This window comes from Stenotrophomonas sp. FBCC-B152, assembly GCF_059134105.1.
Map to the genome: position 1 here is coordinate 1,749,451 of NZ_CP101442.1, position 55,848 is coordinate 1,805,298.

Consider the following 55,848-nt stretch of genomic DNA (forward strand, 5'->3'; position numbering starts at 1 on the left):
GTCACCCGACCAATCCGACCGGACAGGACCTGCTGCTGCAGCGCCGCCGTCTGGAAGAGGCCGGTCCGCGCGAGTTCTTCCAGGAGACCAATACCTTCCGCGTGGTCGCGGGCATCGAAGGCCAACTCGGCATGAACTGGGACTGGTCGGCCGCGCTGAACTGGGGCCGCAACACCGGTGTGGATGGCTCGACCAATGTGGCCAATCTGGACCGGGTGGATGACACGCTCAACACCGCGCTGTGCAGCAACACCCCCGGTGCCGCGATTCCGTGCGGTGACTACCTCGGCTACGGCGATCTGACCCCCGAGGTCCTCAACTACATCCTTTTCAGGACGCGCGACAACGGCGGCAACGACCAGAAGAGCTTCACGGCCAACATCAGCGGCCAGCTCTTCGAGATGCCGGCCGGCTGGGTGGGCTTTGCCTCGGGCATCGAGGTCCGCAAGGAGCGTGGTTGGCGTGATCCCGATCCGCTGACGGTGCTGGGCATTGCCAACACGAATCAACAGGATCCGATCGCCGGTGAGTACACGGCCAAGGAAGCCTTCGCCGAGTTTGCCGTGCCGCTGCTGCAGGACAGCGTGATCGCCGAGAGCCTGACGCTCAATGCCGCCGTGCGCTACTCCGACTACGACCTGTTCGGGGAAGACGTGAACTACAAGGTAGGCCTGGATTGGCAGATCGTGCCGTCCTTGAAAGTGCGCGCCAACTACGCCACGGCTTTCCGCATCCCCAACATCCCCGAGTTGTTTGGCGGCGTGGCCGAAGGCAACCTGACCACGACCGATCCCTGTAGCGGCTGGAGTAGCTTGCCGGCTGATTCGGTAGTGCGTCAAAACTGCCAGTCGTACGGTGTGCCGGCAGGTTACGTGCAGCCGGGCAACACGATCCTCACCACCTCTGGCGGCAATCCTAACCTGGAGCCGGAAGATGCCAAGTCCCTGACCGTGGGTGCGGTCTGGACCCCGAGCTTCCTGCCGGGACTGACGCTGACGGTGGACTACTTCAACATCAAGATCGACAACGCCATCCAGCGCATCGATGGCTCAACCAAGCTGTCGATCTGCTACAACACCCCGGGCTTGGCGCATCCGTTCTGCGGCAATGACAACTTCACCCGCAACCCGATCACCGGTGAAGTGGACTTCCTGTCGTCACAGCCGGTCAATGCCGCCAATGAGCGGGTACGGGGCATCGACCTGGGCGGTCTGTACGAGTTCGCGGTCGCTGGGTTCGATTCGACTCTGAGTGTGGATGTGTCCTACCTGGACCAGTACGACGTGCGGCCGTTCCCGGGCGCGGAGGTGATCGAGTACGCCGGCAAGATCACCGGTGGCCGTGGCAGCTTCACTCACTGGCGCGCCTTGACCTCGCTGACGATGGAGCGCGAAGCCTGGTCCGGCTCATACAGCTTGCAGTACATCGGCAAGGCGGATGACATCAACGCCAGCCCCGGCGACATTGGCGATCATGCCCCCAGCGTGACCTACCACAATGTCCAGCTCAAGTACGCACCGAACAAGACCTTCGATGTGTCCTTCGGCATCGACAACCTGTACGACAAGAAAGCCCCGTTCATCCAGAGCTACACCGACGCCAATACCGACACGATGACGTATGACCTGCTGGGTCGTCGTTGGTATGCACGCGTGGGTTACCACTGGTAAGGCCCGCTTCACCTGTCCCCGTCCGTGTGACGGGGGCAGGTGTCGTCTTCCTGTCGAACGAGATCACTATGAAATCGGCTTTCTGGGCGCGTAAGGCCCACAAATGGATTGGCCTGATCATCGGCGTGCAAGCGCTGCTGTGGATGATCAGCGGCGTTTACATGACGGTCATTTCCCTGGACATCATCCATGGCGATCACCTGGCCCATGCGCATCAGCAACCGCTGGTAGCACCCACACACTTGTCAGGTGAGGAACTGCAACGCCGCTACCCGGGCATGACCCAGGTCAAGCTCAAGCGCCTGCTAGAGCGGGATGTCTATGAGATCCATGCCCGCGATCAGGTGTACTTGCTGGACGCCACGACGGGGGAGGTGCTCTCCCCAGGTGATCAGCAGATGGCGATCGCCTTGGCAAAAGATGTCTATCAAGGCCAGGCACCCGTAGCTCGGGTCGAGTGGGTTACCCAGGCGCCGCAAGAAGTGGCCACCCGCCCGGTTCCCATGTGGGCGGTGCACTACGCCGATGCCGGTGAAACCACCCTGTATTTCTCGCCCTACAGCGGCGAGTTACTGGCGCGGCGGCACAGCCTGTGGCGCTGGTTCGATTTCCTGTGGATGTTCCACATCATGGACTACGAGGCCCGTTCGGACGTCAACAACACCTTGTTGCGCGTGGCCTCGGCGGTTGGCTTGGTGTTCGTGCTCAGTGGTGCTTGGTTGCTGTTCTACAGCTTTCGCAGGAGGGCCGCAGCATGACGCCCTGGATGAGAACGCTGCACAAATGGGTCGGCTTGATCATCGGCCTGCAGTTGCTGCTTTGGATGGCCAGTGGCGTGATGATGAGCTGGCTGGACCACGATCAGGTACAGGGCCATGAGTTCCAGGCCCACGAGCATGCGGCCCATGAGTGGCCTGCCAATGCCCGCTCGCCGGCCAGCTTTCTGGGTGGCAACAAGAAAATCAGCCGCGTGAGTTCGGGCTGGCTGTTGGACACGCCGGTGTACCAATTGGCCGATGCGCAAGGTATCACCTTGGCCAACGCCGTTACGGGCCAGCCGATCTCCTTGGATTCGGCCTGGGCCACGCGCCTGGCCCAAGCTTCCTACACCGGACCTGGGACCCTGAAAGCGCCGCGCCTGTTGGAGTGGAGTGGTGAGGTGCGCGATCACGAAGGGCGGCTGTGGCGCGTGGATACCGACGATGGTCAGGACACCACGGTGTACCTGTCTGCCCAGACGGGCGAAGTGCTCTACCACCGCAACAAGACCTGGCGTCTGTTCGATGTGTTCTGGATGTTGCACATCATGGACTACACCGGGCGCAAGAACTTCAACAACCCGCTGGTGGTCACGGCCGCAATCGGCGGTCTGTGGTTGGCCCTGACCGGCATCTGGCTGCTGTTTGCCAGCTTCCATTGGAGCGAGTTCGTGCCGCGCCGCTGGCGTCCGGCCCGCGAGTTGTCGGTATTCGGTCCGGATGGGACACGGCTGCGCACCGTACGAGCGTCGGCAGGCGACAACGTCTACGTCTCGCTGGCACGCGAGGGCGTGCAACTGCCTTCCAACTGTGGAGGAGGGCAGAGCTGTGGTCTGTGCGAGGTGCGCTTCCGCGGCGTGGCGCCCAAAGCTACCGCGGCCGATCGCGCCCACTTGGGTGCCAGCAAGGTCAAGATGGGCTATCGCCTGGCCTGCAACTTGGCCGTGACGGAAGATACCGATGTCGAGGTGGCTGGCGGGGCCAGCCTGTGGACCGAGTATGGCGCCACCGTGGAACAGGTCACGGCGGTGACGCCTTTCCTGCGCGAGATCGTGCTCAAGCCCGACGAGGCCCCCGGTCCTGAATATCAACTTGGCGCTTATTTGCAGGTGCATGTGCCCAACTACGAGGTACCGGTGAACAAGCTCGTGCGGCCCGAGCACCACCATCAGGAGTGGGCGGGCGTGGACCTGCCCGAGAAGTTGGTCAACCGCGAACCGGTCCGTCGGGCGTATTCGCTTGCTTTGCCTGTCGATCAGGCACAGGGGCGACTGACCTTGCTGGCCCGCTTCAGTCCTGGACGATCGGACAAGAAACGCCATCCTCCTGGCAGGGGCTCGACCTACCTGTATACGCTCTCGCCCGGGGATCGGGTCTGCTTCAGCGGCCCCTTCGGCGACTTTGCGCTCAAGCCTCACGGACGGGAGAAAGTGTTCATCGGCGGCGGCGCTGGCATGGCCCCGCTGCGCGCGATGATTCGGACGCTGTTGGCGGGGCAGGGCGTTGAGCGGATCCACTTCTGGTATGGGGCGCGCAGTCTCAAGGAAGCGCCCTACATCGAGGAGATGGAGCGCCTGGCCCAACAGCACGACAACTTCAGCTGGCACTTGGTGCTGTCGGATGAAGCGCAGAACGACGATGCGCTATTGCGGGGCCTGGTGCATGAGGTAGCGCATGACCGCCTGCTCAAGGCTCATCAGGCTTTGGCCGATTGCGAGTTCTACCTGTGCGGACCGCCAGCCATGCTTAAGGCCACACGCGAGCTGCTGACTCGGCTGGGTGTACCCGACAGCCAGGTGGCCTTCGACGACTTCAAGATCTGAGGCAGTCCCGCCGGCCGAACGTGCCGGCGGGGTGAGGCGTACCGGATTTTTCCCATGCACTCGTCCCAGTGATTGGACGTGCTTGAGCCTGCCTGATGAATCAGCGAGTACCCCGGTGACCACGGCGCTGGATGAGTGGTTCATATCCCATGTCCTGCCCCTGGAAGGCTTGATCCATGCCTTCCTGCGCCGGCATGGACATGAGGACAGCGAGATTCCTGATCTTAGGCAGGAGGCTTACGCACGCATCTATGAAGCCGCGCGACGGGGCTTGCCCGCGCAGACCAAGCCCTTTGTCATGACCACCGTACGTAACCTGCTCATCGATCGTATTCGCCGCTCTCGCATCGTATCCATTGAAGCGATGGCCGATGTGGAGCAGGCGGTCATGCAAAGCGATGAGGTCACGCCGGAGCGACACTTAGGCGCTCGTGATGAACTGCGCCGCTTGCAGCAAGGCTTGCAGAAACTGCCCCACAAATGTCGACAGATCGTGGAACTTCGCAAGATCTACGGCCTATCCCAGCGCGAAGTGGCCGGACGGTTAGGGATCGCCGAAGATACGGTGGAGCGTCAGACCCTGTTGGGCATGCGGGCCTTGGCCGACTTCATGCTCGGCGGTACCGGCAAGATCCAGCGTCCGTCACGGCGCTTCAACAAGGAACGTTCGCAGCCATGAGCCCACACAAGGACATCGAACAGGTCGCGGCGCAATGGATCAACCGTGCCGAGTCCCCGCAATGGACTGCACAGGACCAGATGCAGCTGCAAGCCTGGCTGGAACAGGACACCGCCCATCGTGTGGCCTGGCTTCGTTTGAAGTCGGTGTGGACGCGCGCAGACCGGTTGGCGGCGGTACGCGCCGTGCAGCCGCCACGCATACACCGTTGGCGAGAGCCGATGCGCTGGGCCATTGCCGCCAGTGTTGCCATGCTGGCGGTGCTGTTCACCCTCACGGGGTGGGGCCCTGGCACGCGCTACAGCACCGAGGTTGGCGGCCGGGAGGTGATCGCCCTGTCGGACGGTTCCCGCCTGGAGCTCAACACGCACACGCAGCTGCGCGCGCAGGTGGACCCCTCGCTGCGCCACGTGTGGCTGGACAAGGGCGAGGCATTTTTTGATGTGAAGCCCGATCCCGCGCACCCGTTCGTCATCCACGCCGGCGAGCATCGTGTCGTGGTACTGGGAACAAAGTTCTCGGTCAGGCAGGAACGCGAACGCCTGGAAGTGGCCGTGCTGGAAGGCAAGGTGCGCGTTGAGCCGCTGGTGGCCAAACCGGGACGGCCGCCGGTGATCGTGCAGGGCGGGGGGCTGCTGTATAGCAAGCCGGCGGGCACGCTGGTGGCGGTCAACGCCCAGGACAAGGTGCGCCGGTCCTTGAGCTGGCGCCATGGCACCCTGGAGTTCGATCAAACCACGTTGGCGGATGTGGCGGCCCAGTTCAATCGCTACAACGATAAGCAGTTGGTACTGATGGATCCGGAAACGGCCCACATGCGTGTGGGCGGCAGTTTCGATGCCACAGGTGTGGATGCCTTCGCACGTCTGCTGGCCACCGGCTTCAACCTGCGCGTGGAGACGCAGGGTGATCAGATTCGCGTGTCCCAACCGCACTGAGACGCCAGCAGACATCAATCTGAAATATTTCATACCGGAAGCGTGCCGTCCTCTCGTCACAGATATCAGGCCGATTCGCGCCGACCTGGGGAAAATGCATGGCACGTACGAAAGTGGCGAGGACAGCGTTGGCTGTCATGTGTGGTCTGGTCATCGCGGCCTCCGCCGCTGCACAAACGAGCAGTTTTGATATTCCAGAAGGGGATCTGAAAGTCGCGCTGGAAGCCTATGCCCGGCAATCGGGTGTTCGTCTGGTCTACTTGAGCGAAGATGTTCGTGATCGACGCACCGCAGGCGCGCGTGGGGACATGTCCCAGGATGCAGCGCTGAACCGCCTGCTCGCCGGAACCGGACTGACGGTCAAGCGCGATCAAAGCGGCGCGCTGGCGATCGTGCGAGAAGGTGCCAACACGCCGACGCCTACGCGCAACGCACCGACCTCCGGTGTAGGGCAAGCCGGTCCCGATGCCTCCTATAGCGCCTCCCTCTCCGGCGGCGCCGACGCCTCAACGCCGTCGGCCGCTTCACCCACCACCTTTGATGCGGTCCAGGTGACCGGCAGTCACATCAAACGCGCCCAGATGTCTGGAGTGGGCCCCACCACGGTCATTGATGCCGAGACCATCCAGAGCTCCGGTGCCGTCTCGGTCGAGACGCTGCTGCAGCGCTTGCCTGCATCGGCCGGTGCAGCCGGCTCGCAATCCAACAACTTCTGGACGGGTAACGGTAACGGCACCACCCAGATCAACCTGCGTGGCTTGGGCGTCAACCGCACCTTGGTACTGCTCAACGGCCGACGCGTGGTCAACGGTGGTACCGGCGCCAACAATTCGGTGGATCTGAACGTGGTGCCCTTGGCCCTGGTTGATCGCATCGAGATCCTGAAGGACGGCGCATCGGCGATCTACGGCGCCGATGCCGTGGCCGGTGTGGTGAACATCATCACGCGCAAGGAAATGGATGGCGTGGAGCTATCCACCCGCTATGGTCAGACTTTCCAGGGCGATGGCGAGATCGGCTCCTTCAACCTCGCCTTCGGTACCATCGGCGAGCGCAGCTCAATGTCGGGTGCCCTGACCTATGCCGAAAGCGGCACGATCACCATGGCTTCGCGGGCACCGTGTCCGTTGGGTGTGGTGGCCGGCACCCTGCAGTGCGTGGGCAACTCGTCCACCATCGGTGGGCGAGCCCGGCTGGCCGATGGTCGCGTGGTCAACTTCAACCAGGACCCCAACGGGGATCCACGCTCCTACGAGCTCTATGATCCGGCCAAGCACAATTACAACTACAACTTGTTGCTCAATGCGGTCAGCCCGATCAAGCGAGTGGGCTTGAGTGGCTTTGGTCAATTCGACCTGACCGAGAACACCCGTCTGTTCACGGAACTGATGGCGACCAATCGCCAGTCCAATCAGCGCGCTTCGCCCAACACCTTGGGGGTGTATCGCACCATCCGGATCGCCGCCACCAATCCCACCAATCCCACCGGCCAGAACCTGACCCTGGAACGTCGGCGTCTCGAAGAAGCCGGGGCGCGCATCACCGAGCAGGAGGTCGATACGTTCCGCACCGTGCTAGGGCTGGAAGGGCAGTGGGGCGATAACTGGGCATGGAATGTGGCGTTGAACTGGGGGCGCAATTCGGCCACCGACAGCTCGACCAACATTGCCAACCTGGACCGGGTGGAAAACACTCTCAATACCAGCCTGTGCAGCAACACCCCGGGCGCGGCCATTCCTTGCGGCAACTATCTGGGCTACGGCAATCTGACGCCTGAAGTGCTGGACTACATTCTGTTTACCCAGCGTGGCTCGGGTGGCAACAGCCAGCAGGGCTTTAGCGGCACCATTTCCGGCGCCCTGTTTGATCTGCCCGCCGGCAGCGTCGCCTTCGCCTCGGGCGTGGAGTTTCGCAAGGAACGCGGTTGGCTGTATCCGGACCCGCTGGTGGTCAACGGCAGCGCCAACATCGTGCGTCAAGATCCGATCGAAGGCGAGTACTCGGCCAAGGAAGCGTTTGTCGAGTTCGCCGTCCCGCTGTTGCAGGACATTCCGCTGGTGGACTACGCCACCTTGAACCTGGCCGGCCGCTATTCGGACTACGACCTGTTCGGCAGCGACACCAACTACAAGGTGGGGTTGGATTGGCAGGTGGCCGAACCTCTCAAGATCCGTCTCAACTACGCCACGGCTTTTCGCATCCCCAGCATTCCGGAGTTGTTCGGTGGCATCGGCCAAGGCAGCTTGACTACGCTGGATCCGTGCAGCAACTGGAGCACGTTACCGGCCGACTCGGTCATTCGGGCCAACTGCCAAGCCGCGGGCGTGCCGACCAACTTTCGTCAGTTGGGCAACACCATCCTCACCACGACCGGCGGCAATCCCGACCTCAAGCCTGAAGATGCGCGGACCTTCACGGCAGGCTTTGTGTGGACCCCAGGGTTTGCGCCGGGGCTGACGCTCACGGCCGATTACTACCGTATCCGCATCGAGAATGCGATCCGTAGCATTGAAGGCTCGGTCAAGCTGCGTGCGTGCTACACCACACCGAACTTGGCCCATCCGTTCTGCTCACCGGCCAACTTCACCCGTGATTCGGTCACCGGTGAGGTCAACTACCTCTCGTCCCAGCAGGTCAATGCGGCCAGCGAGGAATCCGAAGGTGTTGATATCGGCGTGCTGTATCAGTTCGATGTGGCCGGCTGGCAGGCCAGCGCGAGTCTGGACGCCTCGTATCTGGAGCGTTACGACGTCACTCCCTTCGCCGGTGCCACCACCATTGAGTACGCCGGCAAGATCACCAGCGGCTTGGGTAGCTACACCCAGTGGCGTGGCTTGGGCTCACTGCGCATGGGCAAGAACCGTTGGACTGGCGTCTATTCGGCGCAGTACATCGGCAGTGCGGACGACATCATCGCCGTGCCCGGAACGATCGGCTCGCATGTGTCCAGCGTGGTGTACCACAACCTGCAACTGAGCTACGGCATCAAGAAGAAATGGGACATCTCCGCCGGCGTTGAAAACGTGCTCGATAAGAAGGCGCCGTTCGTGCAGAACAACCCCAACGCCAACACCGACACCATGACGTACGACTTGCTGGGTCGTCGCTGGAATGTCCGCTTTGGTTACCACTGGTAAGCCACGATCCCAAGGAGCTACACATCATGAGAAACACGCAACTATCCGCCGCACTACTGCTGTTCGCGGTGGCCGGCAGCGCCGGCGCGCACGACCTGTTTGTCGCGTTTTCCAAGCCCGGCACCGCAGCGGGCGAGGCGAACACAGCGTTGGTGAACAATGGCACCTTCGATGAAAGTGCAGGTGCAGTCACCCGAGCGCGTCTACAGGACGTTTCGCTGAGTCAGGGCGGCGCTAAGGCTGCACCGGACTTGGCCAGTTGGAAAGAGGTCGGCAAGCAGAGCCAGCTCACCGTGCATCCGGCGGGCGAGGGCACCTATCTGCTGGGGGTCTCGACGATGGCCTCCACCAGCACGCGTACGGCCAGCGAGTTCGGCAAGTACCTGGAGTTGGAAGACTTGCCCGATACCCTGGCCACCTATGATGCGAGCAAGTTTCCCAAAGGGGTCACCTATAGCTATACCAAGCATGCTCGTGCCATTGGACAGGTGGGCACAAAACTGACCGACGATTTCGCTGCCTCGCTGGGCTATCCGCTGGAGATCCGCTTGGCCCGCAATCCTGGAAGCGTGAAGGTCGGCGAACAGCTGTCGTTCCAGGTGCTGCAGCAGGGCACGCCAGTGCCCAACCTACGCGTGTACGTCGGTCATCGTGCTGACGCACCGGTCAAGGGTGGGCACGGTAGCGCTACGCTCCTGCGCACCGATGCCCAAGGCCAAGCCAGTTTCCAGGTGACCACCGCCAAGACCTGGTACATCCACACCAATCACATGGTGCCCTCTACACAAAAGGGTTTGGATTTTGTGTCGGATCGGGCGTCGCTGAGCTTTGAGATTTCCCCGCACGCCGGGCACTGATAAGTAAGCATGTAGGCGGTACTCTCCCCTTTGACGCCAGTCATGACTTCTTCCATGACTGGCGTCTTTTTGTGGGGACTTACCTCAAGTGCTCAGTCTGTCTCTCATTGGTCGCCCCGCGCCGCGCGCAATCCACGTCGCCGCACTAGATAGAACGCTGCGGGAATCACCACCATAGAGAGCACCGGTGCGGTGAGCATGCCACCCAGCATCGGCGCGGCGATACGTTGCATGACCTCCGAGCCGGCACCGGCACCGACGAAAAGCGGAAACAACCCGGCCAGGATGACGGCTACCGTCATCGCCTTCGGGCGCACCCGTTGCACGGCGCCTTCGTAGATAGCCTCTTGCAGGGTAGACACATCTTCCGGCGCACCGCTGGCCAAGCGCTGCTCCCAGGCATGACGCAGGTACAGCAGCATGATGACGCCGAACTCAGCCGCAACGCCGCCCAGGGCGATGAATCCGATCATGCTGGCCACCGAAATCGCATGGCCCAGCCCCCAGATCAACCAGAAACCGCCCACCAACGCCAAGGGCAAGCTGAGCAGGATGATGGATACATCGCTAAGCCGGCGAAACACCATCCAGATGACCAGGAAGATGATCGCCAACGCCGCGGGCACCACCCATTGCAGGCGTGCCAAAGCCCGTTGCAGATACTCGTACTGCCCCGACCACGCCAGACCATAGCCGGCAGGCAAACTCACCTGGGTCTGCACCGCGGCTTGCAGGTCCTGGACCACCGATCCCAAGTCGCGATCGGCCACATCCACGTAGATGTAGCCCACCAACCGGCCGTTATCGCTCTTGAGCATCGGCGGGCCTGGGCTGATTGACAGCTCCGCCACCTGGCTCAAGGTCAGTTGCACACCGCCTGGCGCGATCAGCGGCAGATCCTGCAAGGCCTGCAACGAGTCACGCTGGCCACGGGGGTAGCGCAAGACGATGGGATAGCGTTCGCGCCCCTCGATCGTTTCCCCGATTGGATCACCGCCAACGACCGTGGCAATCAGTTGCTGGAGTTGGCCTTGAGTGAATCCGTAACGTGCAGCGATTTCCGGGCGCACCTGTACATCGACATAGCGCCCACCCGTGACGCGTTCGGCCAGTGCCGAACTCACGCCGGGCACAGTCTTGGCCACCTGCTCGATCTGCTGGCTCAGGCGCTCGATCTGCTCCACATCGGGTCCGGAGACCTTGATCCCAATCGGGCTCTTGATGCCGGTGGCCAACATATCGATGCGATTGCGAATGGGCGGGACCCATAGGTTGGTCAGACCGGGAATCTTGACCGCTGCGTCCAACTCCTGGCGTAGCTTCTGGGGGGTCATGCCCGGGCGCCATTGATCCCGCGGCTTGAAGGTCACGGTGGTCTCAAACATTTCGATCGGTGCCGGATCGGTCGCACTTTCGGCACGGCCCGCCTTGCCGAACACGTGCTCAACCTCCGGTACGGTCTTGATCATCCGGCCCGAGAGCTGGAGCAACTGACGGGCCTTGTCGGCGGACAGGCCGGGCAGGGCCGTGGGCATGTACAACAGGCTGCCTTCTTCCAAGGGCGGCATGAACTCACTGCCCAACCGGCTAAAGGGGATCAAGGTGAGCACTAGCAGCAGGCCGCTGAGCAGCAAGGTGACACCGGGATGTTTGAGGACCCACAGCAGGATGGGCCGATAGCCAGCGATCAGGATGCGATTGATGGGGTTCTGCTGTTCCGGGCGGATGCGGCCGCGGATCAGGTAGCCCATCAAGACGGGGATCAAGGTCACCGACAACCCTGCTGCGGCGGCCATCGCGTAGGTCTTGGTGTAGGCCAGAGGCGAGAACAATCGCCCTTCCTGCGCCTGCAGGGCAAAAACCGGCACGAAAGACAGGGTGATGACCAGCAAGCTGGCGAACAGGGCCGGTCCGACCTCGGCCGCCGAGCGGGCCATCAGCTGCCAGCGCTCCTCACCCTGAGGTTCCCGGCCGTGCGCCTCCCGCCAGTGCTCCAGATGCTTGTGTGCATTTTCGATCATCACCACCGCTGCATCGACCATCGCACCAATGGCGATGGCGATGCCGCCTAATGACAGCAAGTTGGCGGAGATCCCCTGGGCGTGCATCACGATGAAGGCCGCCAGGATACCCAAAGGCAGGGTGATGACGGCCACCAACGCCGAGCGTAGGTGCCACAGGAACAGCAGGCATACCAGCGCTACGACCAGGAACTCTTCACCAAGCTTATGGGTGAGGTTGCGTACCGCATCCTGGATTAGCTCGGAGCGGTCGTACACCGGCACCACTTCCACGCCTTCGGGCAAGCTGGATTGCAACGCCTGCAGTCGCGCTTTGACGTTCCGAATGGCCCCCAAGGCATCCTTGCCGGTCCGCAGGACGATCACGCCGCCGGCCACCTCACCTTGACCATCCAACTCTGCGATACCACGACGGAAGACCGGCCCGCGACTGATCGTGGCCACCTCGCCGAGCAAGACGGGGATGCCGTCGTTGCCGGTTACCGGCACCTGTTCGAACGCCTCCTGTGTGCGCAGGTAGCCTTCGCTACGCACCATCAGTTCGGCTTCGCCTTGTTCGATCACGGAGCCCCCGGTAGCGCCGTTGGCCGCATCCACCGCCTCGATGAGCTCGGCCACCGTCAGTCCACGGGCCGCCAACGCCTGCGGATCCGGCTGGATCTGCCAGGCGCGCACCGCACCGCCCACACTGGCTACTTCAGCCACGTCCGGCACGGTTTTTAGCTCATAACGAAGAAACCAGTCCTGCAACGCACGCAGCTGCCCCACATCACGTTGACCGGTCCGATCCACCAAGGCGTACTGGTAGATCCAGCCCAGTCCTGTCGCATCAGGACCCAGCGCCGGATTCACATTCGGCGGAAGTCGATCGCGTACCTGGCTCAAGTACTCGAGCACTCGAGAGCGCGCCCAGTAAAGATCAGTGGCATCGTCAAACAGGATGTAGACGAATGAATCACCGAAGAAGGAGAAGCCGCGTACCGCCTTCACGCCCGGCACGGACAACATCGTGGTGGCCAACGGGTAGGTGACCTGGTCTTCGATGATGCGCGGGGTTTGCCCCGCCCATTGCGTGCGGATGATGACCTGGGTATCGGACAGGTCCGGCAGCGCATCCAGCGGCGTGTTCTTTACCGACCAGATACCGACCACCGCCAGCAGCGCGGCGGCAACCAGCACCAGCACGCGATTGGCGATGCAAGCATGGATCAGGCGCGCGATCATGGTGTGCCCTCCATCGCTTCGGACATGACCTCGCTTGCCTGGCAATCAGCGGCTGCGGCGGGGCCGAACTTGGGTACCAACTGCATATCCATGAACGGTGACTTGCCCGGCTTGTCGAAATGCTTCTCCGGCACCATCGGGTCATACCAGTACTGCACCGGGCAGCGCGGCGGCGTAGAGGTGGAGGTGTCTGGCGCGACAGGCGCCGGCTGTCTGGACGGTGACGGCACGACAGTGCGTGGTTCGTGCCCGGCGTCATGGCGCTCGTGCACACCTGATGCGCTGGCAGGGCGTGTCGGTTGTGCAGCACCCAGGCGCTCCAACGCACCGGAGAGACTGGCTTCGGAGTCGAGCAAGAACTGACCCGAGACGACCACGCGTTCACCACCGGCCAAGCCTGCCACGATCTGCGTGCGCCCTTGCACGCTACGTCCCACACTCACCCGCACTGGCCGGAAGCTCCCGTCCGGATCCTGCACGATGACCCGGCTGTCCCGCCCGGTGGCGATCAGCGCCTCCGTGGGAACGACTGGCAGGGCCTGCTCGGCGTCGGGCTGCACCAGAACCTCGGCGAACATGCCCGGCACCAGCCGACGCTGCGGGTTGCGCAGCACAATTCGCGCCCGCTGCGTGCGACTAGCCATGTCGACCTGGGGAAGCAACGCCTGGATCTGTCCGGCAAAGCGCTCTGCCGGCCAGGCACTGACCGTGGCCTGCACTGAGGTCCCCGGCCGCAAGGTGCCCAGCGCTGCCTGGGGTACCGAGGCCTCCAGCCACAACGTGTCCAGCCCATTGATCTTGAACAGTGGCGTACCGGGCATCACCGTCTGTCCCTCGCGTGCCAGGATCTCGGTCACGACACCACTGTGGTCTGCGCTAAGCACGACGCCACTTCTGGCCGAGGCGCCAGAAGGAACACCCAACGAACGCAACCGTTGTTGCGCCGCACCCTGCAGCTCACGCGCGCCCGCGGACTGAGCTTGGCTCAGGGCATGTGCTTCGGCGATGGCCGCGTTCCATGCCGGGGCCTGCACGGTGGCCAGCGTTTGACCACGACGAACCTCGGTAAACGGCGCCTTTACCTGCACGTGGGTGATCAAGCCTTCCATGCGCGCACTGATCACGCTTTCCTGGGTCAGATCCCACGTCAGTGTGCCCGGCACGCGTACGGCAGTCCCTAGTAACTCTACCGTCACTTCCTGAGTGCGTATGCCCACGTTCTGCTGCAGGCGCGGATCGATCTGCGTTCCGCCCCCTATGGCCTCATCTGCGTATTTGGGCAGCAACTCCATATCCATGAACGGAGATTTGCCCGGCTTGTCGAATCGCTGCTCCGGCGCCATGGGGTCGTACCAGTACAGCACCTTGCGTGCTTGATCTGCGACGCTCGTGCCGGGGGGCGGGGTGGTATCAGAGGTTCGAGTCATCCAGGCGTAGCCGCCGGCAAAGCCGAGCGCCAGCAACCCGAGGGCCACGGCGAGCTGTGTGAGACGCGTCTTGGTCGGGCTCATGGCGTGTTCTCCTCATGGGGTAGCAGATAGGCCAGTGCCGCCCAGGCACGGCCCTGTTCGCCCAGCAGACGGGCGTTCTCCAGGTGCAATTCGATCTCATCGCGCCGCGCTTCCAGCCACGGCTGCAGGTCGGCACCGGCGCCGTAGGCGGCCAACGCCGTGCGTGCACGATCGCGCGCCAAAGGCAGGCTCTGCGTGTTCTGGCGCTCCAACTGGCCGGTTAACCCGCGCCATCGCGCTATCGCGCGTTGCACCGACTCGGCTTGGATGCGCCGGGCCTCATCGCGCTCTGCGGACACCGCCTCCAGCTCGGCCCGCCGTGCCGCGATGCCTCGTGCTTGGCGGTTCTTCTGGAACAGCGGCAGGCCCACACCCACTTCCACCATGAGCATGTCGCTGCGCGCCATGCCGTCGGGTGCGCGCTCGCGACGTCCGTAGGTGAGCTCCACACTCCAATCCGGGCGGGTTTCGGCCACGGCCGCATCCACCTGGGCCTGGGCTAAGCTCTCGCGTGCCTCCCAGCCCAGTAGTGGCGTGTGTTGGTCCAGTTTGGCCAGCAGTTGGGTGGGCTCCAATGGCAACTGCGAAAAATCCGGTGCCGCACCACTGGCCAAGATCGCCTCTGGTGCAATACCCAACCACCGCGCCAGGCCGGCCTGCGCGGCGGCGTGCTCCGCATGTACCTGCTCCAGGCGATTGTCCAACTGCAGTAGGGCGGCCTGGGCGGCAAGCACATCACTGGCCCCGGCCGTGCCGCCTGCCAAGCGAGCACGCGCCGCACGCTCGGCTATACGGGCCGGCTCGCGCAGACCTTCCAACGCATCTACGGCTTGCTGCGTACTCCACAGCTCGATCCAGGCCAGCGCGGCCGCTTGGGCCACCATCTGCTGTTCGGCCATCGACAGTGAGCGCGCTTGCGCCAGCGTCGCTTGCGCCAACGCGTGCTCGGCACGTCGTTTCGCACGCGCAGGAAACTCCTGCATCAGACCGATTTGCTGGGTGGTCATCTCATCGGCCCGCAAGCTGAAGGCATCGGGTCCGCTGACGGGCCAGTTCGCCAGCCCCACGATCAAACGTGGGTCGGGAAGCGCGCCAGCACGCGCGGCTTCTTCGGTACTGGCATCGATCTGCGATCGGCGCACCTGCAGGGTTGGGGCGTTAGCAAGCGCCCGTTGTAGGGCTTCTGTGTAGCTGATCGGGATAGCGGGCGATGCCGCCAGCACAGGACCACTGAGCGCCAGGGCAAACACGAACCCACACGCCATCTTGCGCCTTGCACGCAAGAAGAAAGACATCTCCATAAGACCTCCGGGAAACGACAACGAGCGCGCTGCAACGCATGCAGCACGAGCACGGGTCAATCCAGGAGGGGGCTTAAATCAGCAGGCTACAGAAGCGCTGCAGGGGAGGCGGATCGGACACGCACACCGGAACATCCCGATAGAACTGCGCGTGTACCGGTGGCAACAGAGCCTGCACCAGCGCGAAGGCGGCCAGCGCGGGCTGGTAAGGCACTTGAGGGGCCTTCGCATCGGCCGTGGCGATGTGATCGCGCTGGCAATGCTGGTCGCACAACGCCGGAGCATCGGGATCCGGCGTGGACATCTCTTCGCAACCGACCATCAGGGTCGCTTGTCCAGCTTCCACCGATTCCAGCGGACAGGCGTAAGCCACCAGCGCGAGTTGCTGCAGCAGCAGCGCCCACAGTCCCAGCCATGCCAGTCGGGCACGAGAACGGGGTCGCCGCCATCGCCTCAGCAGCCTCACCATGACAGCTCCCGCACGCCCGAAGCAGCGCCTGCGGACGCTGGGCAGATCAGGGCAGGGGACGTGCGAGCTCTCATGATGGCCAGTCTAGCCCTCTTGGGGCCGACTGTCATTGATCAGGATCAAGCCCTCGCGCGGACTCAGCGGTGGCATCCGCCGCAGCAGGAGGATGCGGCGGCCGGGGCGGCCGGCGTACCAGCCTCAGAAGGGAGCACCGCAGCGATCACATAGCCTTGCCGCTGGATAGCCTCAACCGCCTGTTCTACGGCAAGCAGGCCCTCGATCTTGACCACGCCACTGCCCAGATCGACGTCCACCTGGGCGTGGGGGTCAAGGGCCTGAATGGCTTGGGTGACCGTTCGGACACAGTGACCACAGGTCATACCTTCAACAACGAGATTCATGGACAACCCTCCAAAAGCATCGGCGGTTTGCCGACGGCGTGACGATGAGCCTTCCCACGGTGGGAAGGTCAAACGACAGGCAAGTTGAGTGGTGATCCGTCCCGCGTTGTTGACCTTCCCATCATGGGAAGGCTCAGGCTACCTGCTCGTTCCTATTGGCCCTCACTCCATGGACATAACGCTCACTTATGCGAATTAAGTTGTTGATTATATTACATTAATACAGGAATCGCAAGGTCTGTAGTTGCACCGTGCCCTGGCCGGCCACAAACGCGATAAGCTAAGCATTCCTTAGTGCTAGTCATTCTTGATGTCATGACGATGCCATCTGAGCGCACCCGCAATGTGCTGCAGGCGGGCGCGTTCCTCAGGCAGCTAGCGGCCAGCCAAGCCGTGCCTAAAGAGGTGCGGCAAGAGGCATATCGACTGCTGCGGCACTATCCAACCGTCAGCGACATCGAGGCGATTGCTGAGCACGAAGAGTGGCTGCGAGCGCTGACCCAGTCGGCCTTCGTACGACCCTACCTGAGCAGCGAGATCGAGGCGGATTGGTTCTCCGGGTACCCGCTTGGCCCTCATCGCATCTGACCATGAAGCAACCGAGCAGGCCGCGTGGAAGAGGGACTACGTCTGCGGAGACAGCGCTGGAGGCTTCCTTTGAACGGGCCCGCGACAGTGCAGCCGAGGAACGCGCATTCTTCAAGCGACTGATGGATGCGATCGTGTACGTGCATGCGCCCATCTCGGACGACGCGCAGACACTGCGGCTGGTCCAGTTCCGCCATCCTGACGGTTTCGATGCGATCCCTTTCTTTACCTCGCTCGACAAGGCGCAGGCGGCCAGCTCGTCTGCTGTCAGAATTCTGGGAGTTTCAGGCCGTGAGCTGCTAACCGGTACTCGCGGCGCGACGTTGATGCTCAATCCCAACTACGGCGGCGTTGTCCTGTACCCGGAAGAGGTTGCGACATTGTTGGATACGGGCTTTCTGGCCAGGGTGGAACGTCTGGCGCCGGCGGAGTTCGCGGTGAGACCTGCCCAGGCCGCGCCGGCTTGGCTCGCTCCGGCCATCAGCGGCAGCCTTGAGCACGCCGACTTCGTCTCGTCGGCCTATCTCCTGGAAACTCACTCGTCAGGGGGCGTCGAACAGCCTCCCGGTCTGTTGATCTGGCTGGTGGTGGACCTGGCTTTCGCCGAGCGGGCGGCTCGTCTGGTGACCACCGCCATACAGCCCTTATGCTCAGATTTGGACGTCATCATCGACTTGGCGGTCCACGACGTATCGCTGCCTTTGCCGGCGGGCTTGGATGATCCCCAGATCCTGCCCATATTTTTTCACGAGAATCAAGCCAACTTGAGCACAGCTCATCGGCCTATGAGCCCTGAAGATAAGCTACTAGCACTCCTTCCGGGATTGACCGAGGAAGAGAAGGAACGGCGGACCCGCGAGGGTATGGCCGACGTCGACGCTGGACGTACGATCCCGCACGAGGAACTACTGCAATGGATCAGGCGACGGTCAGAGCCTTCTTGAAGGTTTCCGTTGGGTCAGGAGCGTGGAAACTCTTGAATCCAATATTCAAGAAGGGCACGCGTGCCTGAGCAGTACTCCAGGAATGCCTGTGTCACGCGGCTTCTGGTTCAATCAAGCCTAGGTCTGTAATCCACGAACTGCCTGACGTCGAGGGGTGTTTCCTCGTTGAATCATGGTGTTAGAGACGATTCGGCTGTTTTTCTCACGAATCCCTGCCGACCTTCTTGCTCAAAAGGACCGAACTCACGCAGCACAGCCAGAATCTCGGCCAAGTGGTCCACAGGCTGGCCGCTCGGGAGGAACTGCCATGTCGGGTAGCGGTAACTGGGCGACGGATTGGTGACGTAGACCCCCAGCAACTTGCCAGCGCGGCGCAACTGGCTGACCAAGCGGCCACCGTTCGGAGCATGAGAGCCAAGCCCCTGACTGACCTGTGCTGCAGTGAGCCATTGCTCAGCAAGTGTTTGGCGCGCGTCAGCCGCATCTCGGAGGATCCGTTGAGCGGGCGTAAAGGTGTCGAAGTGCATTCAGCCGCCTCGCACTATGGAGACCACACAGAACACGAGTCTAGCAAGTCGGAAGATTGTGGGCGATCTGTGGGGAAAACGTCCCAAGCCTCACGAATAGGGCACGCCCGCGGAGGGGAGCGGCATGCTCCCCATTTGGAATTCAAGCCTGGTCGTCAACTGGCGCAGTTGGCCCGTTGTTTTTAACAGCCTGAATTCCTGCCTCGCGGGCCTGGGTGGAAGAGTAGGTCTCACTGGTACCAATGCGCTCGCCATTAGCGGCCTTGAGGTTGAACATAGGCTGGCCGTTTGCCGCGTTCTTGCGCTCATAGCGCGAATCTTCAGGAGAGTTCGCCTTGACTGAAGCAATTCCAGTCAGTGCCCCTTGCTTGGAGGCATACAATTCACTGGTGAGGATGATCTCGTTGTTGCCGGCCTTAAGGACAAAGCGGTACTGCGTTCCCGAACGACTCAGAACATATCGAGCTGCCATGCAAGTTCCCCTAGCTGCGCTTGGATTGGCCAAGCGAATCTGTCAGAGGAAATCCTGAGTGTCTATCAGGGAAAGCCGCACCTCGACGAAAGATCGGCAGCATCCGGCAAAAACCGAAGCCATATAGACATTTACATCGCCCTGACAAACATAAGATGCGTTATGCGAGGTAACGCATTGATTTTATTGTGTTTTTTGAGTACGTCCCGATAGTACACCGAGTCGTCAACCTCATCAATACCTGGCGCAGCCCAGGACACACGTAGCGCGAACGGCATGGGCATCATCACCAGCGCGGCCGGGCCACGCCTAGTGGCCGGCTGAAAGGCGAGCTAAAAGCGTGGGGGAAACGTCCCGAATTGCCTGGTCAAGGTTCAGCGCAAGGATCAGGGTTCACCAGCGGCCATCATCGCTAGAAGAGGAGAACTCTTGCTTGGCCACGGCCAGGACCAGATCCGGATCCAGAGCAAGTACCTCTGATGGCTTCGCGCCGGACAATAGAGCATGCGGAGCGACCAGCCACTCGACTTCCTCCCACCCAGACGTAGGTTCGCCGCTTGAAACGCCATATGGCCCACGCAGTAGCGCCAACACTGCAGAGAGGCCAGCCCAAGGTGTCCCAGCAGGGTCGAGCTGCCACTGTGGAAAGAGATAGAGCTTCCGTTCTGCGATCCACACGCCCAAAACGCTGTCAGATTGAAGGCATTGCTTCAGGGTCCGGCCTTGGAGGGCATCCGGGCTCAGCAACGCTTCGAAAGTGTCCGCATCGAGCCAATCTGTCGCGACATCCACCCTGGCTTGAGCAGACGCGGTCGTTTCCGATGGTGGATCCCAGTGCATAGGACGCCTGCTGCAGAAGCTGCTTGCCGCAAGAATGCCACGGCTCGCCACTCAGGTAACCTGTGGGGGAAACGTCTCAACCCATCTGACCAGTCAGGCCGAGGGCTGCCCACAAGCGCAGCTAGCCGTCGGCAGCGCGTGTTACGGTGCAGTACCGATACATCTGATCCACCATTGGGCGAGGTGACGACCATGAATCTGATGACTGCCATGCTCCGCGGATTCGTCCAGGGCGCGAGGGAAACCCCGGCCGGGTTCTTCTCTCCGATAACTGGCCTGTGGCGGATCATGTCTACTCAGACAGATCGGGCCATCGGCAGGCACCGGCGGAAAGCGCTTCGATGAGGACGGACAGGCCTTCGATGAAGTAAGAGGCTCCTTAAACTGCGAGCTCAACTGGTCCTGTAACGGTAGATGTGTGCAACGGGCCAATCTACAGCCAGAAATCTCTGCATGGATTCACGGCGAGCCAGTATTGTCTGCCTGAAGGGGCAGAATCTCTGCCTGATCAGGGCAGAATTGTCTGTCGACGAACAATGTGCAGCGCGCCCGCGACATCCTCCGGGCCGAAGGTAAGAACCCCTCGGTGGACGCCGTCCGCGTGGCGCTGGGCAACACTGGGTCCAAAACCACCATCCATCGCTACCTGAAGGAGCTGGAAGAGGAGGAAGGGCAAGGCCTACGCGCCAAGATCGCTGTCAGCGATGCCCTGCAGGACCTGGTCGCGCGGCTGGCCGAGCGACTGCACGGCGAGGCCGAGGCGCTGATCGCCCAAGCGCAAGAGCGCTTCCAGGCCGAGCTGCAAGCGGGCACCCAAGCCTTGGAACAGGCCCGGCAAGAGGCCGGAAGCCTCAGTGCGCAGCTTCAGCGCACCGAGGCGGCGCTGCAGACAGAGCGCGAGGCCGGCGAAGCGGCTAGGCGCGACTTGGCCAGCCGTACCACTGAACTGGCCCAGCTAGAGGAGCGCATCGCGGGCCTCACAGCGCGACTGACCGAGCACGAAAGCCATGCGCGCTCCCTGGAACAGAAGCACGAGCATGCCAGGGAAGCCCTTGAGCACTACCGCACCTCGGTCAAAGACCAGCGCGAGCAGGAGCAACGCCGGCATGAGCACCAGGTGCAGGAACTGCAGGTCGCCCTGCGCCAAGCCAACGAAGTGTTGACCACCAAAAACCACGACCTGGTGCAGCTCAACAGGGAAAACGGCCAATGGCTGGAACGCCACACTCGGCTGGAAAGGGAGTTAGCGCAGTTGCGCCAGACCATCCAGACACAACAAGGCGAGCTCGATACGCTGCGCCTCACAGCGGCCGAACACCAGGCGCTGCAGGTGCGCTGGAGCCAAGATACCCAGAGTTTGGAAGCAGTACGACAGGAGCTCACCCAAGCTCGGACCGAATTGACCCAGGAGCGCGAACGACGCGAGCACGCCGAGGCGGGGACCCTGCGCGCCACGGTGCGTCTGAGCACCTTGGAGCCGCTTTTGGCCCAGCTACAGCCGGCCAGTACCGGCGGTAAAGGCTCGAAGCGGATCTCATCGGAAGAGACGCCGGAGCCATAACCTAGGTTGAGAACACTAGGCGCAACGATCGCAAGGAGCTTTGCTATGACCGTGGTAACGACCACACCCCCGGAAATCACCCGTGCAGTGCGGCGCCTGACCGATTCCGTCGTGCGCGGCGCAGAGCCCGTCTATCTGCCTGTGCAGCCGGAAGCCGATGCGATCGTGCATGAGTGCTTTCCCAACGTGCAAGCGAAGATCACGCGGGACGGCGGCCAGATGCGGTGCGGTTGGCAGCTGTGGGAATGGCCGCACGTGCTGGTGGAGGCAGAATTCCATGCCGTGTGGGTCAGCCCCGAGGGTGAAATGGTCGACATCACGCCAAAGCCTGAAGGTGAGACACGCATTCTCTTTGTGCCCGATCCGCGCAGACGCTACGAGGGCTTGGCCATCGACAACGTCCGCATGCCGTTACGCGATGACATGCTCATCAAGCACTTCATCCAGATGTCTGAAGCGATAGTCCGGGTGATGAACCGCGGCGAGCGAGCATCCCAATATGGAGAGGTGAGCGTTCCCGCCAATGAAATCCAGCCCCTTCTACAGGCCAGGGATTTCTTGGGCCAGTCACTCGGTGCGGGACTGCGTGAACATACGCCGTGCCTGTGTGGCAGCGGCAGCAAGTACAAGCGCTGCCATGGCGCGCAAGTAGAAGCATTCTTCCGTCATTGACGGTGGTGCCCCCGGTCGGAATCGAACCGACGTGTACGCGCTTATCTGGCGCGTGCTCTCACCGGGGTATAAGGCCGGCGCTCTGACCAACATGAGCAACAGGGGCGTGATCGATCAATGCGATCACGCCGGTATTCGGTGGCCGAGCTGGCAGATGTGACTCATGGCGCAAGCATACCCAATTCGCTCAATGCATCAAAGCCAGCAGAGCTTCTATACCCTGAGTCGCCGGTACGACTTGGCCCATGCTGGCGGCGGCAGGCGATCGGTAGCGACCAGCCACGCCATCCGCAACGCCTGCGCATCCGCCAGCGCGTGATGGCGCTTGGCGTTTTGCTCCGGATGTGCGGCGAACCAATCTTCTACCAGCATTCCCGTGAGGCCGTCCTTCAGCATGCGCGTCAGGATGGGGGTGGGAATTGGGCCGCAGGCTGCAGCCTGCTCGTCAGGCAGTTCAAAGCCATCCAAGGCGTACTGCAAGAGGTGCAAGTCGTTTGGGTAGTCCGCCATCACCGCTGGCGTCGCAACCGACCCCAGAAAGGCACGAAGCGCCGTGGTCAAAGCCGCATCCGACATGGCCGCATTTCCGCGGGTCAGCAGCGGGTATACGGCCTGGCGAACAAAGTCGGTCGGCGTTTCGGAAAGATCGGCACGTTCGGCGTAAAAGTCCTGCTCCCCATCCTCCCGGACCAGCGCGAGGCTGACCAACTCAGCGCCCAATACATCGGACCACTCGGTATCAAGAAAGTAATATGTCACCGCCATCACTCCATGGTGCCACAACACCATGCGATAAATAACCCGTTGCATGGTGCAACGTGAAATCTGGGGAAGGAGGTAGTCCCGTCGTCACAAAACGGCTCTCCGACCTCGTCGCCGTTGGGCGCAGCGGCCCAATATGCAGGGATAGTGGGTTTGTTAGCTGTTGCCGAGGTTGTCACTTCCCGCCCTGGGCAGGGTGCTTTCATCCATCTTGGGGCGTTTGCCGATGGGTAACGCTCCGCTGACCATGTATACGACGTCCTCGGCTATGTTGGTTGCGTGGTCACCAACCCGCTCGATATTTTTGACGACGAACAGCAGGTGAGCTAAGTCAAATGCGGAGGCGCGGTCGTCGGCCATGCATTGGACGATATCCTTGAACAAGATCGTGTGCATCGCGTCAATTACTGCATCTTCCTCCCAAACGCGATAAGCCGAATGAATGTCCATCGTGGCAAAGGACTCCCGCGCTGATTTCAGCTGCAATAGCGTGAGCTCGGCCATACGCTGCATAGGCTCCGCAAGCTCTGCTGGTATCGGAGCCTCGCTCATTGCCATCGAGCGTTTGGCAATGTTGTAAGCAAGATCGCCCACGCGCTCCAGGTTTGAACTAATTCGGATTGCCGCCATCACATGGCGAAGGTCGATCGCTAGCGGCTGTCTACGCGCGATCATGCTCACAGCGTCGCTATCAATCTGCGCCGCAAGCCGGTTCAGTCGCTCCTCACGCTCTGCCACTTCCTTGGCCATTTGCTCGTTGCCACGCCGTAGCGACCAGACGGCATCCGTAAGCTGCTGTTCGGCAAGGATGCCGAGCTCAAGGATGTGTGAAGTAAGCCCCCGCAGCTCGACATCGAAAGACTGGACAATATGGTCGGTCATGACCTTTGCTCCTCAGCCGAAACGGCCGGTGATGTACTCGTGGGTCTTCTGCTCTTTCGGATTGGTAAAAAACTCCGCCGTAGGGCCACTCTCAATGAGCTGTCCCATGTGCATGAATGCCGTCCTGTCCGAGATCCGCGCAGCCTGCTGCATGTTGTGGGTAACAATGACGATGGTGTACTGCGCACGCAACTCGTCGATCAGCTCTTCAATCCGCGCAGTTGCAATGGGATCGAGTGCAGATGTGGGTTCATCAAAGAGAATTATCTCGGGGTTGGGCGCCAGCGCCCTGGCTATGCACAGACGCTGCTGCTGACCGCCGGACAACTCGAATGCTGACTTACCAAGCCTGTCCTTCACCTCATCCCAGAGGGCCGCTCCGCGCAATGCGCGTTCGACATGCTCAGTGACAACTGATTTGTTGCGCACACCGCGAATCATGATCCCTGAGGCCACGTTGTCAAAGATCGATTTCGGGAACGGATTTGGCTTCTGAAAAACCATGCCAATGCGCAGCCTCACGCGCATCGGGTCCACATCCGGCCCTACGATATTCAGGTTCTCCGGCATGAGGGTAATCGCGCCGGAGTACCGGTTATTCGGATACAGGTCATGCATCCGGTTGAAGCAGCGCAGTAGCGTACTTTTGCCGCAGCCCGAGGGGCCGATCAGCGCAGTGACCTGGTTGCTGCCGATCGACAGGTTGATGTCCTTCAGCGCGTGGAACTTGTCATAATGGAAGTCAAGCCCACGGACCTCAGCACGCACCGTCGCATCGTGGGCGGGGGTTGAGGTGCGTTCGGCCACGGGAACCGGAATTGAGATGGTCGAGTGATTCATGTTGTCTCCGTGGATCACCGCAAGCGGCGGCGAAGGCGGTAACGCAGCCAGATTGCAAAGCCGTTCATCAGCAGGGTCATGCCCAGCAGCACCAGCCCGGCGGCGGCTGCATTCACGTGAAAGCCAGCCTGCGGTCGCGACACCCAGTTGAACATCTGGATGGGCATCACGGTGAAGGGGGAGCTGAGCCATTCAAAACTGATGAAGGGAGCAGATGCCTGGATTGGTGACGGCGGCAGGAAGGCAATGAAGGTCAGTGCGCCGATGGTGATGATCGGCGCGGTTTCGCCAATGGCCCGCGACATGCCCACGATGGCGCCAGTCAGGATTCCCGGACGCGCGGCCGGAAGCAGAAAGATGCTGACGGTCTGCCACTGATCTGCCCCCAGCCCGAAAGCAGCCTCGCGGATGTCTTGAGGAATGGCACGCAGTGACTCGCGGGTCGCGACAATGATGATGGGCAGGATCAGCAGAGCAAGCGTCATGCCCGCGACCAGGATCGTTTGGCCGAGCCCGAACATCTGGACGAAGAGCCCCAGTGCCAGCAGTCCGAAGATGATCGAAGGAACGCCAGCAAGGTTGGTGACATTGACCTCAATAAAGTCGGTGACCCAGTGCTTCGGGGCGTATTCCTCAAGATAGACGCCTGCGGCGACCCCCACCGGCACGGCAAGGACCCCGGTCACCAGCATGACAAGGCAAGTACCGATCCACGCCGAGAGAATACCGGCAGACTCAGGTCGGCGAGAGGGGAAGTTGGTGAAAAAGTCTGGAGTGAGTCTGGCCGCGCCGTCGACTACGAAGTCGGCTACAAGCGCCATCAGAATGGTCAGGGTCAGGAACAGTACCAGCAGCCCGAGCACGGTGAAGCACAAGTCTGAAACTCTTGCGCGCCGTGTAATTGCAGCATCGTCAAGGCCCATGGGCTCGATGTGGTCGCGCATCAGTAGGCCTCCCGGTAGCGCTTGCGGAGCCAGAAGGCGAAGAGGTTGAAACTGAACGTAAGTGCGAAAAGCGTCAATCCGGCGGCGAAGATGGTCTGATAGGCAATCGACTCATGTGGAAGATCGCCCATGCTCAACTGCACGATGTATGAGGTGATAGTTGCTGCACCCTCGAGCGGATTGGTCGCGATCCTGGCCTGCTGGCCGGCAGCGATAGCCACTACCATAGTCTCGCCGACCGCCCGCGACATTCCGAGCAAGTAAGCGGCGGTGACGCCCGAGAGCGCAGCTGGCGTCACCACCTTCAGTCCGGTCTGCAGGCGGGTGAATCCCAGTGCGTATGCCCCCTCACGCAGCGAATCAGGCACGGCGCGCATGGCATCTTCGCTCATGGATACGATGTAGGGCAAGATCATGATGCCGATGACCACCCCAGACACGAGCAGGTTGAAGCGCGCCAGACCCGGGATGAAGGATTGAAAGATGGGCGTCAAGAACAGCAGAGCGAAGTACCCGAAAGCGACCGTTGGTACGCCTGCAATGAGCTCAAGGAACGGCTTTACCGCTTCACGGAGCCTGGGCTTGGCGAACTCGCTGAGATACAACGCGAGAATCGTGCCGGCAGGCACGGCAACAACCAGGGCAATGGCCGTGGTCATCAGCGTACCCGACAGTAGTGTCATGATCCCGAAGTGCTTCTCTTCGAAGACGGGCGTCCAATGCGTATCGGTCAGGAAGTCCACGATGGACACCTGAGTGAGGAACTTCAAGCTCTCACTGAGAAGGACGTAGAGGATGCCGAAGGTGACCAGAACTGATAGCGCCGCTGCGACGAACAGTACCAGGCGAATGCCTGTGTCGATGGCATGGCGGCGGCGCAGAAATGCGTCGCTTGGCTGAAGCGGGACAGGACCCACATCGAGGAAGGAACCACTACTTTTCATCAGACGGCCTCAGCCAGCGCGCACATCGCTGTGCGCGCCGACCATGATTGTCAGTAAACCAGCTTCTCTTTCAGCAGCTCGTCGATGGAAACGCCAATCTTCGAGCCAGTGAAGCCGGTGCCAATCTCCCGCTTTGCAAAGCGCTCGCGCATTGCGGCCAATGCGTTCTCCGGCAGCGGTACATAGCCCACCTCCTGCACCAATCCTTCGGAGTGCTTGGAGTCCAGATAGAACTCGACAAAGCGCGCGACCTCGGGCTTGGTTTCGGCGGCCTTCTTGCTTACGTAGATGAAGATCGGGCGCGACAGAGGCTGATACTGGCCGGAGCGCGCGGTTTCGACGCTGGGCGCGACCGCCTGGGCGGCGGCGTTGGTCTTGATGCCTACTGCCTTGAGCTTGTCGGCGTTCTCTTCGTAATAGGCCAAACCGAAGAACCCCAGTGCATTGGCATCACCCGAGACTCCCTGCACCAGCACGTTGTCGTCCTCCGAGGCCGTGTAGTCGCCGCGACTGGAGTGCTCCTTGCCAACGATTGCAGCGGTGAAATAGTCGTAGGTGCCCGAATCGGTGCCCGCACCGTAGAGGACCAGCGGCTTGTCCGGGAAGCTCGGACGAATCTGGTTCCAGTTGGTGATCTTGCCCTGTGCTTCAGGGACCCACATGGCCTTCAGTTCGTCGACGGTGAGGTCATTGGCCCAGGTGTTCTGTGGGTTGACCACAACTGTCAGAGCGTCCATCGCGACTGGAAGCTCGATGTACTCTACGCCAGCGGCCTTGCAGGCTTCCTTCTCCTCACCCTTGATCGGGCGCGACGCATTGGAGATGTCGGTTTCGCCGCGGCAGAACTTCTTGAAGCCGCCACCGGTTCCTGACATGCCGACCGTTACTTTGATGCCGGCATTTTCTTTCTGGAACTCTTCAGCCATCGCTTCGGTGACGGGAAACACGGTCGACGAGCCGTCCGTGCTCACCATGCCGGTGATCTCGCCGGCTTTTGCAGGTGCCCCGGCACTGTCCTGGCCAGTGGTAGCAGGTGTTCCAGACGGCGAGCAGGCGAGGATGCTGAGCGTTGCGGCGGCAAGCAAAGTGAGGCGCAGGTACATGTAAGTCTCCGAGGTTCAGATGAGCATGGGTGCGATGGTTAGGTACCCCCCGACTCCCCAGCCGGGCGGTACACGACTATTTGAGCGGCCGCGGTGGGGCAGGGACCTCCGCCACGCAATCGCAGGCGGGATCGGTGGGATGAGGCTGCAGACAGAGCTCGGAACGACCGCCGCAGCAATCGTCCAGCAGGAAGGCCAGCAAACCATGCATGCCGTCCAGGCAGGCGCGATAGCGCACGAAGCGGCCTTCGCGGGTGCCGCAGATCAATCCGCCTCGGCTCAGCACGGCCAGATGGTTGGACAAGGTGTTGTGCCGCATTCCCATCATGTCGGTCAGGACACCGGCGGTCAGTCCTTCCGGCTCGTGGTTCACCAGCGTGCGGAAGATCACAAGACGTGCGCCGTTGCTCAGTGCCGACAGTGCATCCAGCGCATGGTCGATCGACATCGATGCGCTGAGTGAGCGCCGTTCGAAGTAATCAAAATCCAAGACGCGTTGGGGCTGGGCCATCACGGTGCTCCGATTGCACAAGATGTCGACATGTCGAGATATATCGACATGACGAAATGGTGGGCCCTCTATGTGACACCGTGATGCCACACACCTATTCAGTTATCGATCAACGTCGCTCACAAAAAATCCCGCGGGAGCGGGACGTTGAGGGGAGCAAGCTGGCACGGTTGGCAACAGGGGTCAGCTACCTGTCCTGGTGGTCTGCGCAATAGGCAGTGACCTGCCTCACCGCCTCGCGGGCGTAACGCGTGACCCCAATCAGCGTGGCAGAGGCCATGCCGTTCCAATCCCCGTATCCCAATAACCAAACCGAGGGCACCGCCAACGCGCGCAGGCCGCTGCCGTCGACCTCCACCTGGCCCTGCGGGGTTACAAGGTCCAGGCCCTTCAGGTGCGACAACGCCGGGCGGAAGCCGGTGCACCAGATCACTGCATCGAACGCCCGCTCGGTGCCGTCGGCCCATTGCATGCCGGTGGGGGAGAAGCGGGCCGGCGGTGGGACTGCGGCGAGCACCCCGCGCGCCCGCGCGTCGAGCACCGGCGGCACCATGACGATGTCGCCGAAACCGCCTGGTGGCAGGTCAGGCTCCCGGCCTTCCTGCTGCGCCTTCCATCGCTCAGTCGCGCGTTCGAACAGCACGCGGCCGTCGACGTCATCGGCCAGGAACGCCGGTTCGTGCTGTGTGATCCAGGTGGTTTCCGCCACCGTCGATACTTCGGCCAGAATCTGCGCACCGGAATTGCCACCACCGATGATGGCCACCCGCATTCCGGCGAACGGCGCAGGGGTGCTGTAGTGAGCGGAGTGCAGCTGGATCCCCGCAAATGACTCCAACCCTTGGTACTCAGGCGTGTAGGCTTCCCCCCATGTTCCGGTGGCGCTGATCACCGCCCGCGCCAACCATTGCCGACCGTCCCTGGCCACCACCCGCAGACGCTCGCCAAAGTGGCTGACTCGTTGCACGCGGATAGGGCGAAGAACGGGCAGCGCATATTTTTGTTCGTACTGCGCCAGATAAGCGAGCACTTCGGCACGCGCAGGGTAGGGGCCTTGGCTGGCGGGCATGGGCCATCCGGGAATGGAGCTCCAGCCCGCCGGGGAAAACAGATGCAGCGAGTGCCAGGCATGCTGCCATGCGCCGCCGGGCGACGCTTCCGCATCGAGAATTACATAGGACAGCCCGCTGCGGCGCAGGAAATAGCCGGCAGAAAGACCCGATTGGCCACCTCCGATTACCACCACATCGACGCTGTCCATCTGTGCTCCCTCGCGCCGCCTCACTCAGGCGGCATTCTTTCTCTGCTGTTGATCGGAGATCTTGAGTGCATCCAGGTAGCGCTCCGCATCCAGTGCAGCCATGCAGCCGAAGCCGGCCGAGGTGATGGCCTGGCGGTAGTGCTGGTCGGCCACGTCGCCGGCGGCGAACACACCTTCCACCGAGGTCTGGGTGGCGTTGCCGCCCAGGCCCGAGCGGATGTCCAGGTAGCCGTTGTTCATGGTCAGCTGGCCGTCGAACAGGCTGGTGTTGGGGTGGTGGCCGATGGCCACGAAGAAGCCGTGTGCCTCGATGTCGCGGGTGCTGCCGTCCAGGGTGGACTTGACCCGCACGCCGGTGACGCCGGCTTCATTGCCCAGCACTTCGTCCACCTGGTGGTGCCACACGGTTTCGATCTTGCCGTGGGCGACCTTGGCGAACAGCTTATCCTGCATGATCTTTTCCGCCTTCAGGGTGTCGCGGCGGTGGACCAGGTAGACCTTGCGGGCGATGTTGGACAGGTACAGGGCCTCTTCCACGGCGGTGTTGCCGCCGCCCACCACGACCACGTCCTGGTCACGGTAGAAGAAGCCGTCGCAGGTGGCGCAGGCGGAGACGCCGCGGCCCTTGAATTCCTCTTCGGTCGGAATGCCCAGGTACTTGGCGGTGGCGCCGGTGGCAATGATCAGCGCGTCGCAGGTGTACTCGGCGCTGTCGCCGATCAGCTTGAACGGGCGCTGGGTCACATCCGCGGTGTGGATGTGGTCGAAGATCACTTCGGTCTCGAAGCGCTCAGCGTGGGCCTGCATGCGCGCCATCAGGTCCGGGCCCATCAGGCCGTGGGCGTCGCCCGGCCAGTTGTCCACTTCGGTGGTGGTCATGAGCTGGCCGCCCTGCTGAAGACCGGTGATCACCACCGGGTTCAGGTTGGCGCGGGCGGCGTAGACCGCTGCCGTCCAGCCGGCCGGGCCGGAACCGAGGATCAACAGCGGGATGTGTCGGGTCGTGCTCATAACTCAATGACTCCGTGCGTCGGCAGGAAAGTAGCGCTTGCCCAGCCGCAGGGCGACATGGACCAACAGGATCAGCACCGGCACCTCCACCAGCGGTCCGATGACCGCAGCGAAGGCGACCGGCGAAGCCAGACCAAAGGCGGCGATGGCGACGGCGATGGCCAGCTCGAAGTTGTTGCCAGCAGCAGTGAAGGCGATCGCGGTCGTGCGCGGGTAGTCCTTCGCAATGAACTTGCCCATGAAGAAGCTCAGCACGAACTGAATGATGAAATAGAGCGTCAGCGGGATCGCGATGCGCACTGCATCCATCGGGATGCGCAGCACATCGCCCCCCTTCAGGCTGAACATGGCAACGATCGTGAACAGCAACGCCGCCAGCGTGATCGGACTGATCGCTGGCAGGAACTTCTCTTCATACCAACGCACGCCTTTGCGCGCCTTGAGCCAGCGGCTGGTGAGGAACCCTGCGAGGAAGGGGATGCCCAGATAAATCAGCACCGCCTCGGCAATGGTCCAGAAGCTGACGTCGATCACGCTGCCCTGCAGGCCGAACACCGGCGGCAGCCACGACAGGAAGAACCACGCGTACACACTGAACAACGCGATCTGGAAGATCGAGTTGAAGGCCACCAGCCCGGCCACATACTGCCCATCACCGCGGGCGAGCTGATTCCAGACCAGCACCATAGCGATACAGCGTGCCAGGCCAATCAGGATCAGGCCAGTCATGTACTCAGGGTAGTCGCGCAGGAACAGCACCGCCAGGCCGAACATCAGGAACGGACCGATGATCCAGTTCTGCACCAGCGAGAGCATCAGCACGCGCTTGTCGGCAAACACCTTGGGCAGCTCTTCGTACTTCACCTTGGCCAGCGGCGGATACATCATTAGGATCAGGCCAATGGCGATCGGGATGTTGGTCGATCCAATCGACAGGCTGTGAAGCGCGCTGGGGACGCCTTCGAACATCGCGCCCAAGCCGACGCCAAGGGCCATCGCCAAGAAAATCCAGAGCGTAAGGTACCGGTCCAGGAAGGACAGGCGGGGGGAATCAGTAGTCATGGCAGGTCTCGGAAAAGCGGTTAGTCGATCTGCGCGATCGGGTCGAGGCGAGCCTTCAGCGCTGCGCGGTCGTCCCAGGCGCTGTCAGGAATCTCCAGGAAGGCCTGCAGGCGTCGCTTGATGGTCTGATGGGCACGGTCAAAGGCTTCTGCCTTCTGCGCATCCGAACCTTCCACGCCGGCCGGGTCGAACAGGCCCCAATGCACGCGAACGAAGTCACCAAACACCACCGGGCACGCCTCGGCGGCCGCGCTGTCACACACGGTGACGATCAGATCCATGGCAGCGGCATCGGCTTCGGCAAATTCGTCCCAGGACTTGCTGCGCATGCCCTCGACGGGGAAGCCTTCGCGCTCCAGCTGGGCAATGGCAAAGGGATTGACGCGACCGGCCGGCTGGCTGCCCGCACTGAAGGAGAGATAGCGGCCTTCGCCCCATTTTTTAAGGGTCGATTCGGCAAGCACGCTGCGGGCGGAGTTGCCAGTACACAAGAACAGAACACGACGGGTCATTTGAGCGATCTCTAGGAGGGGGGGAGGTCAGCAGCCAGCAGGACGTTCGCAGGCCTGTTCGTCGGCGCAGCAGTTTTCGGTCAGGTAGGCAACCAGCGAGCTCATCGCCTCGAACTCGGCGCGGTAGCAGATGGTGCGACCGCGCTGCTCGGCGGTGATCAGGCCAGCGGCCAGCAACTCCTTCAGATGGAAGGAGAGGGTGGCACCGGGAAGGGAGAGGGACTGGGCGATATCGCCGGCCAGCTTGCCGCCACTTCCGGCTTGGACCAGCAGGCGGAAGATGGAAAGCCGGGTGGCGTGACCCAGGGCGGCCAGGGCGTGAGTTGCGTTTTTATGTTCCATGATTCTAGAATAGTCGAATCGAATAGGCAGGACAACCCCCCATGCAACACCTTCCCAATGTCGTCCCGGGCGCCTTGAACCCTCCGGTGGCCGAAAAGCTGAGCGAGCCCAATGCCGCGCCGCACCGGCCCCGCATCCTGATCTTGTACGGTTCCCTGCGCCCGCAGTCGTTCAGCCGCAAGCTGGCTTTGGAGGCGCAGCGGTTGCTGGAACATCTGGGCGCAGAGACCCGAGTGTTTGATCCGCATGAGCTGCCGATGCTCGATTCGGTGCCCGCCTCCCACCCCAAGGTGCAGGAGCTGCGCCAAGCCTCGTTGTGGTCCGAGGGGCACGTGTGGGTCAGCCCGGAGCGGCACGGGACGCTGACTGCCGTGTTCAAGAACCAGATTGACTGGCTACCGCTGGAAGAGGGCAGCGTACGCCCGACCCAAGGTCGCACGCTGGCAGTGATGCAGGTCTGCGGTGGCTCCCAGTCCTTCAACGTGGTCAACGCGTTGCGCGTTCTCGGCCGCTGGATGCGGATGGTCACGATTCCGAACCAGTCCTCGGTGGCCAAGGCCTGGCAGGAGTTCGATGACGAGGGGCGCATGAAGCCTTCCGCCTACTACGATCGCGTCGTGGATGTGATGGAAGAGCTGGTCAAGTTCACCCTCCTGGTGCGTGGACGCAGTGACTACCTGGTTGATCGCTACAGCGAACGAAAGGGGGCTGTCGAAGCGGCCGCGCTGACTGCCGCGGCCGGTGTCGTCGAGACCGCATTGAATGAAAAGGAGAACGCATGAACGCTGTCATCTATCACAACCCCAAGTGCGGCACCTCGCGGAACACCTTGGCTTTAATTCGCCACGCCGGCATTGAGCCTGAAGTCATTGAGTACCTGGTCAACCCACCCAGCCGAACGCGGCTTGTCGAGCTGATTGCCGCCGCCGGATTGGATGTTCGCGGTGCAATCCGCCAGAAAGGCACACCCTATCTGGAACTGGGGCTGCACGATCCCGCGTTGAGCGAGGACGCACTGCTGGATGCCATGCTGGCCAATCCTATTCTCATCAATCGCCCCTTCGTCCAGACCACCATGGGCACGCGCCTGTGCCGGCCTTCTGAGGTGGTTCTGGACATCCTGCCAGCAGTGCACGAGCCCTTTACCAAGGAAGATGGCGAAGTGGTGATCGATCAGGACGGCAAGCGCGTCCGCTGAGTTGCTAAGCGGCAGGGAGAGTTCGAGAGCATGCAAAGCGCGTCCAAGCAGCCGCAAAAGCTGCCCCGGCTGATCGTTGCGCTGGGAGTGGGCCAGATCATTGCGTGGGCCAGCAGCTATTACCTGTTGGCCATTCTGGCGCTTCCCATGTCCAGAAGCACTGGCTGGTCGCTGGGGCTGTTGGTCGGAGGCCTCTCCGCTGGGCTGGTCACAGCCGGACTACTCGCTCCTCTGGCCGGTCGGACCATCGACAGGCGGGGAGGGCGGACCGTACTGGCGGTCAGCTCCGTAGTGTTTGCCATGGGCCTCGCGGCGCTGGCCACGTCACACTCCCCAACTACCTATTACCTTGGCTGGGTGGTACTGGGCGTTGCCATGTCTGCGGGCCTGTATGACGCTGCGTTCACGACACTGGGACAGCTGCTCGGGGCAAACGCGAAGCAATCCATTGCCGGCCTGACCTTGGTGGCCGGCTTTGCAAGCACGCTCGGCTGGCCAGCGCTGACCTACCTTGACGAGGCCATGGGATGGCGCGGCGCGTTGTGGGTGGCTGCCGCATTCAACCTGCTGGTCGCATTGCCCATCCATTTGCTCGCTATTCCGAAGCATCAGCCCCGTATTAGCGCAAGTCCGCATCCCTCAGCGGTCGCTGCCGTCCACACCAGCACTGCAGCACCCGTTTCAGCTGCAGCACCGCCTGCACACTGGCTTGTGCTCATTGGCCTGTTGCTGACCTGCCAGGCAGCGATCATGGCGACCTTATCGGTGCATCTGATTGCGCTGCTCGGTGCCATCGGGCTGGCGCCATCGGTTGCGCTGCTCGCTGGCATGGTGATCGGCCCCGCGCAGGTCATCGCTCGTTTGCTGGAGATGTACTTCGGGCGAGGCGTGCATCCGACCTGGTCCGCACGCGTGGGAATTGCAGCGACATTGGCAGCGCTACTGCTGCTACTCACTGGATACTCGTGGGCAGCGATCATTGCATTCGTCATCTACGGTGCCGGCAACGGGATACTCACGGTGGCCCGCGGCACCCTCCCGTTGGCGTTGATCGGATCGGCGGACTACGGCAAGACCATGGGCCAACTTGCCCGTCCCATGCTACTGGCACAGGCGGCAGCACCGCCGCTTGCAGCCATTGCGCTCGAGCGAACCGAGCCTGTTTGGCTGATCTGCCTATTGGCGCTGCTTGCCACTGTTTCCTTGGTTGGAAGCTGTTGGTTGCCTGCAAAGACGCAGGGCGTGAGCCCTTGAATATGCATGCGTGTGCATATATGCTTTATGCATGAGCAAGGGCACCCCCAAGGCAAACGCCATTGAGCAAGCAGTAAGCGTGCTGGCAGACCCCATTTTTCGGGCGCTGGCTGAGCCGTCGCGCTTGGCCGTGCTCAAGCGTGTGCTTCAGGTGGAACGGGCAGATATCGCGGAGATTGCCGCCGGCCTTCCACAGGAGCGATCCGTGGTCTCACGTCATCTGCAGGGACTCCACGATGCTGGGATCCTACGCGCAGAGCGGGTGAGCCGGCAGGTGTACTACCAGGTCGATGGCCTCGCGATGGTCGCACGCTTGGAGCAGATCCTGCTGCAGGTCAGGGCGCTGGCACCTTACTGCTGCCCCGGTGATTTGAAGTAATACCGCAGGCAATTCTTGATTCATCAACGCAACTCACATATATGCATATAGGCGCATACACGCATGAATAAGTTGAATGTCGACGTCGTCGTGATCGGGGCAGGGCAGGCAGGCTTGGCGATGTCATACCGGCTCAAGAACGCAGGCGTGTCGCACCTGATTCTCGAACGACAACCGGCCGCTGGTGGCAGTTGGCCGTCGTACTACGACAGCCTGACCCTGTTCTCCCCGGCAGGATATTCCTCGCTGCCTGGCCTCGAGTTCCCCGGCGGAGCCAAGCGCTATCCCAAGCGGGACGAGGTCACCGCGTATCTGCGCCAGTATGCGTCCGCCTTCGACCTGCCAGTGCGCGCCAACAGCGAGGTTGTGGAGGTCATCTCCGAAGCAAGCCAACATCGCGTCAAACTTGCCGATGGAGCGGTCATTACCGCCCAGGCAGTAGTGGTGGCAACCGGTGGCTTCAACACACCTCACCTGCCGGGGATCCCTGGAAGGCAGCTATACCAAGGGACGATTCTGCACAGTTCGGCCTACCGAACACCCACCGGCTTCGAAGGCAAACGCGTCGTCGTCGTCGGTGCGGCCAACTCAGCGTTACAGATCGCGCACGAACTGCACTCCACTGCCACCGTGGTGCTGGCAACCCGCGAGCCAGTGAAGTTCATGCCACAACGGTTCCTCGGCTTCGATTTTCATGACTGGCTCAAGTGGACCGGCCTGGGCAATTCCCGTTGGCTGAGCGATCAGAGCACGCCCGTTCTGGATGATGGACGTTATCGACACGCCCTGAGTACGGGTGCCATTTCCCGTCGAGAGATGTTCACTGCGTTTACCAACGATGGGGTGGTGTGGCCGAATGCGGAAATACAAGCGGTCGACGCTGTGATCTTCGCGACGGGCTTCCGGCCGAACATGTCATTCCTGCCACGGGAAGCCTTGGATCCGGACAGGCGGGCACTACACAGCCAAGGGGTTTCCACCACAATCAAGGGGCTCTACTACCTCGGGCTACCGCTACAGCGCAACTTTGCCTCTGCCACGCTTCGCGGAGTTGGTAGTGACTCCTTGGGAGTCCTAGCATCGATCATGAGCCACTTGCGGCCCATGTAATTGCGCACGCGACGTCCCCCCGGCTTGAGTAGTGGGCGGGTTTAGAGTCCGGTGCTGATGTTATCGTTCTTCGCCGCCAACTGCGCGGCGTATTGGGCGGGTGTTAGACCGCCAAGCGCTCTTTTTGGTCTTTCTTCGTTGTAGTCGCGCCGCCAGCTTTCGATACTGGTGCGGGCATGAAGCAACGTCGGGAACCAGTGCTCGTTGAGGCATTCGTCGCGCAGCCGTCCGTTGAAGGACTCGATGTACGCATTTTGGTTCGGCTTGCCCGGTTCGATCAGACGCAGGGCAACTTCCTTTTCGTGAGCCCAAGCCACCATCGCCTTACCGCAAAACTCCTTGCCGTTGTCTGTCCTGATCACTCGTGGCAAGCCGCGCTGCATGGCCAGCCTGTCCAGTACCCTGGACACGCCTTGCCCGGATATTGCCCGCTCCACTTCGATGGCCACAGCCTCGTGGGTGGCGTCGTCGACGATCGTCAGGCACTTGACCACCCGGCCTTCTGCGGTACGCTCGAACACGAAGTCCATCGACCACACCTCATTGGCAGCGGACGGCCGCAGGAGGGGCTGGCGCTCGCTAACCGGCACCTTCTTACGCTTTCTGCGTCGCACCTGCAGGCCCGCTTCCTGATAGAGCCGCTCCACTCGCTTGTAGTTCACGACAAGTCCTTTCTGCCGCAGCTTCAGATGGATCATGCCCACCCCGTAGCGTCTGTGCCGATGCGCCAGCGCAGCAATCTGCTCGCGCAGCTCAACGTTGTTGTCGGGCCGAGGCTCATAGCGCAGCGCGCTAGCGCTCATCCGCACCACCGTCAGCGCTCGCCGCTCGCTCAACCCCTTCTCGACCATGCTCCGCACCAGCAGCCTGCGCGCCGGCGCGGTCACCACTTTTTTCGCAACGCATCCTTGATGACGTCGTTCTCGAAGACCTGTTCTGCCAGCAGCTTCTTCAGGCGTGTGTTCTCCGCCTCCAGGTCCTTGTGCCGCTTGGCGTCGGGCACGCTCATGCCGCCGAACTTGCTGCGCCACAGGTAGTACGAGGCCTCGCTGAAGCCATGCTGGCGGCAGAGGTCCTTGATGGGCATGCCGGACTCAGCTTCGCGTAGGAAGCCGATGATCTGCTCTTCGGAAAAGCGCTTCTTCACGTCCAATCTCCTTGTCATTGAGGATTGGACTCCAAACCGCTTCGCTACTCAATCTCGGGGGGACGTCGCACGTTTGGCATGCCAAGAACGGAGTAGGGCACCGGAACTTCTGCGGGGCCGTCGAGGTGGTCGCGCAATCCCAAAGTCAGCCTTTGTTGTTCTGACGGTGAGCGACCCATACGGCAGCGACAGTTATGGATACTACTAAAAAGACAGCAACGCCGGCGACAATGCTCATCTGCTGTAAGAGGGTCAACGAGTTTAAAAAGTTCATCTTAGAAACCAACCATTGGTGATAGAGTGGACCGGCCAGGATTTCGTAGACATCTCAGAGCCATAATCAATGGAAGCGAGAGAGGTGTCTAATGGCAAGCAAACAGTACACGGATGAGTTCAAGGCCGAGGCGGTCAAGCAGGTTACCGAAAGAGGCTTTGCGGTAGCCGAGGTTGCCAAGCGGTTGGGGGTCTCGTCCCACAGCCTTTACCAATGGCTCCGCAAGTCCAGGAGCGAGGCCTTGGCGGGCACGCCTGAGGGGTCGATGTTGCCGACGCCGAAGGACTCAGCCGAGGTGCGGCGCCTGAAGGCCGAGGTGAAACGCCTGACTGAGGAGCGCGACATCCTAAAAAAAGGGGTATCCGGAATCTGGTGTGGGTTCTGGCTCCTTGGGTCTTTGTAGCTATCACTTTCAAAGAATGGATTTTGGTGTTGGACGGCTGAGCGGATGTGCTAGAGTAAAAGTCGGATTTCAGTGTGGGTTCGCCCAAGGTGCTGAGTGACGGACTTTCTCCAGCTGCGAAGCCTGAAGACGCTTGAAATCCTGACCAGCGAGGACAGTTACGTCGTCAAGGCCGAAGGCGTCAATCAGTGGGTGACCTGCCCGCTGTGCAAGACCGGACGCCTGCATGGTCACGGCTCACAGGAACAGTCGTTTCAGGACACACCGACGCACGGCAAACCCGTCGTGATCTTCATCCAGCGCCGTCGCTATCGCTGTACAAGCTGCACCAAGACCTTGTTTGAGCCTGTGGCGGACCTTGATGGAAAACGCCAAGCCACGGCGCGTCTGGTGCGTTATATCCGCGACCAGTCCTTCTCCAAGACCTTTGCGGCCCTTGCCCGGGAAGTAGCCGTGGACGAAAAGACGGTCCGCCACGTCTTCGACGATTTCATCGAGGAGGTCGAGGCCAAGACCCAGTTCCGGACGCCGCGGGTGCTGGGTATCGACGAGCTCAAGATCATCGGCCAGTACCGGGCCATGATCACCAACGTCGAGCGCAAGACCGTGTTCGATATCCGCCCCAGCCGGGCCAAAGCCGAGTTGATGCCCTATTTCCGCGACCTGCGGGACAAGGACTCGGTCGAGTGGGTGGCGATGGACATGTACCACGTTTATCGGCAGGTGGTGCGCGCCACGCTGCCACAGGCCCGGATCGTGGTCGATCGATTCCATATCCAGCGCATGGCGAACGACGCGCTGGAGAAGCTGCGCAAGCGCATTCGCAAGGATTTGTCCACCCGGCAGCGCCTCAAACTCAAGGACGAGCGGTTCCTGCTGCTCAAGCGGCAGCACGACCTGACAGGGAGAGATATGGACCGGATGCGGGAATGGTTCCAACAGTTCCCGCTCCTAAGCGAAGCCCACGCGCTCAAGGAAGGATTTCTGTCGATCTGGGATCAGAAGACCCGCCCAGCAGCAGAAGCCGCCTGCGCGAAGTGGCAGGCCAATATTCCGACCGAATTGGCGGCCACGTTCAAGGACCTGACCACCGCCGTGCACAACTGGCACGACGAAATCTTCGCCTACTTCGAGCAGCCGATTACCAATGCCTATACTGAGTCAGTCAACCGAGTGGCCAAAGACATGAACCGCATGGGCAGGGGTTACAGCTTCGAGGTGCTTCGGGCGCGCATGCTCTACGACAAGAAGGCGCGCAAGGATGGCTCGGTTATCGAAACCGTGTTGGTCGATGACGACGACCCAATGACCACGGACTTCGTGTTCCAGCGGATGACCACGGCGGCAACGCGCAAGAAGAAGATCACGCGCGTGGTCGAGTACGGCCCCTATCTCCCGACGCTGGCGCGGCTACTCGAAGAGGGGTATTTCGAATAGTCCTCAACCCATTGTGCAAGAGGCGGCGCTTCAGCCTGAATTTGTGATTCAGCCGATGAAGCATAGGTAAGAGGCCCAGCCACTACCCCGCGCAACAGGACAGTTGCTTTACGTCCTTGGTGAAGGTTTGTGCCGCGAGTTTCAGCCCCTCGACCATCGTCAGGTAGGGGAATAACTGGTCGGCCAACTCTCGCACCGTCATGCGGTTGCGAATCGCCAGTACTGCGGTTTGGATCAGCTCGCCTGCTTCCGGGGCTACCGCTTGCACGCCGATCAGTCGTCCCGAACCGGCCTCCGAAACCAGCTTGATGAAACCGCGCGTGTCGAAGTTGACCAGCGCCCGGGGCACGTTGTCGAGCGTCAGCGTGCGGCTGTCGGTCTCGATACCGTCGTGGTGCGCTTCGGCTTCGCTGTAGCCCACGGTGGCGACCTGCGGGTCGGTGAACACCACCGCCGGCATCGCCGTCAGATCCAGCGTCGCGTTGCCACCCGTCATGTTGATTGCAGCGCGGGTGCCGGCCGCCGCCGCGACGTAGACGAACTGCGGCTGGTCAGTGCAGTCGCCGGCGGCATAGATGTGCGGCACGGTAGTGCGCATCGCGTGGTCGATGGTGATGGCGCCTTGCGCATTGACCACCACACCGGCCGCGTCGAGGTTGAGCGTGCGGGTGTTTGGGGTGCGGCCGGTGGCGAACAACAGCCGGTCGGCATGCAGTTCGCCGCGTTCGGTGGTGAGCACGAATTCCCCATCCTCATAGGCGACCTGGCTGGCCTGGGTGTGGTCCAGCACTTCGATGCCTTCGGCGCGGAACACGGCCGTGATGGCCTCGCCAATGGCGGGGTCTTCGCGAAAGAACAGTGTGCTGCGCGCCAGCATGGTCACCTTGCTGCCCAGCCGGGCAAAGGCCTGCGCGAGTTCGACGGCCACCACCGACGAGCCGATCACGGCCAGCCGATCGGGGATCGTGTCGCTGGCCAGCGCTTCGGTCGACGTCCAGAAGGGCGTGTCTTTCAAGCCCGGGATCGGTGGAATCGCCGGACTGGCCCCGGTGGCGATGAGGCAGCGGTCGAAACTCACCTCGCGCACCCCGTCGTCAGCGGTTGCCACGGTCAGCGTGTGCGCATCCTTGAATCGGGCATCGCCGCGCAGCACGGTGATGGTCGGGGTGCTCGTCAGGATGCCTTCGTACTTGGCGTGGCGCAGTTCATCGACGCGCCCCTGCTGCTGAGCCAGCAAGCGCTTGCGCAGAATCTTCGGCGAGGCGGCGGCAATGCCGTCATCGAACGGACTCTCGCGACGCAGATGCGCAATGTGGGCAGCGCGGATCATGATCTTGGACGGCACACATCCGACGTTGACGCAGGTGCCGCCGAGAGTGCTGCGCTCGATCAGCGTCACACGCGCCCCTTGCTCGACGGCCTTCAACGCCGCCGCCATCGCCGCGCCGCCGCTGCCGATCACGGCCACGTGCAGTGCAGCCTCATCGTCCTCGCGCTTTGGTTCGCCGCCCAGCCGCTCTTGTGCATTGTTCAGCAGGTCGCTGGGTTGCCCCGGCGCATCGGCAAGCTGCGCTCGGTAACCGAGTGCGGATACCGCCGCGACCAGCGAGGTCACGTCCGCGGCGGTACCTACGCTGGCCTCAATCTCGGCCCGGCGCTGTGGGTAGGACACTGAGGCCGAACGCACGCCGGGCACCTTTTCCAAGGTCTGCTTGACGTGCTCGGCGCACGACCCGCAGGTCATGCCATCGATGTGCAGCGTGATCGCCTCGGTCATGAGCGTGTGCTCACTTCTTGACGGTAGACGGGTAGCCGGCGTTCTCGGTGGCTTTGGTCAACGCGGCCGGAGTGGTCTTGGCATCGTCGTAGGTTACCACCGCCTCCTTGGGCTCCCAGGTCACCTTGGCCTCGATGACGCCTTCGACCTTGGTCAGCGCCTTCTTGACCGTGATCGGACAGGTGGCGCAGGTCATGCTCGGCACCGACAGCGTGACGGTTTTGGTGGCGGCCCAGGCGGGAGCGCTGAGGGCAACGGTCAGAGCGAGCAATGCGACGAGTTTCTTCATGGCAATCTCCTTTCAGTAGAACAGGGGCATGAGGTAGGGGAACACGAGCGCGATCAGCACCAGGGCGGTGAAGATCCAGAAGATCACCTTGTAGGCCGTCCGCACCTGGGGCACGGCGCATGCGTCGTCCGGCGCGCAGGCGCGAGCCGGCCGGAAGATGCGACGCCACGCGAAGAACAGCGCCACGAGCGCCACGCCAATGAAGATCGGCCGGTACGGTTCCAGCGCGGTCAAGTTGCCGATCCAGGCGCCGGAGAAACCCAGCGTGATCAGCACCAGCGGACCGAGGCAGCAGGTCGAGGCGAGGATGGCGGCGAGGCCACCGGCGGCCAGTGCACCGCGGCCGTTGCTGGGGTCTGCCATGTGAGGGATCTCCTTCCGAGACGTTGCGTGATGCGCTAAGGTTACTTCCGTAGTCAAGTACGGAGTCAAGCGCGATGGTGAACGATCCGCAAACACTGACCATCGGGGCTTTCGCCAAGGCCGCTGGGGTCAACGTGGAGACCATCCGGTTCTATCAGCGCAAGGGGTTATTGCCAGAACCAGGTCGGCCCGTCGGCAGTATTCGCCGCTACGGATCGGCGGACGTGGCGCGGGTGCGTTTCGTGAAATCCGCCCAGCGGCTGGGGTTCAACCTGGACGAAGTCGGCCAACTCCTACAGCTTGAGGACGGCACTCACTGCAGCGAAGCCGCCGAGCTGGCTGCGCTCCAGCTCACCGACGTGCGCACCAAGATGGCGGACCTGACGCGAATCGAAGCGGTGCTGTCACGGTTGGTCAACGAGTGCCATGCGCAGCGAGGCACTGTGTCGTGCCCGCTGATCGATTCTCTGCACGGGAGCTAGGCGCGTGGCTTAACCCGGTTTTCCGTTCCACTGCGCCTCAAACCCCAGTTCGAGCCGGGGGCAAGGTGACCTGCCACTGATTGTTTCCTTGCACCGACATGCGCCAGACAAAGCCCACACTGAAGGCTAAAAGCGCGTAAGCCTTGCGATACCAGAAACCTACCGAACGAGAGCTGTCAGACAAGAAGGGCTAGTGCGGTCTTCCCACACTAAAATCCGGATACCCAAAAAAAGCCGCGGCGTACTTCGCCAAGGGATGACGGCGAAGTACGCTTTCATGCGTGAGCACTTGGGCGAGTTCAGGCTGACGGCCATGTGTCGAGTGCTTGGGGTTAACCGCAGTGGCTACTACGCATGGGCGGGCAATTCGGGCAGGCCGCGTCGTCGTGAGGATGATCGTCTGCGCGGCCTTATCAAGCACGCGTGGTTGGCAAGCGGGACGGTGTACGGCTACCGCAAGATCACCCGGGAACTTCGTGAGGCCGGTGAACGTTGCAGCCGCCATCGTGTTCGACGTCTGATGAAGGCAGAGGGCATAAGGGCAGAAATTGGCTACGGCACCAAGCCGCGCCATCGAGGCGGTCCGCCTGGGATGGTTGAAAACGTCGTCAATCGCGACTTTTCGCCCGCTGCACCAAACAAGGTGTGGGTCACTGACATAACATACATCCGCACCTACGAGGGCTGGACTTTCCTGGCAGTGATCGTCGACCTTTACTCACGGCAAGTGGTTGGCTGGGCGATGCAGTCCCAGATGACCACCGACCTTGTGCTGCAGGCACTGGTATCGGCGGTGTGGAAGCGAAAGCCTGCTGCGGGCCTGATCATCCACTCTGACCAAGGCAGCCAGTTCACGAGCAGCGACTGGCTATCGTTGCTGAAGCAGAATGGCATGGTTCCAAGCATGAGTCGGCGTGGAAACTGCCATGACAATGCGGTGGCTGAGAGCTTTTTCAGTGCACTGAAGAAGGAGCGGATCAAGCGACGGATCTACCCGACCCGGGACGAGGCGCGCTCGGATGTATTCAATTACATCGAGATGTTTTACAACCCAATCCGACGCCACGGTTCCGCTGGCAACCTGGCCCCTGTAGAGTTTGAACGGCGCTACGCGCAAGGCGGCTCATGAATGTCTACGGAAGTCTGGCCGGTCCAGAGCCAGTGCGCGACGCAGCTCACTGCAGGTCGCAACCTGAGGTGTTTTCAAGAATTCTAACCCTAGCTGTTGGGCCCAGCACCTCCTACTGCCTGGCCACACACTGCATGATTGCCAGAAAGTGCGGGCAGCATGGCTGCATTGGAGAACTATCAAGTGATACCCCCGGGCTCTGCCATCTCTTGCAGCCTCGGCGAGCAGCATGTAGCCATCTGAATACGCACTGAGGGCTTGCTAGCTCGGCTTAGGGGCGCACAATTGGACTGCATGCCACCTTTGGTACCCGCACATGCCTGACTCAGTCACGAAAGGCGAGGCTTTTGCAGCGATCGAGTCGCTTCTCGCCAACGGAAAGCCACCTCATCATTTGAATGTCCGCGCAGCCCTAGGAGGCCGCGGCAGTGGGCCAACACTAAGCCGGTTCGTAGCCGCGTGGTTTGCAGAACGAGCAGCATTGCTGGCAGGTCGGCCGAGCTCAGTTGCCGACATGGCTCTTGCTGATGTCATTGCAGCTCTTAAGAGCTTGGGGGAGCCAGATGCCCAAGGAAATGTTCTTGCAAATCTGCCGAGTGCATTTGAGAGAATTGGGCTAACCCTCGACCAACTGTTCATAGTCCTACACGCCTGGGAATCTGATTTGGAGCGACGGGAAGGCATCTTGGCCAAGACGAACACGACGCTGGCAAGCGAAATCACATAGCCAAGGACGGAATTGAACAGAGAAAAGCAAAAACTCAATTGGCGCAGAGGTACAGCCTTAGTTGGCCCGTCAGTCCGACCCTGCAAGGGCGGCCGAGGGTAGAATTCACCGATCCATCAATCGGTTAGCGAAGATCTGGCCGTGTTCGTAACGATTCCCTGCCAACCCTCACGTTGGCTTTTCGAACAGGGCGCACGCCCGGTGATCTATCAGCCGGCCGCCGAATTTCACGACCTCCCTGCCAGCCACGCCTGGCGACACATGACCTATGAGCCGGACCGTGATCCGCCGATCGATTTTACCTGGGAGCGCGAATGGCGCCTGCAGACGGAGCAGCTGCACTTCGATCAGTCGTGCGCAGGGGTAGTGGTGCCGGACCGGGCGTGGGCGGCGCGCATGCGGGCCGAGCACGAGGTCGAGCAGGACTGGCGCGTTCTTGCGTACAGCCAGATCATGGACGCGCCGTTGGCCGAGCAGCTCCGCGATGACTACCGCTGGACGCTGACCTCGTTGCGTCGTTAATGGCCAGCTCCCGAATGCACGAGCATTCGAGAGCCGTGCCTGCGGTAGCGAACCCGCCCAGCCATAATCAGCGAAAGAATCGGCCAGGACCGCGATTCCTGGCTCGCTCATCAACCCTCCTGTTGTGCCTGCCCGCTCACCTCATCGCGCCAGCAGGGCATAGCGTACTCATTGCAAGACCGAGGAGGGCGGCGTAACGCACGGAACTATGGGCAGAGACTCGGTGAGTCGGGAAAGTGCAAAAGGCAGCACGGATGATGGCAGGGCGCCGGATGCAGGCAATTCAGCGGGGCTGTGCGGGCAACCTACCGGAATTGCCCCCTTGGAGAATACGACGACAGCCAGAATGAAACAGCACTGCTGAAACAGCGACAGCGCTGCCAGGTACCTCATCCAATGCCGCAGACCAGGATACGGGCAGAACAGTCAGTACACGTCACCTTGGAACGCCATTGCGGGCAAGATGGCTAAATCCTGCGGGACCGATGGCTGCATTGGATCCAGCGCAGCGCCGCCACTTCAGTGAGTCCGGCGCTCCGCACTGCTCAGCCCCATTGCCCATGCCCGTCATCGCCACACCCACGCCAACAAGGACCAACAGCGTCAGCACGGACCAGGAGATCCAGTCCGCCCCAAGCGCAAAGAAGGTCTTGTTCCAGATGCCCCAGGCGTTGAATGTCGGCTTCCAGAGGTGCACCTTCGCAAACAGGAAGGCGATCAGCAGTGCACTGGTTGAAGTCGCGAGGGGCGCGAAGCGGTGATGGCGGAGACTTAGCGCCAATGCAGCCAGGCTTGGAAGATAGACCGCGATGTTGATGATCCACAACGTCGCGGTAATCGTGTAACACCAGTTTGCAGCTTGGCGGATGTGATCCGCATCATGCAAGGTGATGGCCAACAGCATCATGATGTTCGCCACAACCAGCGGCTAGCGGCAGCGACGATCCAGTAGCGGAGCAATGCGCACGTGGTCCACCTCGAAAAGGGGTAGGGGAGGGGCGACCGAACGGTCGCGAGTCTGGCCGGATCATGCTGGCGCGTAGAACGATGGGGCAGTGGAAGAGCCCGACTCACTCCCAGATCAGGGCGAATGACAAACAGCTCTTTGCGAAGGGGTCATGGGGCGGCACATTCCACCCGTACTTTGGTCCGCAAGAAGGTGATCTGGTCGTCAGCGAGCATTTCTACCAGAGCGGGTTCGCAAACACTGATCTGGCGATGCAACTCAATCAGCGAGGTTTGAGCAACATCATCCTGATCGGGATGATTGCCAATACGTGTATTGAAACCACAGGCAAGTACGGTGCGGAGCAGGGGTTCAATGTCACCCTGGTCTCCGATGCAATGGCAGCGTACTCGCTGGAAGCGCAACACAACGCGATCGCGGTCAATGGCCCGACCTATGCTCATGCGATCTACTCGACCGAAGAGATCCTGGCAAGGATCCCGCAGAAACGCTAGTTGCCCTGTCGCGATGCATGCCCTCCGGGGGATGCATCACATCCGAGGGAAACGACGTGGACCGTTCCGGGATGAAACGTTAGCCATCGCGTTGAGTTCCGCCTCAAGTCAACGACGCACCCGCCGATACGTGACTGTTCAACCATCAGAGGCAGATGCACTCATGGCCAAAGAGAAGGCGATCGGACCAGCAGCAAGCAAGCAGAATTCGGAACAACCGAGGGCGCCACAAGATGCAGCAATGCGGAACGAGCGGGCCTTCGCAAACTTCAAGGATCAGATCGAACTACTGAAGGTGCTGTCGCTTGGAACGGGCATGTGCACGGCATCTTACGTGGTCGCCGCGAGCGAACTCGGTTCGTTGACTCGCGCGGCCGGCGCGATCACGTGCATTACGCTCGGCGTGTGGATGGGGGTATGCGGCGTAGTCGTCTACTTTCGGAATCGGCTCGACTTGAGCGGCCTATCAGCATGGCAAAAGGCCTGGCGTGTTGCTCAGTACCTGATCGTCATGTGTGCAACATTGTTCGCATTCTCGACGGCAATCGAACTCGCAAAGCTGAAGGGCTCCCGCAATCAACCTCGAGCAGCCGCAATTGAGTTGCCCGCCACCAGGCATTGCGATTCGCTCAACCAGCCCGGAGATGCTCCTGGTACATGAGGGTAGGGCAGCTGCGGACGCAACATATCTGAAGTGTGCGGGCACGATGGCTGCATTCGCAGCACGCAACAGCACAGCTTCATTCGTCGGTGGTAGGCGACACGGCACTGCATCCCGAACGCCTGAGTTCGTCCTAACTGCATCCCGGGAAGAATCGACTTCCCACACCGCTCTTATCCGGCAGCAGCAATCTGCTGCCGGCCCAGGCTTCAAGGCATTCATCCGACCAGTGTGCGGATGACTCACCCCAATCACATCGCCCACGCGGGGGAGGCGGGTCGAGATACCGAGAGAATCCTTCGGCCCGCAGATGCGGGCTAGGACGCTTCGAGCGTGAACCTTACCAACGTGCGCTAGCACTCCAAGACGAGAAGTGCTGTCTGGCGACGTCAAGAACAAGGTCTGGGCTGGTGGCCAGCATCGTCGATGGCGAACGACCGCCCAGTAGTGAATCTGGTGCCATCAACCACTCGACCTCTTCCCAGCCCGATGTCCGCCCGCCTTCTGCCACTCCATATGGACCGCGAAGAAGCGAAAGCAGTTCAGTAAGCACTGGTGCTGGCTCATTAGAAGGCGTCAACTGCCATGCTGGATAGAAAAACGCTCCCTTCTCTGGGAGCCAGACTCCGATAACTCTGCCAGATGCCATCAGCCGGGAAAGTGCCTGACCATTGCGGTCATGCAATCTCAGCAGATCCGCAAACGCGGTGGCATCCAGCCAACTCGCTGACAGGGCAGCCCGGGCTGCAGCAGATGCAGGTGTTTCCTCCGGCAATTGCTTGGCATGGTCTAGTTGCCAAGTGGCCCGCAGACCGGAAGGATCCCACACCCGACGAACGCTACTTGGAGTTGTCCGCAGAGCCCGGCGACGCCTCGCTATCTCGTCAAATTTCCTATTGTGACGGTACGCGATCCAAAGCGCGGTCGCTGTCGTAGACGCGATAATGGCAAGAAAAATGAATGCAACTATCGACATTTGCTGGAACAGTGTCAGTGAGTTCAAGATGTCCATGAATCACCATCATTTGGGATGAGCGACTACTGCGGGCGATATGGCTGCATTGCTCGTAGTCACATGCTCCTGCCGCACCAGGCGCAGGCACGATTGGGCGAAGTGTCAATAATTGCGCCCATTAGAGAACCGGCGTTTCTGACGTTTGCGCCCCTGAAATCGTAAGTTCTGTCGATGCGCAACAATGACAGCGCCCACGGTCATCGCTACCGCCCACACAATGATGATTGCGGCGAACAGAGTCATCTGTTGGAAGGTGGACAACGTTTCCAGGAAATTCATTGGATACCTCGCGGGAGAATGCGGCAGCAAGCCACCGGCACGCGCTACTGCGGGCCTTACTTCGCCTCTGCGTCTACAAGCCCAGCGCGAATTCTGACGCATTTTTCCGCTTTCTGGGCGATCAAAATTGCTATCGACCGATCAGGCGTGCGGGCGCTATGGCTGCAAAGTGCGGGCGGGATGGCTGCATCAACGACGGGAACTCTTCAGGCCGTAAGGCTGGCGTCAAGCCGGGCGGGGAGGGCCATCCGCCCACACTTGAACTTCTGAATGCGCAATGACACTTGCAGATCAGAAGCAAAGGCGCAGAATCAAGGCTCAAGTGCGGTCTTACGGTGTGATCGTGGCTAGACCTATCAGCAACGAAGACGTCTATTTGGCTGTCGAGCAGCTTTTGAGAGATGGCTTACCGCCGACCCAAGCTAACGTCAGGCGGGCGCTTGGCGGGAAGGGCTCTGGGCCAACTCTATCCCGGGGCATTGACTCCTGGTTCCGAGAATTTGGGCGTGCCGCGATGTCTCTTAGAGCCTCAGCGGGTCCCGCCAGCTTGATGGCGAAGGAGAGCGCCTGTGAGGTGGCATCTTGTCTAGAGGCAATGACGGCCCAGCTGAAGACGGATCCTCACCAAGACATTGGTGAGCTCTTTCGATATGTGCTTGAAAGATCCGGCAACCTTTTAGAGAAGCTGGTCGCCAGGGAACGCGAGCTTGACCAACGAGCAGCCGACCTGGAGACGCTGAGAGCAAGCTTGTGGGATATGACGCCGGGAACGACGCAGACGACTGACCCTTAATAGATGGCCAATCTATAGCGCCTTATCAGGCCACAAGCAGTCATTGCCGAACAAGTAACAGATTTACATGGCGCTTGGTAACAGATTTACCTGCTTCGTCAATGGGGGCCTCATGGCCAGCATCTTCCAAACCACCACATTTCGCATAATGTATATTATGTTCACGGCGGCGCGGCGGGGCTTGGCCCGGATCTTGCCTGTCCCTCAGTCTCCCCAGCTGAGACGGACCTTCGCCCATGCGTGATCGCAAGTTGACCGGCCCTTGGGCCGGTTTTTCATTCAAGGGTGGCCGACTGGTCACACCCGAAGGCCGAGAACTGCTGCCCGAGGATCTGGCTTGGCTGTCGCTCACAGCCGCGATCGCGCAGGAATGGCGAACCATGATGGCGGACACACGCCGCGGCTATGCACCCAAGGACCGACATGGAAAGCCTTGCGGCACTAGGGCTAACGCAAGCGAGATTCCTGCAGGGCGACGTGCGGCCGTGGTCAACCTGAGAGACTACATGAGGCGGTCATACGAGAAGCGGCTTGCCGTGGGTGATCCCGGTCCCCGCGCCGCACCGACGCCTGCTGTCCAGGCGGAATGTGGGCAGATGCCTCGCGTGCGCGTGTGAGGCGTTGACCGTAGGGGCGATGCCCCTACACCCCGGGGCGGCTGCGCTTCTTCCAGCGCTCCCATGCCATTTCGATTTCTGCGGACACGATCCCAAAGACCGCGACAGCCACGATTAGGCCCAGCAGCAGCGCTGCACCGTCATGCGTCATTGCGAACTTTTCCATGGCCACTGACCCTAGTTGGAAATGCGATTCTGCGCCGATTCGGGGAAGCTGCCCACCGAACGGTCGGATGAGGCTATCACAGAGCCACCGAGGCGCTCACCATGGGTGGCCAGAGCCTGCGGCGGCGGCTGTGCAGCTTGAGCGCCCTGCCCCTGCATGCCCTTCTGCTCGCGCTTGAGGAATGGCTCATACTGGCCATTGAGCGCGATGGCGTTGCATTCGGCGAACTGCATCGCGTAGCGGGTGCCCTGCTCCGTAATACACGAACACGACGCCTGCCGAAAAACGCCGTCGCCATCATCGCCGGGGGCCGTGGCCATGCAGAAAAGGCGCGGTGGATCCCCGGGCACGCTCAGGCCGTCATAGATGGGAGCTGACCATGGTTGTCCAGGCACGCGCGGCATCAGACTTGCCACGTATTCGTCCGTCGTGCCGCGATCACGCGTTGTCGCCTGCGCGGCTGGCTTCGCCGCTGTCGCTGGCGCTCCATCAGCTCGCATCCGCTCCGGCTCTTTCGCTGCCGGGGTGTCTCCGCTGAAACGTGTGGCGATACGATTCCACGCGAGCGGGCCAACCACGCAGAACGCGAGGACCAGCCCAAGCGCAGCCCAATAGAACCACGGAATACGCTTTTCACTGGTGTCGTACTTGGTGGACGTGTAGAGCTTAAAAATCTGCTTGGGATAGCCACGGCGCTTGGTGGTGAGTGGGTCGGCCTTGTCAGGATTCGGCTCGTAACGGTCCCAGCGCTTGATATGCACGAACGGCATGCCATAGCGCCTGCGAATGTGATAGTGCTCTTCGATAAGGTCATGCAGGAAGTCGTCCATCTGCTTTTTAGGCGACTGGCAAATCATCACGAAATCAATGCCGCGATGCCGATGCTTGGCAACGAGCTGGACGTGATCAGGGACAGGGCGACCCGGGGGGCGTCGCGGGAACATGCCATGCTCATACGCCTCATCGACCAAGATGATGGCGTGATCGAAACGCGGATCGCTGTGCCAGTTCCGCAGCTCTTCGGGCGTGAGGTCCAATGCACCGCAGGTGCCGTGATTGAAGTCGCGAACGTTGCACACATACAGCTCGCGTACCGGGTGCTTTGAAGGATCCTCAGCATGAAGCCGGTCGGCCTTCTCCTTCATTTCGAGCGCGAACTCGATGGCAAGCACGGTTTTACCGTGTCCTGGCTGGCCGGTGTATTGGTAAAACATGTCAGCCCCCGGCGTCCGTAATCATGTCTTGCAGCTGCGTGACGCCAGCAAGGAACACGCGCATGCCAACCTTCGCGACCAATGCCGACGCGATCATGGTCATAAACACGTCCACACCCATTGCACCGGCCATCTCGCGCACCATGGTGGGCATGCCGCCAGACTGCTCAACGATCCAGCTCTTAATTGACGGCAGGACGTATTGATAGTTGACGAAGGTCAGGCCGCACGCAGCGAGAACGCGCGCAAAAATGAAACTCGCAGCGACTTTAAGGCCTCCAAGAAGGTGCCCGGCAAAGCCCACCAGCGTCGATGTGATCTTCTCAAACATCAGTCTTTAGTCCCCCACCCCATCAGGATTCCGAGCGCCAGAAAAGCGCCGAAGAATAGAAAGCACGCCCGCGCTATGGGCAGTAGGTCGCAGAACCCGCTTTCGTTGAAATTGAAAGAGCCATACTTGGTGCTGGCAACTTGGAACGTGGGGCAGCTGCCGCCGCCGAAGAAGCCACCCTTATCGATCATGTTGAGGCTGGGAGTTGCGTTGGTGATGGTCTTCTTGGGGTCCGGATCTTCGCCGGCACCGCCGTCACCGTCGCCGGGAAACGACCCTATGCCCTCGCCCGCACCCCATCTACCCTCAGCCTCACATCGCGCCTGATACGTCTGCTGGGCGATGGAGCAGAGAACGGGATCACCACCTGTGCACGTGAAGGAACCGCCGCACTGGCCGTCACCGCCGATCTCGCCGTGACCTTCGCCATCGCCATCGCCCTCCCCCTCTCCGTCGCCACCACCATCTGCACCACCGTTGCTTCCACCTTGTCCAGGCCCCGAGCCGTCGCCGGGAACAGGCTGATTTCCGTTAGGACTGCCAGTGTTGTTGTAGGTGTTGTTGTTCGTGGTGTTGTTGGTGTTGTTATTCGTGATGTTGCTGCCGCCGCCTGACTGCTGCCAGTTCTCTCCGGGCCGGTTTGAAGGCGGGTTCGGCGGAGTGTTAGGCGAACCAATGCCGATGCCCTCGGTGCGCGCGTTATTCGTCGCGGTGTGGCCAGTCTTGTTTGCGGTATCGCTCGCGCACGTACGGAATCCGGATGCGGTGGAGACGCATGTTTTGTCTTTTGACTTGCACACTGTGTGACCGGCGCTGGTCGTATGGCAGAACTCATCCTTCTTGTCCGGCTGCTTGGGTAGTTCGCTGTCGCACACGTCGCCGGAAGCCTTCCACGTACCGCTACGGATGGAAATTGAATTCGGGTTGCTTGACTCCCTGAGAGTAAAGTTGGTGCCGGGGTCAAGGTTTGGATTCATCTTGCAACCTTTGTTGCAGACGCCACCGGAATAGAGGGTGCCGTTGATCATCCCGGCCTCGCCGTCGAGGCGCTGACTACACATTGCGCCGTAGTAGAACGTGCGCGTACCCCGACTGGGGTTCTCTGAGCCGCAGCCTGTAATGTTGGCGCTGGCAACAATTGCCTTTTCGTTCGTGCCGGTGTCTTTCACGCACGGAACGTTGTACGAGGGATTGGAGGGAATGATGGACCTGGCATAAGACCATGCCTCTGCGTTAGCTTCGCCCTGATCGCACACGCGGGGGCTGCTACTTGTGCAGCGATAGGACTGGGCGGACGCAGCCTCGGGAAGCGCAAAGACGCCGATGAGGAGCGCGATAAGCATGGCGACAGAAAGCCGCCATGACGCCAGCGGAGAGATTGACTCGGCGGCGTTCATACCTTGCTGAATCCAAGCCAGAGCGCTCCAAGGAACGCGATGATCACCCAGTAGCCGTCCATGTGTCCCCCAGTAAAAAGGGGTGCCCGGAGGCACCCCGAATGGCTCAGCGAGCCTTCTTCAGGTAGGACCACGCGACCAGCGCGAAGACCACCACGACCAGTGCCGACAGCACGGCGACCACGTCGCCACGGATACCCTGCACTTCCGCCAGAGCGGCAGCGCCGAGGCCGTCCTGGGCGGAGGCGATGCCCGACGCGGCCATACCGGCCACGGCGGTACCGGCAGCAGCGATGCGGGCGCGGCCAGCGCCGAAGGAGGAACGGAAGCGCTGCGGGATGGTGTTGGTGTTCTTGTTCATTGGATTTCTCTCTCTCAGTTGGTGGTTTGATACAGCGGTTAACGCGCGTAATCCGCAGTCCGGATCAACACACGTGCGACTACACCAACCGCCCAGATACCGGCAATGGCACCGGCAATCATTGCTCCGTCCGTAAAGCTCAGGTAGGGAACGAAGCTGGGCGGCATGGCGTAATAGGGTTGGGCGCACTGCCCGGTTGACACGTCGTAGTCCTGTGCGTCGCAGGCGAGGTACAGGGTTGGTCCCATGTTCATCAGTGCTTACCGTTGGACTTGACGTGCATGAAAAGAAGGAGCGCCGATGCTGTCGAGAGAGCGCCGATTACGAAGCCCCACATGAGGACCTCGTACGGATGCGCCATGAACAGCATCAGACGCATGGTCAGAGCTTCGGGGCGGCAGGAGCAGGCTTGCCGCCGAGCGGGACGAGATCGACGTAACGCTTGAGCGTCAGGTCGCCGTACTGGCCAAGAGCGAACGACTTGGGATCAATGTCGTACTCACCCGGGGTGTAAGCCGGGCGCTGCCCGAGGCCCACACGGAACGGCAGTTCGAACCCATTGCCCAGGTCGAGGCCGACCATCTGGGAACGCATGATGGTTCCAGCTTTCTGGTTCCGCTCTTCATCGACAACGGCGGATTTCACACGGCAAATTGGCATAGTCCTTCCCTCACATGTTTGTGGAGTGCGTCACCCTTGGCGATACCGCGAAACCTTCCGGGGTGACCGTCTCGGAGGATGCGGGCTTCGGCTACGTCGGGCCACGAAGGACCGAACGCGCCACGAAGTACATTGAGGAAGGGGCCGACCTGTCGGTGTGCCCACTCGATACCGGCTTCGACCGATACGTCCACTTGCTTGCGGATGGTGCGCAACCTGCTGCACACACCCTTGATCAGATCGCGCAGGACGCTATATGCGCCACGGAGGTAGGCGCCGGGGTCAAGCAACACCTCAAGCGGCACCTCAACGTGCTTGCCGTAAAGCCGAACCTCTGCGCGCACCCACGGCGAGGAAGACAAACCGAGCTGCTTGCCCTTCTCGTAGACGCACAGCTCTTTGTGGCCCTTGCCGCCGACGTACAGCGTGTTGCCGGTGCCGTGGCCTTCATCCGACATGAAGCGGTGGCGAGGCGGGCAACCGCCTTCGGCAAAACCACCTTCCGCAGCTACTTGGCGCAGCGCGTGCACGTCCAGGCGCTTGCCTTCAAAGTCATCGTGCGCGCAGTCAACGCGACTGATCTTGGCGTTGAGCTGCGATGCAGCGTTAAACGTGATACGCCAATCTTTGACCCATTTGCAGCCAGCGCCGGTGATGCTGACGCACACCGTTTCGCGGTTGCCGCCCATACCGATGCGACCAACCAGCTCGCCTTCGCGGTCCTTGAGGACGGCGGACAGGGGATAGAAATTCCAGTTCTTCTCACGGATGGCCCCGGCGACCACTTCGCCACGGAAGCCGAAAAGCTTGTGCAGCAGGACTTCAACGTTCGAACAGCGGAAATCCTCAAGAGAGGAAGCGGGCATCACAAGGGTCAGGTAGTCGATGATGGCGGTTTGCTGACCCTTTTGGCCCGTGTTACTCCCCGGGCCAATCTGCGCTGCTCCCTGCCCCTTTTCACCGGCCGATACCGGGGAAAAGCCCTCATTCGAAGGGCGACAAGCAAGCATCAGTCGAGCGGAATCAGCCACGGCGCACCTCGGCAGATGCACGGGCGACAAACGATGCGTCACGAATGGCGGAGGTGGCGTCGCGCTCGCGGCGGGCAATGAGCCACACGCCAAGGCGAGCGAGGCCGACGAACACGGAAAGGAACCCCAGCGTGCCGACAGCGAACATGTATGCGTCCATCCCCTACCCCTGCCCCCAGCCCCTAGAAGGCCCGCCAGCACCCTAGGGGGAGCGACTGGCGGGTGTTGAGTGATCGCTCAACGGGGCCGATGTAAACTGATCGCGAAACACGTGTCAACTGATCGATCAACAGGAGCCGCCATGTCCGCCGTTAACGAACTACTTGACAACGTGAAAAACCGCTTAATTCTCGGCTCTGACATCGCATTGGCCGAAAGGATCGGCGTCACCCGGTCGCTGATTTCCCGGTGGCGAAAGGGCGATACCCCGCTGTCAGACGAGCGGATTGCGCAGATATGTGCCCTGGGCAAGGTCGATGGCGCGACATGGATGGCGATGATTCACGCCGAAAGGGCCACGTCTGCAACGGAGCGTGCACTGTGGCGAATGATCTTGGACAGGGTGAGCGCGGCCGCTGCGGTGGTCGCGCTGGTGTGCGTGAGCCTTCCCGGCGTCGCGAACGCAAAACCCAGTGAAATCAATGCTTTGCGCGCTCCGACTGCGCATATTCTGTATATTATGTAAGATGCAGGTGTGCCCGGTGGGCAGTGCCAAGGACCCAGCCCATCCAGCCGGCCCCGGTGTTGAGCGCTGCGAATTTGGGGCAGCTTGCGCGGCAACTTGTAGCAATTGATGCGCTGAGC

At 61.4% G+C, this 55,848-nt stretch carries 58 protein-coding genes, 1 tRNA gene and 1 pseudogene (1 of these 60 only partly in view); 27 read left to right on the forward strand and 33 right to left on the reverse strand.

Translation table 11 applies throughout. The features are described 5' to 3' along the window. The 7 genes from NMB40_RS08245 to NMB40_RS08275 all read left to right on the forward strand — a co-directional run. Positions 1–1,670 carry the 3' portion of a TonB-dependent receptor gene (locus NMB40_RS08245; protein ID WP_494360680.1) on the forward strand. It extends 985 nt beyond the left edge of the window, so 1,670 of the gene's 2,655 nt are visible here — the last part of the coding sequence; the start codon falls outside the window, past its left edge; the stop codon is at positions 1,668–1,670. A 68-nt stretch (positions 1,671–1,738) separates the two neighbouring features. Beyond that, positions 1,739–2,428: a PepSY domain-containing protein gene (locus tag NMB40_RS08250; RefSeq protein ID WP_054668670.1), complete on the forward strand. Its 690-nt coding sequence runs from the start codon at positions 1,739–1,741 to the stop codon at positions 2,426–2,428. After that, a complete protein-coding gene (locus NMB40_RS08255; protein ID WP_494360681.1) occupies positions 2,425–4,251 on the forward strand; it encodes an NADH:ubiquinone reductase (Na(+)-transporting) subunit F in 1,827 nt (608 codons plus the stop codon). Before NMB40_RS08250 ends, NMB40_RS08255 begins: the two co-directional genes overlap by 4 nt. 82 nt (positions 4,252–4,333) lie before the next feature. Beyond that, positions 4,334–4,930 carry an RNA polymerase sigma factor gene (locus tag NMB40_RS08260; RefSeq protein WP_200909222.1) on the forward strand — a complete coding sequence of 199 codons (597 nt, stop codon included), beginning with the start codon at positions 4,334–4,336 and terminating at the stop codon, positions 4,928–4,930. Beyond that, positions 4,927–5,868, forward strand: coding sequence for a FecR family protein (locus NMB40_RS08265; RefSeq protein ID WP_054665510.1), 942 nt, complete (start codon positions 4,927–4,929; stop codon positions 5,866–5,868). The genes NMB40_RS08260 and NMB40_RS08265 overlap by 4 nt, the downstream gene beginning before the upstream one ends. Positions 5,869–5,966: 98 nt before the next feature. After that, positions 5,967–9,005, forward strand: a complete 3,039-nt coding sequence (locus tag NMB40_RS08270; RefSeq protein ID WP_081420135.1) for a TonB-dependent receptor — start codon at positions 5,967–5,969, stop codon at positions 9,003–9,005. 26 nt (positions 9,006–9,031) lie between these two features. Beyond that, entirely contained in the window at positions 9,032–9,862 is an 831-nt protein-coding gene (locus NMB40_RS08275; RefSeq protein WP_049395152.1) for a DUF4198 domain-containing protein, read from the forward strand. A gap of 104 nt (positions 9,863–9,966) precedes the next feature. Here the strand turns inward: NMB40_RS08275 and NMB40_RS08280 are convergent, their stop codons facing one another. The 5 genes from NMB40_RS08280 to NMB40_RS08300 form a co-directional block, all read right to left on the reverse strand. Then, the gene (locus tag NMB40_RS08280; RefSeq protein ID WP_005413407.1) at positions 9,967–13,107 is read right to left on the reverse strand and encodes an efflux RND transporter permease subunit; all 3,141 of its coding nucleotides are present in this window, start codon (positions 13,105–13,107) and stop codon (positions 9,967–9,969) included. Further along, positions 13,104–14,618, reverse strand: a complete 1,515-nt coding sequence (locus NMB40_RS08285; protein ID WP_005413406.1) for an efflux RND transporter periplasmic adaptor subunit — start codon at positions 14,616–14,618, stop codon at positions 13,104–13,106. Before NMB40_RS08285 ends, NMB40_RS08280 begins: the two co-directional genes overlap by 4 nt. Then, positions 14,615–15,913, reverse strand: coding sequence for a TolC family protein (locus NMB40_RS08290; protein ID WP_024957398.1), 1,299 nt, complete (start codon positions 15,911–15,913; stop codon positions 14,615–14,617). Before NMB40_RS08290 ends, NMB40_RS08285 begins: the two co-directional genes overlap by 4 nt. 79 nt (positions 15,914–15,992) lie before the next feature. After that, positions 15,993–16,388, reverse strand: coding sequence for a hypothetical protein (locus NMB40_RS08295; RefSeq protein WP_012480207.1), 396 nt, complete (start codon positions 16,386–16,388; stop codon positions 15,993–15,995). Positions 16,389–16,525: 137 nt separating this feature from the next. Then, positions 16,526–16,789, reverse strand: a complete 264-nt coding sequence (locus NMB40_RS08300) for a heavy-metal-associated domain-containing protein (RefSeq protein ID WP_049396906.1) — start codon at positions 16,787–16,789, stop codon at positions 16,526–16,528. A 294-nt stretch (positions 16,790–17,083) separates the two neighbouring features. On the opposite strand from NMB40_RS08300, the gene NMB40_RS08305 reads away from it, so the two are divergent. Both NMB40_RS08305 and NMB40_RS08310 read left to right on the forward strand, forming a co-directional pair. After that, positions 17,084–17,377, forward strand: a complete 294-nt coding sequence (locus tag NMB40_RS08305) for a BPSL0761 family protein (RefSeq protein WP_494360682.1) — start codon at positions 17,084–17,086, stop codon at positions 17,375–17,377. Between the two features lie 2 nt (positions 17,378–17,379). After that, positions 17,380–18,321, forward strand: coding sequence for an SseB family protein (locus tag NMB40_RS08310; protein ID WP_049401588.1), 942 nt, complete (start codon positions 17,380–17,382; stop codon positions 18,319–18,321). Positions 18,322–18,491: 170 nt separating this feature from the next. On the opposite strand, the gene NMB40_RS08315 is transcribed toward NMB40_RS08310, so the two are convergent. Both NMB40_RS08315 and NMB40_RS08320 read right to left on the reverse strand, forming a co-directional pair. After that, positions 18,492–18,848 (reverse strand): hypothetical protein, encoded by a 357-nt coding sequence (locus NMB40_RS08315; RefSeq protein WP_129111535.1) that lies wholly within the window; start codon positions 18,846–18,848, stop codon positions 18,492–18,494. Positions 18,849–18,990: 142 nt separating this feature from the next. Then, entirely contained in the window at positions 18,991–19,320 is a 330-nt protein-coding gene (locus NMB40_RS08320; RefSeq protein ID WP_074038356.1) for a YegP family protein, read from the reverse strand. Positions 19,321–20,698: 1,378 nt separating this feature from the next. Here NMB40_RS08320 and NMB40_RS08325 point away from each other — a divergent pair. Further along, on the forward strand, positions 20,699–21,721 hold the full coding sequence (locus NMB40_RS08325) for a DNA-binding protein (RefSeq protein ID WP_019184712.1): 1,023 nt from the start codon (positions 20,699–20,701) through the stop codon (positions 21,719–21,721). Between the two features lie 45 nt (positions 21,722–21,766). Then, positions 21,767–22,393 carry an SEC-C domain-containing protein gene (locus tag NMB40_RS08330; RefSeq protein WP_019184711.1) on the forward strand — a complete coding sequence of 209 codons (627 nt, stop codon included), beginning with the start codon at positions 21,767–21,769 and terminating at the stop codon, positions 22,391–22,393. 3 nt (positions 22,394–22,396) lie between these two features. Here NMB40_RS08330 and NMB40_RS08335 read toward each other — a convergent pair. The 13 genes from NMB40_RS08335 to NMB40_RS08395 all read right to left on the reverse strand — a co-directional run bounded on the left by NMB40_RS08335 (position 22,397) and on the right by NMB40_RS08395 (position 32,567). Beyond that, positions 22,397–22,499, reverse strand: a tRNA-Ile gene (locus NMB40_RS08335). Positions 22,500–22,606: 107 nt separating this feature from the next. Then, on the reverse strand, positions 22,607–23,203 hold the full coding sequence (locus NMB40_RS08340; RefSeq protein ID WP_228892862.1) for a 3'-5' exoribonuclease: 597 nt from the start codon (positions 23,201–23,203) through the stop codon (positions 22,607–22,609). Between the two features lie 108 nt (positions 23,204–23,311). Further along, entirely contained in the window at positions 23,312–24,037 is a 726-nt protein-coding gene (phoU, locus tag NMB40_RS08345; RefSeq protein ID WP_019184709.1) for a phosphate signaling complex protein PhoU, read from the reverse strand. A 12-nt stretch (positions 24,038–24,049) separates the two neighbouring features. Then, positions 24,050–24,877: a phosphate ABC transporter ATP-binding protein PstB gene (gene pstB, locus NMB40_RS08350; RefSeq protein WP_074038423.1), complete on the reverse strand. Its 828-nt coding sequence runs from the start codon at positions 24,875–24,877 to the stop codon at positions 24,050–24,052. Between the two features lie 14 nt (positions 24,878–24,891). Beyond that, positions 24,892–25,821 carry a phosphate ABC transporter permease PstA gene (gene pstA / locus NMB40_RS08355; RefSeq protein WP_082332067.1) on the reverse strand — a complete coding sequence of 310 codons (930 nt, stop codon included), beginning with the start codon at positions 25,819–25,821 and terminating at the stop codon, positions 24,892–24,894. Continuing rightward, a complete protein-coding gene (gene pstC / locus NMB40_RS08360; protein WP_494360683.1) occupies positions 25,821–26,765 on the reverse strand; it encodes a phosphate ABC transporter permease subunit PstC in 945 nt (314 codons plus the stop codon). The genes pstA and pstC overlap by 1 nt, the downstream gene beginning before the upstream one ends. Before the next feature lie 50 nt (positions 26,766–26,815). Next, positions 26,816–27,868 (reverse strand): PstS family phosphate ABC transporter substrate-binding protein, encoded by a 1,053-nt coding sequence (locus NMB40_RS08365; protein ID WP_037553611.1) that lies wholly within the window; start codon positions 27,866–27,868, stop codon positions 26,816–26,818. A 76-nt stretch (positions 27,869–27,944) separates the two neighbouring features. Continuing rightward, complete coding sequence (locus tag NMB40_RS08370; RefSeq protein WP_019184704.1) at positions 27,945–28,379, reverse strand: ArsR/SmtB family transcription factor; 435 nt, start codon at positions 28,377–28,379, stop codon at positions 27,945–27,947. Between the two features lie 187 nt (positions 28,380–28,566). Continuing rightward, positions 28,567–29,640 carry an ArsO family NAD(P)H-dependent flavin-containing monooxygenase gene (locus NMB40_RS08375; RefSeq protein ID WP_026070021.1) on the reverse strand — a complete coding sequence of 358 codons (1,074 nt, stop codon included), beginning with the start codon at positions 29,638–29,640 and terminating at the stop codon, positions 28,567–28,569. Between the two features lie 24 nt (positions 29,641–29,664). After that, positions 29,665–30,651: a thioredoxin-disulfide reductase gene (trxB, locus tag NMB40_RS08380; RefSeq protein ID WP_012480204.1), complete on the reverse strand. Its 987-nt coding sequence runs from the start codon at positions 30,649–30,651 to the stop codon at positions 29,665–29,667. 3 nt (positions 30,652–30,654) lie between these two features. Next, entirely contained in the window at positions 30,655–31,713 is a 1,059-nt protein-coding gene (gene arsB, locus NMB40_RS08385; RefSeq protein WP_012480203.1) for an ACR3 family arsenite efflux transporter, read from the reverse strand. A gap of 20 nt (positions 31,714–31,733) precedes the next feature. Continuing rightward, positions 31,734–32,225, reverse strand: a complete 492-nt coding sequence (locus tag NMB40_RS08390) for an arsenate reductase ArsC (RefSeq protein ID WP_032960056.1) — start codon at positions 32,223–32,225, stop codon at positions 31,734–31,736. Between the two features lie 27 nt (positions 32,226–32,252). Then, positions 32,253–32,567 carry an ArsR/SmtB family transcription factor gene (locus NMB40_RS08395; RefSeq protein ID WP_012480201.1) on the reverse strand — a complete coding sequence of 105 codons (315 nt, stop codon included), beginning with the start codon at positions 32,565–32,567 and terminating at the stop codon, positions 32,253–32,255. 41 nt (positions 32,568–32,608) lie between these two features. Here NMB40_RS08395 and arsH point away from each other — a divergent pair, with 41 nt between their 5' ends. The 5 genes from arsH to NMB40_RS08420 all read left to right on the forward strand — a co-directional run bounded on the left by arsH (position 32,609) and on the right by NMB40_RS08420 (position 36,508). Continuing rightward, positions 32,609–33,349, forward strand: coding sequence for an arsenical resistance protein ArsH (arsH, locus tag NMB40_RS08400; protein WP_012480200.1), 741 nt, complete (start codon positions 32,609–32,611; stop codon positions 33,347–33,349). After that, positions 33,346–33,765, forward strand: coding sequence for an arsenate reductase (glutaredoxin) (gene arsC / locus NMB40_RS08405; RefSeq protein WP_019186247.1), 420 nt, complete (start codon positions 33,346–33,348; stop codon positions 33,763–33,765). Before arsH ends, arsC begins: the two co-directional genes overlap by 4 nt. A 30-nt stretch (positions 33,766–33,795) precedes the next feature. Continuing rightward, on the forward strand, positions 33,796–35,019 hold the full coding sequence (locus tag NMB40_RS08410; RefSeq protein ID WP_019186248.1) for an MFS transporter: 1,224 nt from the start codon (positions 33,796–33,798) through the stop codon (positions 35,017–35,019). A 31-nt stretch (positions 35,020–35,050) separates the two neighbouring features. Then, positions 35,051–35,398, forward strand: a complete 348-nt coding sequence (locus NMB40_RS08415; RefSeq protein ID WP_012480197.1) for an ArsR/SmtB family transcription factor — start codon at positions 35,051–35,053, stop codon at positions 35,396–35,398. A 63-nt stretch (positions 35,399–35,461) separates the two neighbouring features. Beyond that, positions 35,462–36,508, forward strand: a complete 1,047-nt coding sequence (locus tag NMB40_RS08420) for a flavin-containing monooxygenase (protein ID WP_494360684.1) — start codon at positions 35,462–35,464, stop codon at positions 36,506–36,508. Between the two features lie 41 nt (positions 36,509–36,549). On the opposite strand, the gene NMB40_RS08425 is transcribed toward NMB40_RS08420, so the two are convergent. Beyond that, positions 36,550–37,673, reverse strand: a protein-coding gene (locus NMB40_RS08425) for an IS3-like element ISStma13 family transposase (protein WP_087944433.1) whose coding sequence is annotated in 2 segments (ribosomal slippage) — positions 36,550–37,397 and positions 37,397–37,673 — 1,125 coding nt in all. Because the reading frame shifts where the segments join, the coding sequence is not laid out codon by codon here. 347 nt (positions 37,674–38,020) lie between these two features. Between NMB40_RS08425 and NMB40_RS08430 the strand changes: the two are divergent. Together NMB40_RS08430 and NMB40_RS08435 are read left to right on the forward strand one after the other, a co-directional pair. Beyond that, positions 38,021–38,284, forward strand: a pseudogene (locus tag NMB40_RS08430) (transposase); the annotation flags it as partial. Between the two features lie 144 nt (positions 38,285–38,428). Beyond that, positions 38,429–39,769, forward strand: coding sequence for an ISL3-like element ISStma11 family transposase (locus NMB40_RS08435; protein WP_019183731.1), 1,341 nt, complete (start codon positions 38,429–38,431; stop codon positions 39,767–39,769). A gap of 82 nt (positions 39,770–39,851) precedes the next feature. Here NMB40_RS08435 and merA read toward each other — a convergent pair whose 3' ends face one another. From merA to merT, 3 genes are read right to left on the reverse strand one after another with little or no spacing between them, the layout of a single operon-like run. Beyond that, positions 39,852–41,546 (reverse strand): mercury(II) reductase, encoded by a 1,695-nt coding sequence (gene merA / locus NMB40_RS08440; protein WP_494360685.1) that lies wholly within the window; start codon positions 41,544–41,546, stop codon positions 39,852–39,854. 10 nt (positions 41,547–41,556) lie between these two features. Next, positions 41,557–41,835 (reverse strand): mercury resistance system periplasmic binding protein MerP, encoded by a 279-nt coding sequence (gene merP, locus NMB40_RS08445; RefSeq protein WP_012480190.1) that lies wholly within the window; start codon positions 41,833–41,835, stop codon positions 41,557–41,559. Between the two features lie 12 nt (positions 41,836–41,847). Next, entirely contained in the window at positions 41,848–42,198 is a 351-nt protein-coding gene (gene merT / locus NMB40_RS08450; protein ID WP_012480189.1) for a mercuric ion transporter MerT, read from the reverse strand. A gap of 74 nt (positions 42,199–42,272) precedes the next feature. Here merT and merR point away from each other — a divergent pair, with 74 nt between their 5' ends. The 4 genes from merR to NMB40_RS08470 all read left to right on the forward strand — a co-directional run bounded on the left by merR (position 42,273) and on the right by NMB40_RS08470 (position 45,058). Then, positions 42,273–42,680, forward strand: a complete 408-nt coding sequence (merR, locus tag NMB40_RS08455; protein ID WP_012480188.1) for a mercury resistance transcriptional regulator MerR — start codon at positions 42,273–42,275, stop codon at positions 42,678–42,680. Between the two features lie 193 nt (positions 42,681–42,873). Next, the gene (locus NMB40_RS08460) at positions 42,874–43,809 is read left to right on the forward strand and encodes an IS3 family transposase (RefSeq protein ID WP_371105641.1); all 936 of its coding nucleotides are present in this window, start codon (positions 42,874–42,876) and stop codon (positions 43,807–43,809) included. A gap of 316 nt (positions 43,810–44,125) precedes the next feature. Then, on the forward strand, positions 44,126–44,536 hold the full coding sequence (locus NMB40_RS08465) for a DNA-binding protein (protein WP_080047697.1): 411 nt from the start codon (positions 44,126–44,128) through the stop codon (positions 44,534–44,536). Positions 44,537–44,677: 141 nt separating this feature from the next. Then, the gene (locus NMB40_RS08470) at positions 44,678–45,058 is read left to right on the forward strand and encodes a hypothetical protein (protein WP_012480186.1); all 381 of its coding nucleotides are present in this window, start codon (positions 44,678–44,680) and stop codon (positions 45,056–45,058) included. A gap of 436 nt (positions 45,059–45,494) precedes the next feature. On the opposite strand, the gene NMB40_RS08475 is transcribed toward NMB40_RS08470, so the two are convergent. Continuing rightward, complete coding sequence (locus tag NMB40_RS08475; RefSeq protein ID WP_139103661.1) at positions 45,495–45,965, reverse strand: hypothetical protein; 471 nt, start codon at positions 45,963–45,965, stop codon at positions 45,495–45,497. A 122-nt stretch (positions 45,966–46,087) separates the two neighbouring features. Between NMB40_RS08475 and NMB40_RS08480 the strand changes: the two genes are divergently transcribed. From NMB40_RS08480 to NMB40_RS08495, 4 genes are all read left to right on the forward strand, one after another. After that, the gene (locus NMB40_RS08480; RefSeq protein ID WP_012480184.1) at positions 46,088–46,519 is read left to right on the forward strand and encodes a cysteine hydrolase family protein; all 432 of its coding nucleotides are present in this window, start codon (positions 46,088–46,090) and stop codon (positions 46,517–46,519) included. A 163-nt stretch (positions 46,520–46,682) separates the two neighbouring features. After that, the gene (locus NMB40_RS08485; protein WP_012480183.1) at positions 46,683–47,180 is read left to right on the forward strand and encodes a hypothetical protein; all 498 of its coding nucleotides are present in this window, start codon (positions 46,683–46,685) and stop codon (positions 47,178–47,180) included. Between the two features lie 1,571 nt (positions 47,181–48,751). Next, a complete protein-coding gene (locus NMB40_RS08490; RefSeq protein ID WP_080047696.1) occupies positions 48,752–49,267 on the forward strand; it encodes a DNA-binding protein in 516 nt (171 codons plus the stop codon). A 236-nt stretch (positions 49,268–49,503) separates the two neighbouring features. Then, positions 49,504–49,884: a DUF3653 domain-containing protein gene (locus NMB40_RS08495; protein ID WP_494360686.1), complete on the forward strand. Its 381-nt coding sequence runs from the start codon at positions 49,504–49,506 to the stop codon at positions 49,882–49,884. A 25-nt stretch (positions 49,885–49,909) separates the two neighbouring features. Here the strand turns inward: NMB40_RS08495 and NMB40_RS08500 are convergent, their stop codons facing one another. From NMB40_RS08500 to NMB40_RS08535, 8 genes are all read right to left on the reverse strand, one after another. After that, on the reverse strand, positions 49,910–50,050 hold the full coding sequence (locus NMB40_RS08500; protein ID WP_494360687.1) for a hypothetical protein: 141 nt from the start codon (positions 50,048–50,050) through the stop codon (positions 49,910–49,912). Positions 50,051–50,061: 11 nt separating this feature from the next. Further along, positions 50,062–51,264 carry a zonular occludens toxin domain-containing protein gene (locus tag NMB40_RS08505; protein ID WP_494360688.1) on the reverse strand — a complete coding sequence of 401 codons (1,203 nt, stop codon included), beginning with the start codon at positions 51,262–51,264 and terminating at the stop codon, positions 50,062–50,064. Position 51,265: 1 nt separating this feature from the next. Further along, positions 51,266–51,595, reverse strand: a complete 330-nt coding sequence (locus NMB40_RS08510) for a DUF2523 family protein (RefSeq protein WP_494360689.1) — start codon at positions 51,593–51,595, stop codon at positions 51,266–51,268. Continuing rightward, complete coding sequence (locus NMB40_RS08515; protein ID WP_494360690.1) at positions 51,595–52,992, reverse strand: hypothetical protein; 1,398 nt, start codon at positions 52,990–52,992, stop codon at positions 51,595–51,597. Before NMB40_RS08515 ends, NMB40_RS08510 begins: the two co-directional genes overlap by 1 nt. A 106-nt stretch (positions 52,993–53,098) precedes the next feature. Further along, entirely contained in the window at positions 53,099–53,353 is a 255-nt protein-coding gene (locus NMB40_RS08520) for a hypothetical protein (protein ID WP_494360691.1), read from the reverse strand. A 381-nt stretch (positions 53,354–53,734) separates the two neighbouring features. Next, positions 53,735–54,013 (reverse strand): single-stranded DNA-binding protein, encoded by a 279-nt coding sequence (locus NMB40_RS08525; protein WP_494360692.1) that lies wholly within the window; start codon positions 54,011–54,013, stop codon positions 53,735–53,737. Next, positions 53,995–55,044: a replication initiation factor domain-containing protein gene (locus tag NMB40_RS08530; protein WP_494360693.1), complete on the reverse strand. Its 1,050-nt coding sequence runs from the start codon at positions 55,042–55,044 to the stop codon at positions 53,995–53,997. Before NMB40_RS08530 ends, NMB40_RS08525 begins: the two co-directional genes overlap by 19 nt. Continuing rightward, positions 55,037–55,192: a hypothetical protein gene (locus NMB40_RS08535; protein ID WP_494360694.1), complete on the reverse strand. Its 156-nt coding sequence runs from the start codon at positions 55,190–55,192 to the stop codon at positions 55,037–55,039. Before NMB40_RS08535 ends, NMB40_RS08530 begins: the two co-directional genes overlap by 8 nt. A 153-nt stretch (positions 55,193–55,345) precedes the next feature. Between NMB40_RS08535 and NMB40_RS08540 the strand changes: the two genes are divergently transcribed. After that, entirely contained in the window at positions 55,346–55,729 is a 384-nt protein-coding gene (locus NMB40_RS08540; RefSeq protein WP_494360695.1) for a DUF3693 domain-containing protein, read from the forward strand. Positions 55,730–55,848 lie beyond the last annotated feature (119 nt).

What these genes read in the sequence shown, in the direction of transcription:
- NMB40_RS08250 (WP_054668670.1), top strand. Translation starts at nt 1,739, where the DNA reads ATGAAATCGGCTTTCTGGGCGCGTAAGGCCCACAAATGGATTGGCCTG.
- NMB40_RS08255 (WP_494360681.1), top strand. Translation starts at nt 2,425, where the DNA reads ATGACGCCCTGGATGAGAACGCTGCACAAATGGGTCGGCTTGATCATC.
- NMB40_RS08265 (WP_054665510.1), top strand. Translation starts at nt 4,927, where the DNA reads ATGAGCCCACACAAGGACATCGAACAGGTCGCGGCGCAATGGATCAAC.
- NMB40_RS08270 (WP_081420135.1), top strand. Translation starts at nt 5,967, where the DNA reads ATGGCACGTACGAAAGTGGCGAGGACAGCGTTGGCTGTCATGTGTGGT.
- NMB40_RS08275 (WP_049395152.1), top strand. Translation starts at nt 9,032, where the DNA reads ATGAGAAACACGCAACTATCCGCCGCACTACTGCTGTTCGCGGTGGCC.
- NMB40_RS08280 (WP_005413407.1), bottom strand. Translation starts at nt 13,107, where the DNA reads ATGATCGCGCGCCTGATCCATGCTTGCATCGCCAATCGCGTGCTGGTG.
- NMB40_RS08285 (WP_005413406.1), bottom strand. Translation starts at nt 14,618, where the DNA reads ATGAGCCCGACCAAGACGCGTCTCACACAGCTCGCCGTGGCCCTCGGG.
- NMB40_RS08290 (WP_024957398.1), bottom strand. Translation starts at nt 15,913, where the DNA reads ATGTCTTTCTTCTTGCGTGCAAGGCGCAAGATGGCGTGTGGGTTCGTG.
- NMB40_RS08295 (WP_012480207.1), bottom strand. Translation starts at nt 16,388, where the DNA reads ATGGTGAGGCTGCTGAGGCGATGGCGGCGACCCCGTTCTCGTGCCCGA.
- NMB40_RS08300 (WP_049396906.1), bottom strand. Translation starts at nt 16,789, where the DNA reads ATGAATCTCGTTGTTGAAGGTATGACCTGTGGTCACTGTGTCCGAACG.
- NMB40_RS08310 (WP_049401588.1), top strand. Translation starts at nt 17,380, where the DNA reads ATGAAGCAACCGAGCAGGCCGCGTGGAAGAGGGACTACGTCTGCGGAG.
- NMB40_RS08315 (WP_129111535.1), bottom strand. Translation starts at nt 18,848, where the DNA reads ATGCACTTCGACACCTTTACGCCCGCTCAACGGATCCTCCGAGATGCG.
- NMB40_RS08320 (WP_074038356.1), bottom strand. Translation starts at nt 19,320, where the DNA reads ATGGCAGCTCGATATGTTCTGAGTCGTTCGGGAACGCAGTACCGCTTT.
- NMB40_RS08330 (WP_019184711.1), top strand. Translation starts at nt 21,767, where the DNA reads ATGACCGTGGTAACGACCACACCCCCGGAAATCACCCGTGCAGTGCGG.
- NMB40_RS08340 (WP_228892862.1), bottom strand. Translation starts at nt 23,203, where the DNA reads ATGCAACGGGTTATTTATCGCATGGTGTTGTGGCACCATGGAGTGATG.
- phoU (WP_019184709.1), bottom strand. Translation starts at nt 24,037, where the DNA reads ATGACCGACCATATTGTCCAGTCTTTCGATGTCGAGCTGCGGGGGCTT.
- pstB (WP_074038423.1), bottom strand. Translation starts at nt 24,877, where the DNA reads ATGAATCACTCGACCATCTCAATTCCGGTTCCCGTGGCCGAACGCACC.
- pstA (WP_082332067.1), bottom strand. Translation starts at nt 25,821, where the DNA reads ATGCGCGACCACATCGAGCCCATGGGCCTTGACGATGCTGCAATTACA.
- pstC (WP_494360683.1), bottom strand. Translation starts at nt 26,765, where the DNA reads ATGAAAAGTAGTGGTTCCTTCCTCGATGTGGGTCCTGTCCCGCTTCAG.
- NMB40_RS08365 (WP_037553611.1), bottom strand. Translation starts at nt 27,868, where the DNA reads ATGTACCTGCGCCTCACTTTGCTTGCCGCCGCAACGCTCAGCATCCTC.
- NMB40_RS08370 (WP_019184704.1), bottom strand. Translation starts at nt 28,379, where the DNA reads ATGGCCCAGCCCCAACGCGTCTTGGATTTTGATTACTTCGAACGGCGC.
- NMB40_RS08375 (WP_026070021.1), bottom strand. Translation starts at nt 29,640, where the DNA reads ATGGACAGCGTCGATGTGGTGGTAATCGGAGGTGGCCAATCGGGTCTT.
- trxB (WP_012480204.1), bottom strand. Translation starts at nt 30,651, where the DNA reads ATGAGCACGACCCGACACATCCCGCTGTTGATCCTCGGTTCCGGCCCG.
- arsB (WP_012480203.1), bottom strand. Translation starts at nt 31,713, where the DNA reads ATGACTACTGATTCCCCCCGCCTGTCCTTCCTGGACCGGTACCTTACG.
- NMB40_RS08390 (WP_032960056.1), bottom strand. Translation starts at nt 32,225, where the DNA reads ATGACCCGTCGTGTTCTGTTCTTGTGTACTGGCAACTCCGCCCGCAGC.
- NMB40_RS08395 (WP_012480201.1), bottom strand. Translation starts at nt 32,567, where the DNA reads ATGGAACATAAAAACGCAACTCACGCCCTGGCCGCCCTGGGTCACGCC.
- arsH (WP_012480200.1), top strand. Translation starts at nt 32,609, where the DNA reads ATGCAACACCTTCCCAATGTCGTCCCGGGCGCCTTGAACCCTCCGGTG.
- arsC (WP_019186247.1), top strand. Translation starts at nt 33,346, where the DNA reads ATGAACGCTGTCATCTATCACAACCCCAAGTGCGGCACCTCGCGGAAC.
- NMB40_RS08410 (WP_019186248.1), top strand. Translation starts at nt 33,796, where the DNA reads ATGCAAAGCGCGTCCAAGCAGCCGCAAAAGCTGCCCCGGCTGATCGTT.
- NMB40_RS08415 (WP_012480197.1), top strand. Translation starts at nt 35,051, where the DNA reads ATGAGCAAGGGCACCCCCAAGGCAAACGCCATTGAGCAAGCAGTAAGC.
- NMB40_RS08420 (WP_494360684.1), top strand. Translation starts at nt 35,462, where the DNA reads ATGAATAAGTTGAATGTCGACGTCGTCGTGATCGGGGCAGGGCAGGCA.
- merA (WP_494360685.1), bottom strand. Translation starts at nt 41,546, where the DNA reads ATGACCGAGGCGATCACGCTGCACATCGATGGCATGACCTGCGGGTCG.
- merP (WP_012480190.1), bottom strand. Translation starts at nt 41,835, where the DNA reads ATGAAGAAACTCGTCGCATTGCTCGCTCTGACCGTTGCCCTCAGCGCT.
- merT (WP_012480189.1), bottom strand. Translation starts at nt 42,198, where the DNA reads ATGGCAGACCCCAGCAACGGCCGCGGTGCACTGGCCGCCGGTGGCCTC.
- merR (WP_012480188.1), top strand. Translation starts at nt 42,273, where the DNA reads ATGGTGAACGATCCGCAAACACTGACCATCGGGGCTTTCGCCAAGGCC.
- NMB40_RS08465 (WP_080047697.1), top strand. Translation starts at nt 44,126, where the DNA reads ATGCCTGACTCAGTCACGAAAGGCGAGGCTTTTGCAGCGATCGAGTCG.
- NMB40_RS08475 (WP_139103661.1), bottom strand. Translation starts at nt 45,965, where the DNA reads ATGATGCTGTTGGCCATCACCTTGCATGATGCGGATCACATCCGCCAA.
- NMB40_RS08480 (WP_012480184.1), top strand. Translation starts at nt 46,088, where the DNA reads ATGCTGGCGCGTAGAACGATGGGGCAGTGGAAGAGCCCGACTCACTCC.
- NMB40_RS08485 (WP_012480183.1), top strand. Translation starts at nt 46,683, where the DNA reads ATGGCCAAAGAGAAGGCGATCGGACCAGCAGCAAGCAAGCAGAATTCG.
- NMB40_RS08490 (WP_080047696.1), top strand. Translation starts at nt 48,752, where the DNA reads ATGACACTTGCAGATCAGAAGCAAAGGCGCAGAATCAAGGCTCAAGTG.
- NMB40_RS08495 (WP_494360686.1), top strand. Translation starts at nt 49,504, where the DNA reads ATGCGTGATCGCAAGTTGACCGGCCCTTGGGCCGGTTTTTCATTCAAG.
- NMB40_RS08500 (WP_494360687.1), bottom strand. Translation starts at nt 50,050, where the DNA reads ATGGAAAAGTTCGCAATGACGCATGACGGTGCAGCGCTGCTGCTGGGC.
- NMB40_RS08505 (WP_494360688.1), bottom strand. Translation starts at nt 51,264, where the DNA reads ATGTTTTACCAATACACCGGCCAGCCAGGACACGGTAAAACCGTGCTT.
- NMB40_RS08510 (WP_494360689.1), bottom strand. Translation starts at nt 51,595, where the DNA reads ATGTTTGAGAAGATCACATCGACGCTGGTGGGCTTTGCCGGGCACCTT.
- NMB40_RS08515 (WP_494360690.1), bottom strand. Translation starts at nt 52,992, where the DNA reads ATGAACGCCGCCGAGTCAATCTCTCCGCTGGCGTCATGGCGGCTTTCT.
- NMB40_RS08520 (WP_494360691.1), bottom strand. Translation starts at nt 53,353, where the DNA reads ATGAACAAGAACACCAACACCATCCCGCAGCGCTTCCGTTCCTCCTTC.
- NMB40_RS08525 (WP_494360692.1), bottom strand. Translation starts at nt 54,013, where the DNA reads ATGCCAATTTGCCGTGTGAAATCCGCCGTTGTCGATGAAGAGCGGAAC.
- NMB40_RS08535 (WP_494360694.1), bottom strand. Translation starts at nt 55,192, where the DNA reads ATGTTCGCTGTCGGCACGCTGGGGTTCCTTTCCGTGTTCGTCGGCCTC.
- NMB40_RS08540 (WP_494360695.1), top strand. Translation starts at nt 55,346, where the DNA reads ATGTCCGCCGTTAACGAACTACTTGACAACGTGAAAAACCGCTTAATT.